We start from the raw sequence: 57,671 nt of genomic DNA on the forward strand, positions 1-57,671 counted from the left end.
CCTTTGCTATGAGCGCTTCCTTCGCTTAACGACGCTTAGCTAAATTTTACTTGGCTCTTCGTCTCTATCATTCCCCCCTCACAGTCATCTTTTAAATTATTGATTGATTCCGCTTCAATCGCATCACGTGTTCTGATTTAATGCTTTCATTGTGACTAGTTTCTTCAGTGTATCCAGACTTTAAACAGGACTTACAAGTGCCTCACGCATTGCTTCGAGGGTATAATCCTAATAGTGCGTATTTGCCAGTCGCCAGTCTTTAATCAGGAAAAAAGATTGAAAGATAGATCTTTCAACTAGGTGATTACTCGGTGTTGGTATATTCGATTTGAGTAGATATAGCTCAATTGAATTTGACCAAACCATTGAATATTTTTTCTTTTACCTAGTACTGGCAAGAAAATTAATGTTCATCGCATTCTGCCAATCTCATTCCCGTCCGACATATAAATCATGGAAGCATTTCTCGTTTCAACTCTTGCCGTTGCGGTAGGTGAGATCGGTGATAAAACTCAACTCTTGGCCTTATTGTTAGCGGCACGTTATCGCAAACCAATTCCTATCGTACTCGGAATTTTGGTAGCGACATTAGCTAATCATAGTCTCGCTGGATTGTTTGGGCAGTGGGTGGTTAGCTATTTTTCGCCGGACATTTTACGTTGGTTGTTGGGTGCATCCTTCATTGCGATCGCCATGTGGACTTTAAAGCCGGATGAAATGGATGACGCAGGCATTAAAGAAGGACAACTGGGCGTATTTTTGCTCACATGCGTTACTTTCTTTTTTGCAGAAATCGGTGATAAAACGCAACTAGCTACGGTGGCGCTTGCGGCAAAATACAGTAATCTAAGCTTGGTTATTGCTGGTACAACCTTAGGTATGTTGATTGCAGATGTGCCGGCAGTATTTTTAGGTAAAGTGGCATCTCCCAATTTTCCTTTCCATTATGTGCGTTGGTTTGCAGCCTTTGTATTTGCCGTTTTAGGCCTGCTGGTATTGCTTAACGTGGGAAGTTTTTAAGTGCTGATGTGTATTTGAAAATATTAACATTACATACTGAAAGATATCGATGACGAGTTTCATATTACCTAAGGGTAGCGTAGTAAAACTAGGGACTATCTCAACGGCGCTGTATTCGTTTTTACGAGATGGAATTCCGGCAAATTTGCCACGAGAAGGCTTGCGCCTTGCAGAGACAGAATCGGTAGCGGATCGTGGCGTTTATGTCGGTGAATTGATGGCATATTTTTCAGCGTCGGCCGCTTTTTGCCAATCTACTAGTGCTCTTTATCACCAGCATCAAGATGAGCTGACTACCTTTGTTGAACAATTGCAGTTGAATCGTGGAGTGAAACCTACAATTCACAATTTGGAGTCGATTGCAGGCCAAGCAGGTATTCCCGTCGTTCTGGAAATCGTATTGGACGAGGCTTGTGAGGTTGCAGCCGATACGCATTTTGAGGCTGCCGACAATTCTGCAAAAAGTTGGAATTTATGGCGCAGTGTTCTATTGCAGCGGGAGCAGGGTATCCCTTCATCATCGATTAAGAAGTTCTATTTTCCAAGATTGTTGGACTATCGCGACCTAGCGATTGCAAAAAATCCGCGTTTATTGGAGCAAACCATTGATAGTTCGCTGATGGTGGGCGGCATGATGCAGTCTTGGCATAAGGATACTCCGGGTGATTTACTGTTGGCGTTTAAGAAGCAATATGGCAGGACAAACTTTTCTCAGTCCATGAACTTTGACGAAGCAGCTATAGAACGCTTTTTTAATTTGAATGGGATGCTCGATGCGGCGACTCGATTATTGAATCAAATGACGATCTGGCAGGATATTAATGCGCTAGCTAAGAAACAAGGTATTCCCTTGGAATAAAGTGAATGCTAACGCTTAATCATGGCACTCATTAATTGCCCTTTTAAGGTTTTGATGAGTGCCGTTTCATCAGGTGGAACACCCTCGTCGGCCGTGCATGCTCGATCAGCGTAGAACAAGCCCAGTGCTTTACCTTCGATGACTAAAGGCAAAACGATGAAGCTGCGCGTATCCGGTAATAAGCGCTTATGCCAGTCTGGCAATAGGTTTTGAACTTTGGCATTGCTGGCATCTGAAATCATTAGGTCTACGTTATTATTCATGGCCAAATGAAATATAGAGTTATCATTGAGCACGGGAAATTGGAAAGCGCTTTGTCGTTCTGCGTACTTTTCACCTACTGCAATTCTTGCGCTAAACTTGCCTGACTTTACGTCCAGTAGACAAGCGGTCGCGAAACGAAAACCCATCGCACCGTAGAGTGTTTCTAATACTAGCAAAATGAGATCGCTTAATTTCACCTGGTTAGAAGCCAGCATTTGTGTTGCATCTTGAACTCCAGCCAACAGTAGATCACGTGCATTCATAGGTTTGCCGCTGGCGTGTCGACTACTTGCTTCTAACTGTTGAGTATCAAAACTTGTCAGCATAAATTCGTTGAAACTATCGGTTCCCTTGCATACTCCCTTGTCTATCGCCGAGGCGTTGAGGACCGGTGTCATGCTGACCTCTAGCGTGTTGGCCAGTTCGCGTGCTTCCTTGTCTACACTCTTTAAGATGACTTGCAATTGTTCGGCATCGAAGTCCAACGCTGCGCCAAAACGCTTTACTAAGCGTTGACAGCGCTCGGCAATCGGCATCTGTGCGGACACTGTGTCAGTGTTGACCAGAATAGATGCCAGACTGTCGCTAAAGCTCGCCACTTGCCTGATCCATTCAGTGCCTACGCTGGTTTTCTTTTGATCACCATGAGTGATTTGTAAAGCGTTGATAATGCTGGTTGGAATTTTCCAATCATGCAGTACGGTTTCGCCAAAGCGTTCAAAACTACAGCCTAGAAGTTGCCCACAAATCTCATGAGATTGCTCGGGATGGGCGGTACAAAGACTTTGAATCTTGTCATACAAGTGGTGATCAAATGAAGCTACTAAGACGCGGCCAATATTTTTAAATAAAGCTGCTACTGCCGCTTCTTCATGGTTGGGATGTCGGCAGCGGCGTGCAATTTCGCGGGCACAAACACTGGCGCACAAGGCTTTGACCAATTCTAAACGTACCACCTGAGCTTGTCGTACATCGTTAAAGCCTTCCACTAATAAACTTGCTAGTGCATTTGCCTTGATCGTATCAAAACCTAGCAAGAATATCGCTCGTGAAATGGTGGTAACGGTGACTCCGCCGGGCGTGCGATATGTGATAGTGTTTGATAGTCGTAATATCTTTTGAGTTAGCGCGACATCAGACAAAATGAAGTGCGCCAGATCGGCTACAGAGTCTTCACCGGAAGAGGTTATTTGCACGACTTTAGCTATCGCAATGCCTAGTGTAGGCAAGCTTTTGTCGGCCCGAATTAGCTCCAGCAATTGTTCTCGAGCTGGACTGATATTCTGCATGGCATTCATAGAAATCTAATAGATATGGCCAAAAATGGAGCTGGTATTTTCGGAGGATTGATCGACACGATTTCTATGATTTGAAAAAGTAAATTTGACGCACTAAACAAGGACGCAGACCTCGCTGAAATGCGGCATATATAACTTGTTCAAGCTTAGCTCAACTCTACCTAAGCTCTACCTGAGCTCTACCTTACGCGGACGGCATCAATCCCAAAACGTTTTTGCAGTTCTTCGTAGAGGCCACGGATCGCTTTGAGACGATTGTTCATAGGATCGAGTCGCGCCGCGGAGTCAATTAATTGTTTTGCTAATGAGCCGGTTGCAGGATCCCAGCCTAAGTTTTCTATGCATTTGAGCGCTGCCAGCGCGGCATTCAATACGACTTGTGGATTATCTGGTGATTTACGGGCTGCACTTGACATCAAATCGACCGAGCCGCGATAGTCGCCTTCCTTGGCTTTTTGTACGCCAAGCGCCACCAAATCACGGACTTCTTTTTGACTGCGTTGCGCTAATTCTTTTCCTAAATGTCCTTTGCCGGCACTTTCAAAAACACCCATGGCCTTGGTTACCATATCTTGGTTCGGCGCATTACGCATAACTTCCATAATGACTTCTGAGGCCGCCGCTTCTTGGTCGTGTTCGAGACAGCTCTTGGCTAAGCCAAGTTTCAATTCGTTAGATAGACCAATATCTTCTCGGTTCGCTTCGACCGCGGCATTAAGTTCTTGCGTGAGTCTGGCGTCACCGGTTGCCGCGTGTAGCATGGCCGCCGAGATCGCTCGGCAAGCTTCGGTTTTTTTGACACCTGCCATGCTTTTTTCTAAGTCGCGAATGACCGACTTGGCCTGCTCGTGATCGCCTTTTTTGACTAAAGCATTGACCAATTTGACGTGGTCTTCGGGGTCACGAAATTCAGAGAATTTTGCTTTGCTAACGACTTTTTTTAGAACGCTTTCGGCCGTTTCTATATCGCCAGTTTCTAGTGCTAATGAACCTAATTTTCGCAAACGCCTGACTGCATGAGGAGAAATGACGACGGCTGTGTCGAGCACTGACTTTGCTTCAGGAAGTTGGCCGATGGCTTCATGGGTTTTGGACAGCCAATCGTAGGCGTCCATGTATTTATCATTTTCTTGAACTAAGACATTCAGAATGTCTTCGGCTTCTTGGTAGCGTCCTTGCATAAATAGCGTTTTAGCGAGCCCAAGTTTCGCCCAAGCGACTGCTTTCAATTCATAGAGTGTGGCATACAATTGTTCGGCCTCATCGGCCTCGCCCAAAATAACATGGAGTTCAGCGCGCAGTCGCATAAAATCGACGGCATAGCGGGGGAAATTGGTCTCTCCTTCAATACAGGCACCAATGGCTTCCTTCAGAAAGCTTTGCTCCATAAAATTGTAGACATCAACAAAGGCTTTACGTTTTTCTATGGCCTTCAGGACGCGCTCTAATAAAGTATCTGCGGTAAATGGTTTGAGCAAGTAATCGGATGGCGCTAACTCTGCAGCACTCACTACTTTGGCGTAGGCTCGTTCTGCTGTCACCATAATGAATATAGTGGAAAGTGGAGTGAGTTTGTGATGTCGAATATCTTCCAGTAATTGTTGTCCATCCTGACCAACCCCAAGATCGTATTCGCACAAAATTAGATCAAACGCCTTATTCTGAATGGCACGCAGTGCCGTGCCCGCGCTGATGGCATGATCAATTTTTGTAATACCGCATAAATTGAGCATGTTATGCAAGCTAACCCGCATGCCAGAATGGGGTTCAACTAATAGTGCACGTATTCCTTCTAACTTGCTCATGGAATCCTTTTTGACTTGGAAATATCTGCTTTTTTTTTGCTTGGTTTTAGCGAAAGATGAGTCTCACCTGTACGTCTTCATATTGACGGTTTTTTTATGATAAAACTTTAACCGATTACTACCTACCAATGTAGCCAGACAGCAATTTATTTCAAGACTATTTATGCAACGTCGCTGGAATGCGACGGTCTATCTTAGTTTGATAATACGTTAAGTATTTACTTAAGCACTTTGGCAATTAAGAGAACGGCAAGAGATAGCAGAATGGTGGACGCGAAAGGGATGGTGAAAATTCTACCAAATAATTTAAATCGTAAATCGCCAGGCAATCTGCCCAAGCCTAATTTTTGCAGCCAAGGTAAAAGATTGGCAAACACCACCAAGACGACAAAAATAACGAGAACCCAACGTATCATGCATGATCCTTTTTTAGGTGTTTGTGTGAATGTATTAAATAAACAAATTGATCAATTGTTATAGCCGATGGCTACGATCGTGGCGTAACAGATGGTCTGGTAAATCGATGCCACAACCGAGTAGTAAGACTTTGAACAACTCCCCCATTTCTGCGGGTGAAATTAATTTTTGCAAAGCATTTGACATCGGTAAATAGCGAGCACTGTCTTCGACCGAGATCCTACTGGCAATCTCCATTAATCCAGTTTCCAGTAAAAAACCTGCTTGGCTAGTATAGGCCAGTAAATCCAAACCCGACTCCACACCTGCTCGTGCCATTGCGCTGAAATCGACGTGGGCGGTGATGTCTTGTAGACCTGGCAGATAGAAAGGATCGGGATGTGCGTGGTGACGATAATGGCACATTAAGGTTCCTTTATCACGTTGCGCCAAATAATACTCGTGAGCTGGGAAGCCATAATCAAACCAAATGCTGATGCCAGCTGCTCCGGTTTGCGCCTGACCAGCCAACAGCATCGCGGCAACGCTGCGCATAAAGCCATCGGCAACCGGATGAACTTCACTGATATAGCCGTCAGGCAGCTGTTCAGCATCCGGAATCTGCTGTACCAAATGGGCAATAGATTCGGGGCTGTCTTGTATACTAACTAAGGAAAATGAGGAAGTCGCACCTACCTGTGTATCTGTCTGTCCAGTGACACCTAAGCGACTCCACCTACCCGCCGCTTTGATTAGTAATTCGACGGGCATTGCATCTAGCACCTCATTGCCTATCACAACACCTGAAAAAGCGTCTGGCATATGGGAAAGCCAAACGACTTGGGGAAAATCTTTTAATCGTTCTTCTTGTCTAGCTCTGAGTTCGCCGGACAATTCCACGATAAAATAGCGCTTTATTGGAATATGTGACAATTGACATTCAGACAGGATGTCAAAAGCCAGTTTGCCTGAACCAGCGCCGAACTCCAAGATATCGGGTGCGGTTTGAGTGAATAAGGTTTGAGCAAGCTGGGCTAGGCTAGCACCAAATAAGGCACTCATTTCTGGTGCTGTGGTGAAATCGCCATCCGCCCCAAGTTTTGCCGAACCCCCGCTGTAATAACCTAAACGCGGTGCATACAATGCCATTTCCATGTAGCGTGAAAAAGGAATTACGCCGCCGGACTGAGATATTTCAGTGAGTATCAGTTTTTGTAGTTGTAATGAGGCTTGTCGTGCGTCGGCGGAAGGTTCCGGTAACGCGAGTTTGGGATTGGGTGTGGAATTGAGTTTCTGCATTTCAGCATTGTATTAAAAAGTAAGGCGATTCCCATCATTTAGTGAAAACATTTTCGCTCAATGCGCTATCAAATAATTTAGGAAAAACTGTTATGGTGTCTGCGCTTGCTCGTTTGGCTTACTGTGACAGATGGATTTTGACAAAGTAGGAAGACGATAAGTATGAATTCAGCTTTACCCGAGCCTTCAGCTGTGCCTGTCGCATTGGTTACTGGTGCGGCTAAACGTATTGGCCGCCAGATCGCATTAAGCCTTGCGCAACGTGGATGGGATATCGTCGTCCATTATGGAAAGTCGCTACCAGAAGCGGCGCAAGTGGTCGCTGAAATCGAACAATTAGGGCGCCGCGCAATTGCCGTGCAGGCGGATTTGGGACAGGCTGCTGAAGTCAAAAAATTAGTGCCGCAAACGATGGCGTATTTTGGACGGCTCGATTGCATTGTCAATAATGCGTCGCTATTTGAACCCGATAGTGCGGAAGATTTTTCACAACTTAGTTTGGATTTGCATATGCATGCCAACTTGATGGCACCGGTGATGTTGGCGCAGGATTTGTATGCGAATTTGCCAAATGACGCGCAGGCTGGGATGGCGGCGGTGATCAATATTCTTGACCAGAAATTATTTAACCTGAATCCCGATTATTTGTCTTACACTTTATCGAAAGCCGGCTTGCATACTGCAACAACGATGTTGGCGCAAGCTTTGGCACCCAAAGTCAGAGTAGTGGGTATCGCGCCCGGTTTGTCTATGATGTCCGGTGATCAAAGTGCGAGTGATTTTGAAACTGCGCATAAAGTGACTCCGCTGGGTCGTTCTAGTACACCGCAAGATATTGCCGAAGCAGTCTGTTATGTTGCGTCAGCGAGGGCGATTACTGGCACGACTTTATTGGTGGATGGTGGTCAGCATTTGATACCCACTCAGCGCGATGTCATGTTTTTGGCGACGGCAAAATCCTCGTCCACATTGTAGTTACATTGTTTTTATTTTTTACGTTTTTAAGCGACCATTTATGTTATCCATACTCCACCACCCGCAACTTGCCGATTGTCGACGTTTGTTTTTGCGAAATTACGAAGTCTCTATCAATATCGGCGTTCACGAATTTGAAAAAAAAGGCGAGCAGCGTGTGATGATCAACGTTGATTTGTATATTCCATTGGCCTTATCGACGCCTAAAGATGATCTGCTTGATGAAGTCGTCGATTACGATTTTATGCGCGGTACGATTGCTGCACGTGTTGCCCAAGGACACGTGCATTTACAAGAAACGCTGTGTGATGATGTCGCCAAAATCATGTTGGCGCATCCACGGGTACGTGCTGTGCGCGTTTCGACGATGAAGCCTGATGTCTATCCAGATTGCGAAGGTGTAGGCGTGGAAGTATTTCAAATTAAAACCGAAGCCTGAGTCAGAATATGCAAGTCATCTCTATGCCAACGCCAGGGAAATTGGCGCAAACTCCACCAACGCGATCGCCAGAAAAAATCGCCTACGAAAACAATAAACTACACAAACGCCTGTGCCGTTTAGTCGGTCAAGCGATTGGCGATTTCAATATGATAGAAGATGGCGATAAAGTCATGGTCTGTCTATCGGGCGGTAAAGATAGTTATGCTTTGCTTGATATCTTGATGACCTTGCGCGAACGTGCGCCAATCAATTTTGATATTGTCGCGGTCAATCTTGATCAGAAACAGCCTGGATTTCCCGAAGATATTTTGCCTGCTTATTTAGACAAACTTGGCATTCCGTATCACATTGAAAATCAGGATACCTACAGCATCGTTAAGCGTCTTGTGCCTGAGGGTAAAACGACTTGCTCATTATGCTCACGTTTGCGTCGTGGGATTTTGTATCGAGTCGCGGATGAATTAGGTGCAACCAAGATCGCACTTGGTCATCATCGTGACGATATTATGGAAACCTTTTTCCTGAATATGTTTTTTGGCGGCAAACTCAAAGGCATGCCCGCCAAATTGCAATCGGATGATGGCAAACATATAGTGATTCGTCCTTTGGCTTATGTTAAAGAGGCGGATACTGAGCGCTATGCTGAAGTGAAACAGTTCCCGATTATTCCGTGCAATTTGTGTGGTTCACAAGAGAACTTGCAACGTAAACACGTAAAGCAATTAATGCGCGACTGGGATAAGCAACATCCTGGGCGTGTCGATAATATTTTCTCGGCGTTATCGACCGTAGTCCCTTCGCATTTGATGGATAAAGACTTATTTAATTTTCGTGATTTGGCATTGACCGGTGATGCTGTACCTAACGGTGATATTGCGTTTGATGATGAGCCTTGTGCTACGCCTACTACCGGCGTGATCCAGTTGCAGCGCAATCAAGACGACTTGGACGAGTAAGAAGGAATACTTTGTAGTCGTTATAACTTAGTTAAACTAAACTAAACTAAAAAACACCTTGTCGATATTTTTCCACAGGGTGTTTTTTTTCGTGAATTCAATGTACTGCCCTCGTACTTTATCCCAGCGTTCAGGATTTCATCCTCACTTTTACGTCGTTTATCGCATGTTTTTCTAGGCTGTGGCAAAGGCATCTACAATCGTCCCATCTTGGAAATAATTTAAGTGTTCATTTCGCTGCGTAGGAAGGATGTCAGCACCAAGACTGCTAGGAAGTAATAATTCTGGCAAAACAGATGGCAAACAGTTTATGATGTTTGTCTTATTGAAATGTAACCAATGTTCTCAATTAGGACTTACATAAAATTGTCCCAACTAGGCGTGCTGACGTAGACAGTGCGTAAGCACGGCGAGGAAGTTACAACGATGTTGGGGCGACTTTGCGCAAGTCCTCTCGATTTAAAAACGAATAAAACAAAAGATCAACGAAAGGGATTCAAATGGCAACCAGTAAATTATCGACTTTATTTCAAGTATTTTATGAGCCGAAAGCAGCATTCACTGCACTGAAAGAGAAACCGGCTGCATGGCTGCCTTTGGCATTGATGATGTTGGGGAGTTTGTCCGTATTTTACTGGTATTTTTCTACCGTCGATTTCGCTTGGTTGTTGGATCATACCCTTAGCTCTCAAGCTGATCTTAAGCCTGAAGCAAGAGAAGCCATGGCCAAGTTTATGACGCGTGACACCATGATGTATTCCACCTTGGGTGGCGTTCTGATTGGAACCCCCTTGATTTTTGCCGTCTTTGCTTTGTACTACTTTATCGCATCGAAAGTTTTAGGAAGCAATTTGGGCTACGGTAAGTGGTTTCATTTTACGGTATGGATTAGTGTTCCAACCTTGTTGGGTTTGCCTTTAATGGCAGTGCAAGTGGCAACCGGTCATGGACAGATTTCTATGGAAGATTTGAACATGTTGTCGCTGAATTATTTGACGGTACATGCACCAATTGGTACACCATGGGCGAGTTTTTTAAATAATTTGAGTTTGCCGGCTTTGTGGACGATGTTTGTATCCTTTGTAGGTCTGCGAGTTTGGACAGAGCGTAGTACAAACGCTTGTGCATTTGCTGCGATTCTTCCTTACGCTTTTTTCTACGGCGGATGGGCATTAAAAATCGTTTTTTCACATTAATTGATTTGCACTTTCGACGCGGTATCAACAACATATCAACGCAATAACATACCAACTCAACAACGCATTTACAACGCATTTACAACATAACGGTAGCGACTATGAATAAACGTAAACTGGTGGGGATAGCGGCGGTGATCGCAGTGATCGCGGTACCCGTGACTATTAAATTTAGTAGCGGCAAGCCTAAATTAGAAGTCGAATTAGCGGCGGTGACTAAGAAAGAAATTCAACCTTCTATTTTGGCCTCCGGGAATTTTGTGTTCCGCCAGCAGGTACAGTTATCGAGCGAAGTGATTGGAAAAGTGTCGGAAGTGTTGGTCAAAGAAGGCGATAAGATTAGTGCGGGTCAGGTGCTTTTGCGGCTTGATCCCACACTGATTCGTGCTGAAGTGACTCAGCAGCGAGCGATTGTGCGCAGCGCAGAAGTGAATATTGAACGTGCTCAATTAAACGTAGATCGTCAAAAAATTAATTCTGACCGTAGTCAGCGTTTGGCTGAAGCTAAATTTATTGATACCAGTAAGTATGAAGATGCCTTGCATCAGTACAACGTCGCCAAAGTTGATTTGCATGCGGCACGTGAAAGCATGCAACAAGCAAATGCGGCCTTGGACCAGGCTTTGAAACGCCTGGATAAAACCGAAGTACGCGCCCCCATCAGCGGTACCGTGACCGCGGTACAAATTAAGATAGGCGAAACCGCGGTCGCTAGTGCGACGGGTATGGCGGGTTCTTCTCTGATGACGATTGCTGATGTCGGCAGCATTATGGCAGAAGTGAACGTGGACGAAGCTGACGTGGCGAAGGTGGCAGTGGGACAGAAGGTGAAAGTATTTCCAGCCGCGTTCGATGATCAACCTATTATGGGTGTTGTTGAAGAAGTCTCGATGGCTCCTAAAGCAGTTATTGCTGGCGCGTCACAGGGCAAAACCTATGTGGTGAAACTGAGTTTGTCAGAAACGCAGATGGCGATACGCACAGGAATGACTTGTCGTGTTGAGATTATCACTGGCGGAGGTAGCCCACGTCCTGTGTTGCCAATACAAGCGATTCTGACGGGTGACAGTATGAAACTCGAGAGTAAAGAAAAAGAGCTGAAAGACAGTAAGGAGCATGTCAAAGGCGCGGGTGTTGTGTTCTCCGTGCGTGATGGCGTAGCGCGTAAGAAGCAAGTGAAAGTCGGTATTGCCGATGACAATAATCAAGAGATTTTGTCCGGTATCGACGAAGGTGAAAAAATTGTCGTCGGACCCGCCCGTGTTTTGCGAGCTTTGCGTGATGGTGATCAGGTCAAGGAGCTAAAAGCTAACGACAAGGATACCAATAAGGACGCAGCTAAGGATATAAATAAGGACGCCAATAAAGACTCTAAAGCGGATGGAAAAAAACCGTGATTACACTTTCAGGTATCGAAAAAAAGTATCAGATGGGCGATCAAACCGTGCATGCCTTGCGTGGGGTTGATTTGCACATCGATAAAAATGAGTTTGTGGCCTTTATCGGCGCCTCCGGGTCTGGCAAGTCCACCATGATGAATATCGTTGGTTGTTTGGATCGTCCCAGTGCAGGTACGTATCAGCTCAATGGTCGCGATGTGGCGACCATGGATAGTGATGAATTGGCTTTGGTAAGAAATGCGGAGATTGGTTTTATTTTTCAAAGCTTCCATTTATTGCCGCGTGCAACAGCACTGGACAATGTCGCACAACCTTTAATCTATCGAGGTATTGGTCATAAAGAGCGTAACCGTCTCGCTGCTGATGCACTTGAGCATGTTGGCTTAGGCTCGCGCATGCATCATCGCCCCAATGAGTTATCGGGTGGCCAGCGCCAAAGGGTAGCGATTGCGCGCGCGTTGGTGGGTAAGCCTGCGATTTTGTTAGCCGATGAACCGACGGGTAATCTGGACTCTTCTACCAGCTTAGAAATTTTATCGCTGATTAAAGAGTTGCATCGTAATGGGCAGACTGTTGTGATGGTCACGCATGAGCCGGAAATCGCTGAACAGTGCCACCGCATCGTGCGTTTGCACGATGGACGAGTTCTTAGCGATATTCGCAATGATGTTCATATTGCGGCAGGAGAATGACATGTTCCTCTTGATTGAAAGTGTGCGCTCAGCACTGAACTCAATACGTGCTCATCGCATGCGTAGTTTTTTAACTTCGCTTGGTATCATCATAGGCGTGGCATCGGTGATCACAGTGATATCCTTGATCCAAGGCTTGTCGAAAAGTGTCACCAAACAATTCGAAGGTTTAGGCGGAAATTCCTTAACCATTACGCCGCATAACACCATGAAGGATGCGATGCGCGGTAAATTTAACGAATTGCGTTATGAGGACATTCAACAATTACGTACGCGGGTTGATGAGATTAGCGATGTCAGTCCTATCTTCTTGTTGTCCGCACCGACAGTACGTTTTGGTAGCACGGAAACCTCGGCACGCATTATGGCGACCACCCCGACTTATCAGGAAGTGCAGCAACGGTTCGCGACCATGGGGCGTTTTTTAAGCGAATCGGATGAGTCTAGTGCGAGACGGGTGGCGGTTATAGGACCTAAGTTAATTGAGTCTTTGCATTTGCCAGAAGACCCGATAGGTCAGTACATCAGTTTTAGTAATGAGTGGTTCAAAATCGTTGGTGTGATGGAAAAACGTGGCGAGTTATTTGGTATGTCGCAAGACGATTACGTAATTGTCCCATTCCGCACAGGGCGCAGTATTCTAGGAAATAATCAAAAGCTGCGTAACATGCAGTTCACGGTGTCGCTCAAAGATATTTCAAAACTAGAAGAAGTCAAACCACGTATTCGTGCGGTGATGCGAGCTTCTCATAAACTCGAAGCCGATGCTCCCGACGATTTTGATATGGAGTCGTCCGACCAACTTGCCAAAAGCTTAGATAATATTACCTCGACAGTGACTTTGGTCATGGGCGGCATTGTAGGGATCGCTTTATTAGTCGGTGGTATCGGCATTATGAACATCATGCTGGTATCGGTCACCGAGCGTACCCGTGAAATCGGGATCTGCAAAGCGATTGGGGCACGTAGTCGTGACATCATGATGCAATTTTTAATCGAAGCCGTCACCCTGTCTGTCTTAGGTGGCTTGATAGGTTTGATACTCGGCTACGGTTTGGGATTTGGAATCTCGAAAATGATTCCAGACTTTCCTGATGCGGTTGTACCGTGGTGGGCAGTAGTTCTATCCTTCGTATTCTCAGCCGGTGTTGGTATCGTGTTTGGGGTCATGCCAGCCAGTAAAGCAGCCAAGTTAGACCCGATTGAAGCCTTACGGTACGAGTAAGATCAAAAGTATAGTAAATGCCAGTTTGCAAGATGGTGTCGTAGGGAGCATTCTACGAACCCTATATTGTGCTAGTAAAGGTAGCTTAGTAAATTTAACCCGCGCGTTAGCAGTTGAATGGGCACAGTATGGCATACGAGTAAATGCAATTAGCCCCACGTTTGTAATTAATGACGATAATGAAAGTGCCCTAGAATCATCTGAGGTGATGGCTGAAATTGAGAATGGCGTGTTATTGAAGCGTGCCGCGACGGCTCTAGAAGTTGCTGGAGGAATTTGTTACTTAGTGTCACCAGTAGCCGCGATGGTAACAGGACATAATTTGATGGTTGACGGTGGTTGGACTGCGAAATGAATCTTTCTAAATTTTATTTAAAGCACGTATTAGCGATGTTTCTTATCGTAAATTTTACTTTTTTTAGTTTTGATGCTTTAAGTATCTCCAATGATGATCAACAAAATATTCCTCAAAGTGTAGAGGTCGCCAAAAAGAAAAATCCGGGAGATCTGCCGTATGCTTTTTTTTACAAAAGTCAAGGACGTCTTCTAGAATATATGCCAGTTGAGCCGCGTACAATCGACTTCTCAAATAGAATCTCATTTAACGGTTTGGGAAAACAAGAAAGGGATGATTATTTTCCCTCTAATTGGGGTGTTGCAATTGTTAGCGATAGTGTTGATGTTGTCGTTCCAATGACACGTGGAGGGTATTTTGTTTTGCCTGATTTGCCACAAGCACGTCAAGAGAATGCGAAACTCTTGTTCAATACGACTTCACAGAAAGGTTCCCTTAAAACAGCTTGGATACTCAGGTATCGTGACAATACTCTCAGTTATACAGACTTCGCCCGATCCTTCGATGAGGTTAAACAGATACAAGAAAAGATAAAATGGTATGAATTAAAATTCAAAGACGAAAAAAAATCATCTTTCGATTCATTGAAAGCCTGCTTTCTTGAAGCAGGTGGGGATATTTTGCTGGATGATGTTCCTGCAAAAACTTCAAAACTGGGCAGATGTGTGAGGCTTGAATTTGCCCCAGAACTGGTAAAGTCAAACCCTAGGCTCAAGTTTGTAGGCGCTTTGGAAATCGTGACTTTGGCTAATACCAAAGAGTAAAAATAGCGATTTAAGCGAGAGCATCACGCGGGTAATAATAAATCGGCTTTAGCGATAAGTGGTTTAGAATTATCGGTGTGATGGGAAATAATCGGCGTCTGCACAATATGCACCTTCTGAGATATTTCCAAACTCGAATAGGTGAGAGTACTTATCAAATTGCGTAATTTCTGTCCTTATAAGTTAGACCTGATTGTAGCCTTGCGATACCAGTAAAATCCGTAACTGTAGAGGACAAGTATTCCACATAATAATCAATTTAATATTGAAAACAAAAGGCTTGCAGTGATCGAAGATCCTGCAAGCCTTTTTGCGTTTACGCGAAGACTGCCTTCGAATAGCTAGGAATTCCCATTTGTCGTTTGATACTTAGTTTGTTCTCAATTCTGTATTACTATTGCCATCTTGTCTAAATTCGACGTTGCCTTAGATATCACCTTAGATATCGCCTCAGATGCTCTAATCCTCCACGTTACGCTCGCTGGAGACTGATGCAATATGTAATGTAAGCAAAGCGCAGTAGTGTGATGCAATAGAGTTACTGGGAGCCTTATTTACAGCAAGCTATGCGCATCGCGATGGAGAGTGATGCGACGTATTTGCAAGTTGAAATTTTGGATCAGCAAGCACAGCTTTTGGAAGAATTGAGGCGTGATGGCGAATTGTTGGGCGTATCGGATAGAGCTATTTTCTATGGCTCTTGAGTATAGCCTAAATGAGTTGCATGAGCCTTTGGTACGCGTTTATTTTCCCTCACTTATCTGCTGTTTCTGCAGGAAATTTTCAGGGTGCAGTTGCGCTAGGACTGCGTTAATCTTGAACTTAACCATGTCTTACCCTCAACAATGCGTGTGACTAGCATGGAAGACACTAGGTCTCCATTGGCATTGAGCAAAGTCGCAATTGGATCGACTAAAGTGCCGATCACCATGGCGACTGGTAGTGCTTGTTCCATAGGAAAACCGAAGGCAGTAATGGCGAACACCTCGCCGATGTAGCCGCCATTTGGAATGCCGCCTTCGACTATCGATACCAGGACGGTGATCCCCATAATCGCTACGATCATGCTCGGTGCTGAAAAATCTTTTTCAAACATCGCGAACAGTAAAGCGATTTTGATAATCGACGACATACTGGAGCCATCTTTATGAATAGGTGCGCCCAGCGGTATCACGATGTTACGCACGTAGTCCGGAATGTGCATTTTTTCTGCCGCTAATAAATTGGCAGGAATTGTGGCGATACTGTTGCAAGTGCCGACTGCGGTTAAGGCGGGTGTTAGATTATTTTTCCAGAAAATTTTGAGTCCTAGTTTGCCGGCGGCTAGATAGGCATACAAGCTAAAGAAAATCACAAAATAGGCAGTGCAGCTGGCGTAATACAGCGCTAATGGTTGGACATAAACGCCAAGTAACTGAGGACCAAATACGCCGACTTGATACGCAAAATAAGCGCCTAAACCCAGTGGTGCGATTTTCATGATGAGCTCTAATAGCTGTTTCATCACTTCATTTGCAGAATCTAAAAAAATCGCAAAAGACTTGCCTTTTTCTCCTGCACGTAAAGTAGCGAAGCCGACTAATAGAGAAATTAAAATTAAGGCCAGCATGTTCTTTCGTGCCATCAATTCAAAAAAATCATTGACTGTTAATACTTGCGTGATACTGGTGCCAGAACTGTGGTTATTAGTCGCTGGATTGTCGAGCAAAGCCTGCTGTGCCATCGCGCTCAGAGTCGCATCATGCGCGACGGGGAACACCAGCATCACCGACAACATGACCGCGGCAGAGATTAGTACGGTCGCTAGAAAAACGCCACTTACGATGCCAAATAGTTTGCCCAAGCTATCGGTTTTTTTCAGATTTGCGATGGAAGAGGCAATCGTAAAAAATACTAAAGGAATGATGGCAGTGAATAATAAATTGAGAAAAATATCACCGATGAACTTGATATTTTCAATTCGATTACCGTAGAAGAAACCAACTAAGCTGCCGACACCAATTCCGCCTAAGAGCAATAAAATGCTAGCGTAGTTTTTTAGCAGACTTGAGGGGCGGTCAGTGACAGTTGCGTGCATAGTCATAGTCTGCATTCATAGTTAGTGGTGGAAGATCGTGGAAGCTTATTACCTGAGATTACCTTAATTCAGTTTAGCGGGAATGACCACATCACAAATACTGAAATCGCCACCTTTTTCTCGCCGTTTTTTTGCGATCAATTGTTCTAGCGCTTTGCCGCTCATTAGCTTGGCTTGTGGTTGTTCATGGGCCGGCAGGTCGGCCGCTATCTTGACCGTTTGCATGATGTCGGGGTTGGCTGGTGGTTCGCCGTGGGTGATGTTTAACAGGACGTCCATGCCGATGACAACGCGGCCAAATACGGTGTAATCGCGATCCAAACGGCGGCTGGCATCCAGCATGAAATACAGTTCGCTATTGGCAGAATCGCGCGGCTCATTGCGCCCCATGCCAGCAACGCCAGCGCAGTGTGCGCCCCAGCTGCGTAGCATGCCATTTGATTTGCTGATCGCATCGGTAATAGGCATAGTTTGCATAGGTACACTACCTAGAAAACCAGTGGCAGTATCACTGCTTTTACTAGCAAACATATCGACAGCTTGATACGGTACTTTGAACATCATCTCGGGCGGTAGATTGGGATAAGCGGAAGCGCCACCATCTTTATTATTGGGGTTGCCAGTTTGGGCGACGAACTTAGCGATTACGCGATGAAATTGTAGGCCATCGTAAATTTTTTCACGCGCTAATAACTTGATACGTTCAACCGCTTTGGGCGCCATTTCGGGGCGCATCTCTATAATCATACGCCCCTTGCTGGAGTCGATGATCAAGGTGTTCTCTGGATCGAGTTTGCGCCAGTCATCGGCGGCGTAGCTGTGGGTAGCGAGGCAGGTGCTGAATATAGTTAAGGCGATACCGCGAGATAATTTCATGTGGGTTTCCTTGATCAAATAGGCGTGAGCTATTGTAAGGAAGCTGAGGACAGACAGCTAGTTATTTTTTTACTGATGCTAGTTTATGTCGAGGTCTATAGCGTATGAAGCAGTGGTGGTCATCATGTTGCTACGAATTGCCTAGCAAGCGGTTAGATCAGCTTCAAAAAACCTAAACACAGGTATGAAAAAGGCGAGTGTAGTTTCATTAAAAACTGAAACTACACTCGCCATTTGAATTAGCTTAATTCAATTTAAGCTGAAGTGATTTGAAGCACAGCGCTCATTAGAACTGCTGAAAAATATTTAATGCAATTGTGGCGCACGTTTAATAGTGCCATGAGCACTTACTACAGGATCGCCACGCATTTTGAACATATGCACAACTTGGGTTAGCGCGTGCGCTTGTTCTTGCATAGCGGATGCCGCTGCTGCTGCCTGTTCTACCAAGGCGGCATTTTGCTGAGTCACATCGTCCATTTCGTGGATCGCGGTGTTAACTTGGGCAATCCCTGTCGCTTGTTCATCTGATGCTTTGGTAATTTCTTCCATAATTTGAGTGACGTTTTCTACGCTTTCGACGATCTCTTTCATGGTGTTACCAGCTTGATCGACCAATTCGGTTCCCAGCTTTACGCTCTCTACCGAGTCGCCAATCAGCATTTTGATTTCTTTTGCGGCACTAGCTGAGCGTTGTGCCAAGCTACGTACTTCGGAGGCAACGACCGCAAAGCCGCGTCCTTGTTCCCCTGCACGTGCTGCTTCGACCGCCGCGTTTAAAGCCAAAATATTAGTTTGAAATGCGATGCCGTCGATGACCGAAATAATATCGACAATTTTTTGTGATGAGGCGTTGATGACGCCCATCGTGTCGATGACTTGATTGACTACCGCACCACCTTTGACCGCTACGCTGGAGGCGGAGGCTGCCATTTGATTGGCATTACGTGCGTGAGATGAATTTAATTTCACCGCATCGGTTAAGGTCAGCATAGACGCCGAAGTCTCTTCTAAGGCGCTAGCCTGACTCTCTGTGCGCGAGGATAAATCCATATTGCCACTCGCGATTTCGGTTGATGAGGTGACGATTGCTTCCGTGCCTTTACGTACCTCGCGAATGATATCGCGCAAGCTATTTCGCATAGTAAAGATGGAATACAGCAAACTGTTTTGGTTTTTGGTGTCGAGCTCGACATGTACCGTTAAGTCGCCCGCTGCAATCGCGCTTGTGATATCGACGGCATATTGAGGTTCGCAACCTAATTGCTTGGTCAAACCGCGAGAAATAATTAAACCGAAGGCAAACAATAGCAAGGACAGTACGCCAACTATAATCAGAATCTGTATCGTGCGTTGCTGCATAATGCTGTCGATCGAGTCCAGATAAACACCAGAACAAATAATCCATGACCATTGTGGATTGAGCTTAGCGTAGGCCAATTTTTCTTCAGGGACGGTGCTATTGGGTTTCGGCCACATGAATGAGACAAAGCCAGCGCCCTTGCTTCTTGCGATGTCGCGCATTTCTACATATAGAAGCTTGCCCTTGCTATCTTTTTTCTCAGACAGATCCTGTCCTTCCATCGCGGGCAAGATAGGATGCATGAGCATTTTGGGCTGTGTGTCGTTAATCCACATATATCCGTTGCTACCAAAGCGCAAAGCTTTGACCGCAGCTAATGCTGCTGCTTTGGCATCAGCTTCGCTCATCTTCGCTTCCGCCGCTTGTTTTTGGTAGTGCTCTACTAGTGAATTGGCGACTTCAACTGCATGCTGGATGTCACTTTGATTTTCTTTCAAAATCAGTGTTTTTTCTGTCACGACAAAAAAGACACTGATGGCGATAATGCCAACAAGCGCACTAAGCACAAGCGCAGCTAAACGCTTGCTAACATTGATTTGATGAATAAGGCCAAGGCCGATCATATTGCTCTCCTGATATGGGTCATTGCGAAGACCACAAAAAATACCTCAGAGGTGGCGAACCAATAAAATTGGATCGCGCTGAGGTGGTGTGCAGTCTTATGGGATTAGAACTGAGAGCTTGTTGGAGTTGTAAGTCTGTACGCGTTTAGTTCGAAGATCCTGCGGGCAAAATCCTACCATGCGCACTATGCTTTACTGCAAGCATTTCGAGATGAATCATTGTTGCATAGCAACAGTCTGCACAGAATTGTACGAAACTTGATTGAATAGCTTGGGTTTTGGTACGAAGTCTTTGAAATTCAAATAGAGTATTTCGTTATCAGCTTGGGCATCGCGACGCAAGGATTGATTCGTCGACTGTAGCAGCCTATTTTTTAACGCTTGAAAATAGGCTGGCAACTGACTGGAAACATGGCCGCGCCTCCAAGTTCGGATGCGGCCAGTACACCATATTACATCTGCGATGTCTAGATTTTCTTACGTGTGTTAGTGCCGACACCTACCGCAGTGAAAATTGCCAGCATTTGAAATAAGCCTATGCAAGCGAAAACCCAATTGGAATGATGCGCATCCATAATCGCGCCAAATAGGGCGGGTGACACCGCGAGGCCGATATCTAAACCTGAATACACTACGCCATACACACGTCCGGTTGCGTTCTTGGGCGAAGCGGCGCGGATTAACAAGTCGCGTGAAGGACCTGCAATCCCTGCACCTAGACCCACTGCGCCCATTAATACCACCGCCATTTCACCCGAGACCCAGCCTGTCGACAACAGCACGGCGATGATGGCAGAAAAAGAAAATGCCACAGTAATCGTGCGATCATGATCCTTTGTTTTGGCTGCGATAAAACCACCCCAGACCATTCCCGCCGCTGAGGTTAGCATGTAGGCGGTATAGGCCGCCGTCGCCCATGCCAGTGACATGCCATATACGTCACGTAACGCGGTTGCAGAAAAACTTTGAATCCCACCAATTCCCATAGAAATCATGAAGAAAAATAAAAAGCACATCCATACCGCAGGCAGACGCATAAAGTGAAACAAGCTATTCTCATTGTTATCGACTTTGCTATTTGGCTGTGTTGTCGATGACGGTGATGCAGCTTGTTGAGGTTTAGGATCGGTGTGAAGTAAGTGGCGATAGAAAAATAAAATCATCAATACGATCAGCGGTAAAGCTGCTGCAGCCATCAAAGCGATGCGCCAGTTGTAGAGATTGGCGAGGGTGACCAGAAAAACGGGGGCAGCCGCCCAGCCCAGATTGCCACTAATGCCATGTACCGAAAACGCATGACTTAAACGTTGGGTCGTTACGCATTTATTTAAGATGGTGTAGTCAGCGGGATGAAACACACTATTTCCCAAGCCGGCCAACATAGAGCCTAGCATTAACAGTGAGTAGTTAGGAGCGAGCGCTAATACGATGGCAGATAAAGCTAGGCAAGTAATACCAAAGAACAAAACCGCACGGGCACCAACTCTGTCAACGACAAATCCTGATAAAGCTTGACCGATACCTGAGATGACAAAAAAGGCACTCATTAATAAGCCAAGTTCTGCATATGATAAGCCAAACGCCTCTTTCAGCCATGGGAATAAAGGCGCCAAGATCATATGGAAAAAGTGCGAAATGCTATGTGCCAAGCCAACTAGGCTGATCACCATCGCATCTTGCTTAAAACTATTGGGTAATGGCATAGGGTCGTGGTTGGCGGTGATACTAGTCATAATCGGATACTTTCTATTGGTACAGATAAAAATACGGGCCGTGACGCATTAATGGCGAGTGTAAGCAAAAATTGCTCGTCTGTTTTAAGATAAACGGTCATAATTTATTTAAATTGCGCCAATTGCTTAGGTGGTATGAGTATGCGCCTTCATACCGCCAAAAAGAATTTTGTTTTGCCTAGTCCGCGGGAGTTTTTATTTACCATGTCCTACTGCCCAATTACCCATACCGGTTCTCCTCCTGCTAGTTTATCGCCAACGGTAGCGCGTCCGGTGCGGGTCGTGGCACGTGATTTAGAAGCCGATGAACTGCTCAGCGCCCATCAGCATGATTGGGGGCAGGTGACCTATGCGATTGATGGCACGGTACAAGTGAATGCGAATCATCAAACTTGGTTCGTCCCACCGCAGCGAGCGATTTGGATTCCTGCGCATGTGGTGCATGAAGTGCGTACCTTAGAGCGAGCGAAGTTAAGAGCGATACATATTGAAAGCTCGGTGGTGCCGATAGGCGGAGAAGAATGTGTGGTGCTGGAGGTATCCAACTTGATGCGGGAATTGGTGCGAGCCTTAACCCATTTAGAGCTGTCACAAGACTATTCAAATAGTGGTGCTCATCATGCGCAACGGGAAGCTCATTTGGCGGTTTGCTTATTAGATGAATTAGCCAACGCGGCGCCTTTACCTTTGAATGTGCCTATGCCACGTGATAATCGTCTGCGTAGCTTATGTGAAATTTTAATTGCCGACCCTGCATCCAATCTCAGTTTGCAAGATTTATCGAAACAAGTCGGTGCTTCTGAGCGAACTTTAGCGCGGTTGTTTCAGACCGAAATGCAAATGAGTTTTGGACTATGGCGTCAGCAAATGCGCTTGGCACGTGCCGCACCTTTGATTGCTAGTGGTAAGCCCTTGTCCGTGGTTGCGGCCGAATTAGGATATGCCAGTCAGTCGGCTTTTTCGGCGATGTTCAAAAAAACCTTTGGACAATCACCGTCGCAATTCTTTAAGACTTAGGAGCCAAGACTTAAGATTTACTTACATTAGTTATGTTCGTGGATTAATCCTTTGAGGTGTGTTCTTGCAAATAATGTGTCAGTGCATTCTTGAGCGGAAGGATCAGATCAGACATTTCGGCATATAAGCTTTCAGTATCGCTAAAGTCCTGTTGTTTTCCTTTTAGCTCCAAGGCTTTCGCCAGTGTCTCTATGGGTTTAGCATTAAAGTTGCCAACTAAACCTTTGAACGTATGTGCGCTGCGATATAGCAGCTCGGCATCTTGGCGTTCGATGGCGCTTAGAATTTCCGCTACTTGCTTATCGCAGCCTTCTAAAAACATCGGGGTGATAATTTGCAAGATATCTTCATCGCCTTCCAGTATGGCCTGACTAAAATCAAATGAGGCGCTGTCCGCGGTCAATGACGACGGATCAGATTGCTCTGCTAGCAGTGTGGTTTCTGGCAGCATGACTAGCAGCGCGTCGCTAGCTAAAACGGCTTTGGAATGCAATGTTTTGTGTCTAGAGATTTGGGTAATCAACTCTTTTAGACTCTCGCTCTTGATGGGTTTGGATAAATAATGATCCATACCTGCTTGTAGACAACGTTCGCGGTCGCCTTGCATTGCGTTGGCCGTCATAGCGATGATAGGAATATGTTGTCCCTCGTTCTCTAAGCTACGAATTATTTGGGTTGCATCAATGCCACCCATCTCAGGCATTTGCATATCCATGAGAATCAGATCGTAAGTATTTGCAACGAATTTCTCAATGGCGATTCTTCCATTTTCTGCGATGTCGGCGCTATGCCCCCATTTGTGCAATAAATTGAGTGCGAGTTTTTGATTAATCGCGTTATCCTCCGCAATCAATACGTGTAGTTTTGCTTGCGTGTTGTGAATGTCTTCGTTCACCAAATGGATATAGTGAACCGCGCCGGTCGGAATGCCTTGAAATACGGCATCAATGGCAATCTGTAATTCTTGGTGATTGATGGGTTTGCGTACATAGCCGTCAACACCGATTTCGGTGCAGCGTTGTGCGTCATCTATTGACGCCGCTGAAGAGAGCATGAGCATTTTGGGCTGCGGTGTTAAGTGCATCGCGACGATACGCTGTGCAAGCGTAAAACCATCAACTTCTGGCATACAAGCATCTAATAGTATGAGGTGAAATTGTCGTTGAGTGCGCGCATATTCCTGTAGATGAGCGAGAGCTGCATCGGCACCGTTGGCCACTTCTACTTGCATCTGCCAGTTACGCAAGGTATCTTGGATATAACGGCGATTGATCTCATTATCGTCCACTATCAACGCGTTAAGACCTTGTAGATGCATCGTTTGTAAAGGCGCTATGCTAGTTGCACTTACTCCAAAATCTGCAGAAAAATAAAAGCAACTACCTCGTCCTAGTTCACTTTGTACTTGCAACTGACCATTCATTGCCTGTACTAGACGTGAGGAAATCGATAGTCCTAATCCAGTGCCGCCATACTTACGCGTCGTTGAGGCATCGGCTTGGCTGAATGGTTGAAAAATTTGCGCTTGCTTTTCCTGTTCTATACCTATTCCTTGATCTGTTACCGAAAAATGTAGGCGCGCCATGCCATCGTGCAATTCCACCATATTGACGTCGATGATGATCGTACCTTCATGACTAAATTTGATCGCGTTGACTAAGAGATTATTTAGAATTTGTCGCAGTTTTCCTGGATCTCCAATTAAAATTTCTGGCAATTCAGGATCGATTTGATATACCAATTCTAGATTCTTTTTATCGGCACGTAAGGCTGAAGATTTCAACATCGTTGCGATCAGATCGCGAATCGGAAACTCGATCCGCTCCAGCGTCAATTTGCCGGATTCTATTTTTGAAAAATCTAGAATATCGTTGATGATACCGAGCAAAGCATCTGAAGAAACTTTGACCAATTCCAAATACTCGCGTTGTTGCATGGTCAATTCAGTGTCGAGTGTCAACTCGGTCATACCTATGATGCCGTTCATTGGCGTACGAATTTCGTGACTCATGGTGGCTAAGAAATCGCTCTTAGCTTTGCTTGCTTCTTCCGCGCCTACTTTGGCGTGTATAAGTGCGGCTTCAAATTCTTTTCTACTTGTGATGTCGCGGCATGAACCATAGATGCTGCCATCGGGCAGCAGTGCAGCGTTCATTTCTACCGGAACAGAACCGCCGTCTTTTTTTAAGAGACGAATTTCTTGGCGTATGAATTTTTCAGTTTGTAGTTTGGAAGTGAATGTTTTTTTAGATATTTCGCGGAATTCTTCTGGGAGTAGTGCGTAGATGCTGCTGCCTATGAGGTCCTCTCTGTTAAAGTGCAAGAGCTGTAGCGCCAGATCATTGACGTAGACCCAGCGTTCATTTTCATCCGCCACAAAAACTGCATCGGCAGCATTGTCCAGTATCATGCGTTGCTTGTTTTCACTGTCGCGCAACGCTTTGTCACTCGCTAAACGTGCAGTGATATCTTGGAATGCGGCGACCGACCCAACGATTTCTCCATTATCAAAAATAGGGGACGCAACAATTGAAATCGGTATGAACGCACCAGATCGGTGTTGAAAAAACTCCTGATCAGAACGAAATACTTGTCCCTTCGATACTGCATTACTAATTGGGCAGCCTGCATGAGGTGTGTGGCTGCCATTCGGCTTTTTCGCGTGTATGACATCGTGTAAATTTTTGCCCAACAAATCAGCAAGTGACCATCCTAAAATCTTTTCCGCTTCGGGGTTGATAAACTTGCAAACGCCCGAGGCATCAAGCGTGTACACACCTTCACCTAGGGTATTCATGATATTTTGCAGAAGTTGTTTACTGGCCTCGATAGCCTCTTTAAGTTGGCGCTCTTGGGTAATATCAGTTCGGATAGAAATGTATTGATAAGGTTTTTTTTCTTTATCGAGAAACGGTACGATAGTGGCACTAGTCCAGTAGAAACTACCATCTTTGGCACGATTGCGGATGTCACCATGCCATACTTTGCCTTGAGAGATAGTGCCCCACATAGCAGCAAAAAAGTCTCGTGGATGCAACTTGGAATTGACGATACGATGATTGTTACCGAGTAGTTCTTCGCGCGAGTACTGACTTATCTGACAAAACTTATCGTTGGCATAAATTAAATTGCCAGCGGCGTCAGTAATACTAACGATGGCATGTTGATCAAGGGCGAATTGTTGATTTTCAATTGCATCCAAGGCCGATTGCAATTCAACTCGGGTTTTTAATACCTCACTTACCACCCCTGCTAATAGGCTGCTAAGTTTTTCTAGGCTATCTTCGTCAGCTAGTCGTTTTCCGAGTTGAGCAAGTACTTCATTGGTGGTACGACGCAAACTTTGCAAGACTTGTTGGCGTAATTCGGCTTCATGGCGTAAGGTCTGATTGGCCGCCATTAGTTCATCCGAACTGAGTTCCAGACTGCGTTTTCCTAACGCTAAATCTCGGTCTGCTTGTTGGTACGCTTCGTCTGCTTGCGCAAAGAAATGGCGTAAGCCTTTTAAGGCTGTTCTGGCGGCGTCGCTTAGACCACTTTCTGCCGTAACATTATCGAATTCCGTTAATACATCAGATAGCTGCTCTTCACTGTGTATGCCGAGTAAGCGTTTATACTGCCTGAGCGAAAGTTTGTGTGGCATAGCTTTATTGTGACTGTGTTAGTGCGCAACGGGTTATAGATAGATTCAATACTGTATTGCTCAAAGTGACATTAAGCTTGTTCCGCTAAATAAGTTATGGTCATGGTCTGATTATGCAAACTACAGGTTTTGAGATGATAACCAGGGCAGATCTCTCCATTGGAGTAAAAGCCACACATCACAGTGTGCTCACCCAAGATGTCTTGCACCGCTTCGACTTCTTCATCGACCCTACCACCCATGACTAATTTTCGCCCCACGCAACTTACTAATAATCCCAGCGCTTGACTATCCTTGTTGCCCATTGTTTCTATGGTTGCATTCGCCGCAGTTTCTGCGCCATCGACCAAGTCATTGGTATGCGCATGCATGAGACGCAAATAACCGTCGGGATTGATCACGCCAGCTAATATCAGGCTGCCAGCCGCTTCGTCGACGCCTAGGATGGTACGAATCTGTCCTAGTGATTCACGTGCGTCGCTGAGCATTTCGAACGGAAATAGAAGACCTGAACCTGGTAAGTCTTTTGCATAATCACCGAGATAGCGCTTATATACCGCCAATGCCGGTTCGCCATCCAATTCATACAAAATATTATCAACACAATGTGTCACTTTGCGAGTTGGACCAAAAGGTTTCCAGCCTCCGAAACTCCCGTGCGAAAAAATCAATTTGTCGCCTGAAAAACCGATTCCGACGATGTTAGAAGTGGATACCCCAGCGTTCGATAAAGTATAGGTCTTGCTGAATGCACCATCATCTCCAGCTAAACCACCGGTGATGGCGACAGTCTCGCCCAAACAGCTGACCATGCCTTCTATCATCGCACTGCCATTAATATCAACGCCTTGGCCTAATACAATGACCGCTTGAGGATGGCTGGCTTCTAATTGTTTGGCAAGTGACAGACCTGCTTCAAATGAACTGCTCATACCATTAATGGCGGCGGTCGCAACTTTAAATTGGGTGGCGTTAAAACGAATGGCGCTGACTACGGTGCTATGATTGAGCACTCCGCTGTTGGCAATCTCGCCTGCGGTACTGCATCCCACTCGTTGCGCGTCGGGGAAATGTTTCTCTAAAGCGGATGCTAAGAGCGGATTGGCGAAATGCTCGGTATAGCCAAAAACGAGAACTAACTGCGGCTTAAAGCTGCTTAATTCCGATAACTTATCGAGATCGGTGTTTAGATTGGTAAGTACCAGTTGAGCGATTTCCATTTTCATCCTTCCAGTTAAGCTAGCTTATATATTGACACGTCTTTTCCTGCCGCAACCTGCGAACCTAATGAATAGAAGTAAGTAGTAACGAGTACTCGTGAGTAATTTTGAGAAGTAATGAGCGGTGATGTAGTCATCTCTGCGCACAATTAGAATGCGCCGAATGATTTAGGGTCCTCTGGATTCTCTCGGTATCGTTCTCTAATCTCCATTACCTTGGAAAAATCACTTAGGAAAGCGCGTACGCACTGGGGGTCAAAATGTTGACCACTTCCTTCTTCAAGTAAGGCAACCGCGCGATCAATTTCCCAGGCTGGTTTGTATGGCCGCTCTGAAGTAAGCGCGTCAAACACGTCGGCCACCGCGACGATACGTGCCACTATAGGGATCGCATCGCCGGATAAACCTTGCGGATAGCCGCTGCCATCAAATTTTTCATGATGGGAGAGGGCAATCTGTGCACCCATTTGCAGGGTCTCGGATGTACTACCTGCTAGGATTTGATAACCTAAACTGGCGTGGGTTTTCATGATCGCAAATTCATCAATGCTGAGTTTGCCGGGTTTGAGTAATATGTGATCAGGAATACCCACTTTGCCAATATCATGCATAGGCGCGGCTTCTAAAATCATTTGCTGTAGGGAATAGGGTAGGCCAAGATTCTCTGCTATCAGTCGAGAGTAATTAGCCATCCTGACGATGTGCGCGCCAGTTTCTGGGTCTCGAGAATCGGCCGCTTTGCACAAACGAAGGATAGTTTCTTGTTCACGAGCTCTAATTTCTAAGGTCGCTTTTTGCACTTCTGCATCCAACCAACTGGCGCGATTCTCCAGAAAGCGTTGATTGCGGCGTAGCGCTAGCATATTTTTGGTGCGCGCTAAGAACTCAATCTTATCGACTGGTTTGATTAAGAAATCATTGGCTCCCGCTTCCAAGGCTTCATAGCGCAAAGCAACTTCGTCATTGGCCGTGATCATGAGGGCAGGGATGTCGCGGCAATGCTGATATCGGCGAAATCCTTGAATAAACTGTATACCGTTCATGGTAGGCATCATGTAATCGACTAGCACCAAATCAGGAACGTGATCACGGCACCATTCAAGCGCAACTTCCGGTTCTAGAAAACTGACGGAAGAACAGGATTCAATTTTTTCCAGCAGGCGACAAAGCAGCGTCACATTAATCTGTGAATCATCAATGACCAAGACTTTCATTTCCATCGCACTGCTCCATTCGCATGGTTACATGGTAAAACAGCATCAGAAAAACAGTATTAGTAAAGTAGCGTGTTAAGGCTTATCGGTTTTTTTATGGCACTACCGTTCTGGAAAAATAATAGCCTAATTAGTTCAATTTGAGATGCTACGCCTCAATGGTGAGAGAAAAATTTAACAATGTTGAATAAATTGTGTCTTTTTCAGATTGACATAAAAATCACATTTCAAAATGCGCCGCATTTATCGGAATTAGCGCGTGTAAATCAATGGGATTAGTTAGTTGCAAACTATTTTGAATTGAGCATTCTTTTTTTGTCTTTATTGTGCGCATGCAGACTGATAATTCCGCACACTACACCTAGCATTATGATAGTGCTGTGAGAGTCGGTATAGACTTTGACTAAGATCAAATTGATGATTCCTAAGCTCATAAGAACAAGCGCCCAGCTAATAAAGCAATTACGGCGCAATGTATAGATAGATGCAGATTTGGCGGACCAGAGTAGGCCAAGACTGATGATGGGCAAAATAAGCAAGGTACTGGTGCCGAGTTGATTGGCCTTGGCAACATCTCCTGTGAGTAGCACGAACAAGGGTAGGCACGCTAATCCTCCCAACATCGACAAGATTAAGAAAACGATACTCAAGAATAATTTTTCGCGCAGCATAGTGATGAAGTTAGAAGATTAAACCCAAAAACGGGAGAAGCGCAGCATCGTAACAAAAAAATGTGTGGGATGATATGGGAACTTGTCAGGCTAGTGTTTGTCACATAGGACACAAAATATAGTAGTAAGAATGTATGCGCGTATGATTTTTAGCAATTTGAAAGTTTCGATAGACTATCCCAATTTATGAAAAAGACAGAGAGTGAAAAATCGCCTGAGTCACCATCTGTTGCTCCGTTGCCGGTCAAGGACACAGGTCGAGTGGAGAATGGTGGCGCTCAGAACGAGTCACAGGAAACCAATCCCACACCTCAATTTATTTCGATCTCGACCAGACTTCCACGTGTCAACAATCGTAGTCACAAACGTTACCTAGTGAAGTGGCGGATTGCGATAGTGTATGAAGGTGGTACTGGTAAGAAAACCTTTCATGGTCGGGTCAATGAAATCTCTATGGGCGGCCTGAGCATACATTGTGATCACAATGTTTTTCACGAGGGTAAAGTCATTTTATTGCTAGCTTTACCGCCTCTGAATGCCGGTGGCCGTGAAAAAATTCTAGAGATTACTTGCCGCATGAACTACACCATTTTATCTAAACAACTGTTTCGTATAGGCTTAGAGTTTGTCCAGTTCCGTGAAGGTGAAAAACGATTACTGGAAGAGCGTTTAGAGATCAGTAATGCGGGCGGCATCTCCTACATGGATGCCTAATCCGAGGTGTGCGAATTTTTGATGAAGAACGGATGACCTGAAATTTGCGTCATCCGTGCTAAAAAATATTATTCAGTTTCGTGTGATGAATCCTTTGCTGCATTTTTCTCACGTTGACGTTTGCGGCGTTTTGAACGCAGTAATGCCGCAGTTCCTGCTCGGTAGGGATCGACATGAAACGGGAAATGTTGTTGCGCCATAAAGCCCTCAGGCATGTAATCGCCAAATACACCATAACGCTCAGGAAAACCTTTTTGCCCCTTGATCGCCGTCCCAAACAGATGATCAAGGAAAGAAAAATGAGCAGAATAATTTTTATCGATCGCGATATCGTCAGACGAATGATGCCAGTGATGAAAATCCGGTGTCACGATTAAATACTTCAACGGCCCCCAATTGATATGTACGTTCGCATGGTTAAAGACGGCTTGAAATCCCACCACGATAATGTAAATATCCATCACCGATTTTTCAAATCCCAATACATACAAGCTACCTAATACCAGAACGCGGGTCGCGATCAATTCCAACATATGCATGCGCGAGCCAGCTAGCCAATCCATGGTTTTGGTACTGTGATGCACAGCATGGAAACGCCATAAAAATGGTACTTCGTGATAAGCACGATGCGTCCAGTATTGCGCCAGATCGGCGACTAAGATACACAGTAATAGTTGCGGCAAAAAGGGAATCGCTTGCACCAACTCTTGCGCAGCAGGGATTGCGATCCAGCCAAAAATTTTGTGAATTAGAAAGTTGACGGTCAATAAGGCTAAACCGATGATGAAATGATTGACCGCAAAATGTACCAGATCAGTTTGCCATTCTTTTCTAAAAATCGGTTGTCCTCGATAGAGCGGCAATAATTTTTCTAGTCCAACAAAAATTAAAGTCGAACCTAGCAAATCTAGAATAAACCAGTCCAGACCGATGTAAGGTGTGTGATCAGGAAAATCCGCGACCGGTACGTGTGAGCCGCCGAGCGCCAGACAAGCCAACACTAAGATTCCCGCTACACCGTTGATACTACGCGCTCGTTTGAGAATTAGGTTGACCAGACTAATTGAACCAGACAGCACGAGTGCGGCGAACATTAAATGGCGGATTAAATCAGGCGAATATTTTTGGCGTAATTCTGGGGTTGTTAAATACTGTGGGAAATGAAAAGCCAATACACCCAAGAAACATAAAATTGCAAGACCTAAGGCCCACACACCGCTGACGATGCCATAACCTTTAACCAGCTCGCCATCCGCGGCGATAAGCTTAGCCGTGTCTTTGGCAGCACTGGTAATGACTTTGACGGGGCTGACTGTTTTCTCTGTAGGGTGTTTTTTCTGCATAGGTCTCTCGCTATCGGTTTTTCAGTTTATTCCTGATTTTCGCTGCACAGTATAAGGGCGTAGAACAAAACTTCAAAATTAAAATGCAAAGTCAATTTTGCAATCTTAAAATGAGTATTCAAGCATTCAGTCCCAGACAACGCCATCTGGCAATCGCCAGTTACTAAATTCAAAATGCAAAACACGTCGATTGCCAGGGACAGTGCTTTTACTTGAAGCATGCAGTAAATGCGGGCGCATGATGAGTGCTGCAGCTTTATTCGCTTCACAGTAATGCGCTTCGTTTTCCGCCACGATCTTACTGATTTGTTCGGACGATAATAAACCCAACTTGTGACTATCTGGGATCACTTTGAGACATGCATTTTCTTTCGGTGTCGCATCCAGATGCACGCGTATTGTTACCATCTGTTCTAAAACGTCTAACGGTGGTTGCACGTGCAGGCTACCTTCCTTGACACTCCAAGTACGCCAACCTGCGGCATTAAATTGTTTAGACACTGAAACGGTTTTGTCCTGATGCCAAGTTACGTACCAATTGGATTCGGGCGATTTATTAAATAGGATGGCTCGAACCAGTGAGGCACCGACTGGCAAAAATGCCCGGGATTTTTCTTGAAATTCGGCACTATTAAGGTAATCCGCAATGATCGGCAATTTTTTATTGATATGCCGGACGCCGCTGTTGATGTTTAAATTGTCGGATTGTTCGATTTCACTCACGATCCTTGTTAGCCAATGCTGAGAAATAAAATCGTCGACAATTTCAAATCCTTTATCGAGAAAATGCATGATAGTTTGTTCTGTATTGATGGGTGTAAATGGTGTGAGCGTTTGTATCAGCCAAGATCGACTTAATCATGTTTGTTGTATCGCATTAGATGTGATTTTATCTGCGCTAATTGTTGTCGAGTAAGTGCTTCGTCGTAGTGAGGTGAGTGGGGATTCATGAATCCATGGCGAGTGTTTTTAATGATGGTACAGGCAACAGGCGTGTTCATCATCTTGGCCGCTACTGATTCCGGTTGGAAGGACGACTCATGTTCCGCAAAGATAAGCGAAGTTTTGCAACGTGGGACAATCGATAAATAATCTCTGATGCGTGAACCATAAATCAATTGAGCACGGCTATCAGGATGACAATTTTCGCTAGCAGCATACAGCCACATGCTAGTTGCACCAACGCTGAATCCTATTAAAAAACTAGGTTTGCTTCCGGCAGCTTCTGCGATTTTTTGTTGGTAAGTTACAAGCCCATTTTGCCTATGAAAAGCGGCGACCGCCTCTGATTCTGTTTCGTAGCGACATTCATCCCTTGTTCACGGCGATAGAAATCGGATTGTTTGGTCAAATTCTTGAAACAAAGCTTTGAGCTGGTCGTTGATGCCGTGTATGTCGGTAGCGACTAGAATTTGCATAGATGTTTGTATTGAAATTGCGTTGAAATAGGTTGGTGGTTTTTTGAATGGCGATTCGCATGGTAAGCCTGATGGTCTGGGATACTGTGCAGCCTTTATCACTAGCTTAAGCGGATGGCGTAGTTGTCATTGCTCGTTATATTTCTTCAAAATTTTAAGAAAACTTTTATCCTTCTTCATCTCGTCTAAAGTGTTATTCCATTGTTTAACGATAGCAGCATCGGTGTTTTTTGAAACCGCAATATACAAAGGATTCTTAAACAAATCGTAGGCAAGTTTGACGTCTTTTTCTTGGTAGCCGGCTAAATTGGCTGTGATGGCGACGCCTTTTTTAGCATCGGCGTAGGCAGCGATGCGGCCTATCATTAATTTTTTAAAACTGGAAGCAACCGAGCTGGCGCGATCGAGGTTGGTGAAGCCTAATTTGCTGAGCGTTTGATCGCGGATATCATCGCGATAGACGCCAATCAAGCCAATTTTTTTTGCATCGTCGAGGCTTTTAATTTGGATCTTGGAATCCGCCTTTACGTAGAGACCATATTCGATGAATAGAATGGGACCTATCCATTGATACAGATGTTCTCGGTCGGCAGTGCGCGCCATGGTAAATAAAAAACTGTTCGGCTCTTTGTTGAGTTTGTCCATGCCGCGCGACCAAGGCACGACTTGGATGCGATCTTTATTGCCGATGCGCCTTTGGATTTCTTGTACGACTTCGACCGTTAATCCTGTCAGTTCTTTGTTTTCGTCAAAATATTGCAGTGGTTTATCGTCCTCGCAATACAGGGATAATGTCGGGGTGGTCGGGCTTTGTGCAAGTGCTGGCGCGTTCAGATAAAGTAAGCTGGCCGTTATCAGGAAATTTTTTAGTAAGGCCATCATTTAGCTATGCCCTGATTTTCGATCGCTATGAGGAATGCTCTACAAATTCTCTTTTTGACGCATATAGAGCTGGACTATAGCTAAATTTATTCTGACAAGCAAACTTTATACACTCAATACACATCCCGTCGATACAGTCCTTCCTCGCGCATACGTTTTAACGTTACATCGCCCACAATGTCACGTAATGCGCTATCGACGCCAGCAGCCATGCCTTCTAAACTACCGCAGACATAGATCGCTGCGCCTTGCGCCACCCATGCGTTCAGCTCAGTGGTTTGTTCGCGCAGTTTGTCTTGTACATAGACGCGTTGTGTTTGATCACGGGAGAACGCAAGGTCAAGTTGGCTTAAGGTGCCATCGGCTTGCCATTGTTCGATTTCGGCTTGACAGAAAAAGTCATAGGCACGATTGCGTTCACCGAAGAATAACCAGTTTTGAGTGTGTCCTTTTTGGATTCGATGTTTTAGGTGAGCGCGCAGACCTGCGATGCCAGTACCGTTGCCAATCAAAATGAGTGGGCAGGCGTTGACCGGAGGATGAAAGCTGCGGTTACTGCGTAGACGTAAAGCTATGGTGCTACCGATATCGGCATAGTGTGTGAGCCAGCCTGAGCCCAGTCCTAAGCTGCCGTCCGCTTGGTGCATCTGGCGTACGATGAGCTCTACCGCGCCGTCTTGCGGGATGGAAGCGATTGAGTATTCACGGTGCGGTAAGGGCTGATCACTGCTTGGTCGTTGTGGCAGGATTTCAGCGATGTCGCCTGCTTGCCAACTGCTATCGCGATTACTGGTGTTTGGTATTAAGCGCAATTGATAAACGGGATTGCCTTGGCTGTTTGGATTGAGTAGCTGGCGTTCGCTTAATGTCCAATTTTCATACTCGGCTTGATGCCAATCGGCGAGATCGGTGCGACCACTGAGTACACCCAAATGGTGTTGCCAGTGGCGTAACGCGCCGTCGTCGCCATTATCAACTTCTACGGTATCGAATAGAGTTTGTGCGCCTTGCTGATGCAGCCAGTGATCGAGTTGATGTCCGAAGGCGCAATAGGCTTGGTAATTGCGGTCACCGAGAGCCAGCACGGCGTAATGTAGTTGGGTGAGTTGGATCGTTTGCCCCATCACTGTGCGGGTAAATTTGGCGGCACTGTCGGGTGCATCGCCTTCACCCGTGGTGCTGACCAAGAACAAAATCTTATGTGCCTGCTGCAATGCTTCGGCGGTGAGTTGACTGATGTTGCAAAGCTGGGTTTGCATGCCGCCTTGTTGCAGGCTGGTTTGGGTTTGCGTAGCGAGTTGTTCTGCGTAGCCAGTTTGGCTGGCATAGACGATGAGAATTTGTTCTTGGCTGATGTTAGCAAAATCTAGCTTGGGTTGATGACTGGATTGATGGGCGTGTTGATGTCTGACTTGTATCCAGTAATAGAAGAGGGCGTAGCTGATGAGTATGCTGGTTACGGTGCTTAGACGTGTGGTGCTAATACTTAAGAATTGATGTAGTGGCGCGAATAGGAATAATGTGCTGATGCTTAGGGCTATCAGTAGTAGGGCGTTTAGTCTTAGTTGCATTTTTCTTGACTGCATTTTTTGGGAATTTCTAAGTAATTTTTTTAGCTTAATGATAGTGGCGCTGGTCGGGGGTGGCCCGACAGCCACTCACTTTTCTTGCTTCGCCAAGAAAAGTAAGCAAAAGAAGGCGACGCAGGTATCGCTGCACTTCGTGTGCCCAATTGTGCATAACAAAAAATGGGAACGCCTTGAAACTCGCTACGCTCAAACACAAGGCTTTCCTTTTCCATTTTCTGTTACGCACAATTGGCAGCGCTACATGCGATAAAACCGACGACTCGAAGGCTGGTGGGAAACTATTCTCTTGTTTCATTATTTTTTATTCATCCATCATCGCCAAAAATGCGGGGCTGATGTGTTGGCTGTAGCTATTTTCTTCTTGTTCGTCACGTACAATAAAACGCGCTGCTACGTGTAGTTGTTTGGCGTATTGCATGCCTGCTTCTAATCCTAGGACGGTCATGGCGGTGGCTAGGGCGTCGGCGATCATGCATTCTGGGTGTAACACGGTGACGGATGCTACGCCGTGTTGGACTGGATAGCCTGTGCGTGGGTCTATGCTGTGTGAATAGCGTCGACCTGCTACTTCGAAATATTGTCGGTAGTCGCCGGAGGCGGCGATGGCGATGTCGTGTAGTGCTGCTACGCAGGCTGGACTGCTAGATTCTGGTAGATCTTCTAATTCGACCCACCACGGTTGTCCATCAGCTTTGCAGCCTAAGCCACGTAGTTCTCCGCCGACTTCGACCAAGTAACTGTGTATCCCTGATTCTTGTAAATAGCGCGCTACCTGATCTACCCCAAAGCCTTTGGCGGTTGAGCATAAATCGAGCTGAATATTGCCGGGTTGTAGGACGCTACGATGGTCGATGTCGAGTTTAAGTTGTTGCCATTGGGTGGCTTGTAAGGCTAGTTGTATGCTAGTTGCATCGGGTGTTGTTGATACTTTGCCTTGCGGGCCGAAACCCCATAAGTTGGCGAGATGTCCTATACAGGGATCGTAGGCGCCTTGGGTTTGTTCGGCGACGAAAACGCTATGTTGCAATACTTTGAAAAAATTGTCTGGTAGCACATGCCAGGTATTTGGCGATGCACGATTGAACTTGCTAATGTCGGAATCCGATTCCCAAGGACTCATTTGTGCAACGACCTGATCTAACTGTGCTTGTATTCCCGTTCGTAAATCTTCTTCGCTACGTGTTGTCACGGCATAGCACTGCACTTGCCAATACGTTCCCATGGTAAAGCCGCGCAGGTCAAGATATCGCATGTTCGCATTCGGCCTGCTTGGTTGACTCATATTGAGTGGTATGAGCACCTGCCGTTGATCTGGAGTAGAGGAAGTAAGGGTAGGCACGGAGTGAATAAACGATATTAAGGGTGAGGAATGGAGAGGAAGATCGCGAGCAAATGTGCAAAAGAATCCTGCGCGCCGGTAAAAAAAAGGGCTGGCGCGCAGAAGTTCAGTGAAAATTATTGTGGCATAACTTCTAAAGTAGCCACGTAGCTGGCGCGGCGATCTTTGATGCCAGGTACTGTTGATTTGTTGTCGTTCAGACTCGCTTGTAGCCAGTACAAACCTGCACCTTGCCAATTGATGCTGACTTTACCTTCGCTGTCGGTGGTGAGAATTTGTTCATCCAATTTTTGGCGATAACGTATGCCGCCAGCGATGACGGTGACTTTAGCGCCGACTGCTGGTTTGCCATCAATTAGGAATTTAAATTGTGCCGCTTCACCCACGACCAAATCATTGGGATGCGTGATCGGGCTTAATTCCAAGCCTTTGCCAGTGGCAGCTATTGTGCTTGGTTTGCCGTTAGTCACAAAAGTTTCAACACGGCCTTGATTATGGCTGACTTGTAATTCTTCGGCATTCGCTGGTACTTCTTTGGCAAAGGCTTCTACCGTACCGCGCCAACGCTTGGTTGCACCGTTTTCTTTGTAGCTAGCGTTGACTCCATCATTAACTACAGCGACACGGTAAGTGCCCGTCATCTCAGCGCGAAAATCGAAACTACTGCGCAGTTTGCCAGTGCTTTGATTTTCTACTTTGATGATAGAACCATCTGCCGCAGTGACCACTAAGTTCGTTAAGTTCATCGCGACGTGATCGAAGAAAAATACGTCTGTGGCAGCGGCGGCATCAAAGCTAACCCATGGCGCTTTACCATTAACGACGGTGGATGTCGGCACGATGAATTGACGATGCGCAAGTGCATCTAGTGGTGCTAGTAAAGGCATGCAAGCGGCGAGGGCGAGGCAAATACGTTTGCTGGTTTTTGTCGAGAAGAAGTTCATCTTGATATCCTCAAGTAATAGTACGTTGAATAGAGAAGGTCGATATATTCGGCTAACTGTGTTGTGAAAAATTAAGGCTTCACTTGCACAGAAATCGCACCCAATTCATGGCTGCCTTGCACTACCTGCGCTTTGCCATCTTTGCTGCCCCACACGAATGGCACTTTGACCACTTCGCGACCGCCGCCTTCACGCGCCGCTTCAACTAATAAATTGTACTCACCAGCTGGTAATTTACCGAGCGCCGTTTTGTCGCTGGCAAAACTTAAGGTGTGTTCGCCAACAATGCGCGTCGCCGCGCTCACGCCGTCTACTGGCATAGCAACTTCGCGACCAATACGACGCCACCATTGACGCATATCCTTCAGCCATTTTGAACCTTCGTTGTCGCGTTTTTTAAGGTCATACCAAACCGATAAATTGGCGGCAAAACTTTGATCTGGGCGCTCTACCCAAATCGCGACATAAGGGCGATGATATTCAGCGACATTCAGTTTTGGTACTTCTACTTTGACCACCAGTTCCGCAGCCATCGCGGATGTGCCTAATAAACTGGTAATGGCGAAAGGCAGTATTTTTTGCATATTTTGCATAGTTGGCTCGATAAATATTTTGTTAGTAAAGTAATGCGATTGACGACTTTGCTGGCTTGACTGGTTTGATTCAACTAAATTCAACTAAATCCAACTTAACTGAATTTAAAACTGTCTGCTGGCTGATATAAATTAGGTGTAACGCTTGCGCAAGATGATGCTCGATGCGCAGCTTTTTCTAATGAATAAACATAATACTGAGCACCAGAGGGATCACCAAACCTGCTGCCACCAAGGGCCAAGTCAGGCGGCGATTCGTCGCGTGCATCTTCAATAAAAATAAACCCGTAATACAAAAAATTAAGCAGGCCAAAGCAAAAATGTCGAGGAACCAAGACCAAGCCTTGCCCGTGTTTCGACCTTTATGTAGATCGTTTAAATAAGCGATCACACCACGTTCGGTTTTTTCATATTCCATTGCGCCATCGCCCAGATTGACGCGCAACCAAGCGTCGCCGCCGGGGCGAGGTAAGGGTAGATAAATTTCTTCAGGCGTCCATTCTGCAGGTTTGCCCGCTGCGTCGATGTGGTGTTGATTGGCAAGCCATTGTACGAACTCTTCGGGCAATTGAGTATCTGCACCTTTTTGGCTACGCTGAGTGACTTCCTTGCTTAATTGTTGGCGTAAATGATCGGGAATTTGTCCCGTCTTTTGGCTGGTTTTTGGGTGTGCTTCGATATCGCCGGCGTGGTTAAGCGTAAATCCTGTCACGGCGAATAGCATCATCGCGATCAGGCAAATTGCTGAGCTAATCCAATGCCAGTTATGCAGATGACGTAACCAGAAAGCGCGTTGTTGTTGAGGTGTAGACACGTTATTTAAAAAGGTAAAAAAACAAAAAGTAAAATCGTAAAAAGCGCTTTATAAAATCATCTTGCCAAGCGATATTTTAATTGAGAACAATTCTTACTTTTAACACTGTGCTCAAATGTTTTGTATCGCTTTGTTGCCAACTCTCACTGGAGACGGAAGTAAATGATGTTGCAGATGGCTTTGCAGGTGGTAATTAAGTTTCAGCCCACATCCTCACCAGATTATGATACTGCGCCGTCAAGCTAAGGACTTCGGCACTATCACCTAATTGGCTGCGCAATGTTTGTATGTTTTGATCCATATCAAACAACATGCTGCGTCGAGCATCGTCACGGATCATGCTTTGCGTCCAAAAAAAGGAGCAGACACGAATCCCTCGCGTCACTGGGCGCACTTGGTGCAGGCTGGTGGAGGGATAAACAATCAAATCGCCCGCTGGTAGTTTGACCTCATGCGTGCCATAGGTGTCTATCACTTCTAATTCTCCACCATCGTATTCATCCGGGTCACATAAAAACAAAGTAGAGGACACGTCAGTGCGCAAACTAAGGCTAGTGCTGTAGTCCATATTGGGCACTTGACGGATTGCGCTGTCTACATGGTAACCATAATGCTCGCCACCCGCATATGCATTAAACAAGGGGGGAACGATACGTAAAGGCAGGGCGGCGGAATAAAACAAGGGATGTTTTTTGACTGCCGACAAAATGATATTGCCAAGCTCAATACTGACTTCGGAGTGGTCGGGAAGTTGGCGGTTTTGTTTAACCTGCGCACCTTGTGGCCCCACGGTCTCTTTGCCATCAACCCAATTGGTATTTTCTAAACGACTGCGTAGATAGTTGACTTCGTCAAGGCTGAGTACAGAGGGAATGTGCAACATCATGATGGTTAAAAGTGAAAGTAAAAATAATAGAAAAGGTAGGAGGATCTGGCGTAATGAGTGCCATTCTAATCAATGCTAACTTAAAAGTAAATAAGAATCGTTCTCATTTAAAACTTGCAAATCTAAATGAGAATGGTTATTATTCGCATAAATAAGGTTTTGCCAGCCAATAATGCGATCGCCTCCAAGTCGTTTTCTAGCCAGCCCATTTCTCTTTATTTCCTCTCTCTTTTTTTACTTCTTATCTTTTTTCGGAGAAATTCTGTGGCATATATTCGTAGTCGACAACATCAAAAAAAACCTGTGCAATTGAGTCATACCTTGATCGCTATTGCGGCTTTGGCTGCGCCTTTGTCCGCACAAGCGCAGCAAAATACTTCTGTGGAAACGCAAAAAAGCGCACAAGAAAAATCAAAGAAAGAATCTGCTTTGCCAGAAATTAAAGTGCAGGGTTCGCAAGACGTTCCCTTTAAAGCGGATGTTTCTAGCTCGAGTAAATTAGTGAAGCCCCTATTAGAAACGCCGCAAATGGTGTCGGTCATCAAGAAAGAATTGCTGCAAGAGCAAGGTGCTTTCAACATGATGGATGCGCTGCGTAATACGCCAGGTATTACGATGCAGTTGGGTGAAAATGGTAATACCAGCGCTGGTGATACCTTCCAGATGCGCGGTTTTGCAACGCAGTCTTCGGTGTTTGTGGATGGCGTGCGCGACCTTGGTGCGGTGACACGAGATACTTTTAATGTGGAACAAGTGGAAGTCGTTAAAGGACCAGCTGGCGCAGATGTCGGTCGTGGCGCGGCCTCCGGCTATATTAATTTGGCGTCAAAAGTACCAACTTTAGAAAATGCCATCAGCGGTGCGGGAAGTATTAACAATGGCGACAATAAGCGTGTTTCAGCCGATATTAATCAAAAAGTAGGTGAAACCACGGCGGTTCGTCTCAATGTCTTCAAACAAGCCGGTGGCGTCGCCGGTCGCGATCAACTAGAAAATAATGGCTACGGCGTTGCACCGTCCATCGCCGTTGGCTTGGGCACTAAGACACGCGCTTACTTTTATACTCAACATATCCGTCAAGATAATGTGCCAGATGGTGGTATCCCGACTGTCGGTTTAGCTGGTTTTTACAACGCCAACGCGGCTTTATTAGCGGCGCCAAAAGTACGGTCTAAAAACTACTACGGCAGTGTCAACGACTATGAAAAAGTCGAAGCCGACATGGCGACTGCGAAGTTTGAATTTGACCTGAGTCCTGATACGGTACTGCGCAACGTGACGCGTTATGGCCAGTCATCTATGAAGCGCGTGTTGACCGGGATTAATGGATTAACCGCAACAGGTGCACAAAATACGTGGACAGTAGCGCGTTCCCGCCAGGGGCTCGACCAAAGTAATGACATCTTTGCGAACCAAACTAGTATCAATAGCAGCTTCGATACAGCAGGTGTAAAACATACGATGTCGGCAGGTGTGGAGTTGTTGCTAGAGCGTCAAACCACTAATACCTTAGCAGTGCCAACCGGTACGGTAATTCCAGCTGCGAATCTGTACCAACCTGACCCGAATACCGCCTTGCCTATGCCAGTAAAAAATGGTGCCAGCAGCGACGGTCAAACTAAGACCGCCGCCTTGTATGTATTTGACGCGATTGATTTGAATGACGATTGGCAATTGAATACAGGTTTGCGTTATGAGCGTTATAGCACCGAGTCGAAATCAGTTAGCCTGTCAACCGCCACCGCGAATCCGACTTTGCCCGTGGGAACTTTGATTCCAGCAAAAGTGAATAAGCATGATGACCTGTTCAGTTGGAAACTGGGTACGGTTTACAAAGTCGCAAAAAATGGTCGTTTGTATGGTGTCTACGCGACTTCATTGACGCCACCGGGCAGTGCGAATTTTTCTCTCAGCAGCGCGGCTAATAACGTGAATGGTCCACTCGCCGATCCACAAAAGACCACCAATTTTGAGTTGGGTACTAAGTGGGATTTGTTGGACAAATCCTTGGCATTTACTGCTGCCTTCTATCGTACCGATAACGCCAACGAAATCGTACAAGTCGATGCGGTTACTAATGTGTTTTCACAATTCGGTAAGCGCCGGGTCGAGGGCGTAGAGCTGGGCTTGGTGGGGCAAGTCAATCCAGATTGGCAAATCACGGCGGGTGTGGCGACGATGAAAACCAAAGTCTTGCAAGGCTCCACTGGCAATAACTCGGCAGGCGCTGCGGCTCGTTGGTCCCCTGATTTGACGGCAACTTTATGGAGTAGTTATAAAGTCGCGCCAAGTTGGACGGTGGGCGGCGGTGTTCGTTATACCTCGGAGCAAAAGCGTATCGTTGATCCTAGCGTGAATGCTGCGCTACAAAATTTGCCCGCAATTGCATCTAGTTGGGTTGCTAATGCGGTAGTGGCATATCAGGCAACGCCGAATCTCGCATTGCAATTGAATGTGAACAATTTGACGGATAAAGAATATGTCAGCACTTTGAATAATAGTGGCGCTCGTTACACGGTCGGAAGTCCGCGCACGATTTCTTTGAGTGCGAATATATTGTTCTAATCCAGACTTCAAATGGATGATTCGCTGGTAATTCTTAATAGAACTTCAGCAAAAAAGTAATAAAGCAGTATTGAAATAGCGAAATGGCATCTGCGAGAGTGGATGCCATTTTTTTTTTGCGTTTACTTATTTGTTAATTGTCTACAACTGCTCTGGCACTGCTCGGTTTACTGTTTCATGAACCGAGATTTGATACCCGTAAACTGGCTACAACTCGATAAATGAATGTAAATGATATTGATTCGCATTAGTGATTGAGGTAGTATTCGCCCCAATTCGAGCTTTGTTGATGGAAATATGAATGCTGATGGGTGGTATTTGTTTTGTACGAATCCTTGTCAGCACCTCCATTTCTCATGCTCACACACCATATTTTGATAGATCATTCAGGGAAATAAATGAAACATTCATCAGTACAAAAACCAAAAAGCCTGCGTCAGACAGAGGATTTGGCCTTCGCTTCTATGAAAAAAACCAGCTTAGCACTCGGTATCTCAGGGGCGATCTTGTTGCCTTTGCTGCCTACGATGGCCGTCGCTCAGGAAGTTTCTGCGCTGCAAAAAGATAAGCAGAAATTACAGGAAGTGGAAGTGCTGGGTAAACGTGCTGAATCTAATCCCAACGTAGAAGTCGGTGCGCCGTATAAAGCCAAATCTTCTGCTGATTCTCGTCACACTCGCCCTTTGGCAGAGACGCCACAGACTATCGCCGTGTTAACTCGCTCTGCGTTGGATGACTCCGGTTTGACCGATCTGAAACAAGTTCTGGGTGCTCAGCCAGGTATTACTTTAGGTACGGGTGAGAACGGCAATGCTTTTGGCGATCGCTACATTATCCGTGGCCAAGAAGCACGTAGTGACGTGTTCGTCGATGGTCTGCGCGATCCGGGTATGTCTACTCGCGAAAGTTTTGCGATCGAACAATTGGAAATTTCCAAAGGCCCGAATTCTAGTTTTGCAGGACGCGGCACAGCGGGCGGTGCGATTAATGCGATCACCAAACAAGCGACACTCGATCATGATTTCGAACGTGTTTCGGTCGGTGTAGGGAGCGACTCACAGCGCCGTGTGACAGCCGATATCAATAAAGGCTTTGGTGAAAATTTTGCTCTGCGCGGTAATATTTTGTACGGCAAAGAAGATGTACCTGATCGTTCGCCATCCAGTCGTTCACGCCAAGGTGTGGCGCTGTCTGGCTTGTACGAAGCGAGCAAAGATTTGTCTGTCACCTTGGATTACTACGGTTTAAGAACTAAAGATAAAGCGCCGGATTTGGGTTATTACTTAGTTGGTACCGTACCGGATCGAGTTCCTGCTAAAAATGTGCCTGTGTACGGCCAAGCGAATGATTTTCTAAAATCTGAATTAGATACCGTCACCGCACGGGTGAATTGGACGCTAGCACCCGAAGTCAAACTCACTAGTTTGACGCGCTACGGTAAATCAAATAATAGCTATGTGACGACCGGCGCTTCTAGCGCGACACGTTACGATGGTGCGACAGGAACTGCTTACACCACAGGCGTACTCGATGGTGGTCACACAGGTTGGCAAGATATCGATTATTTTGCTCACCAAAGCAATTTGCGCATGGATACCATGTTAGCGGGCGTTAAGCATGAATTTATTTTCGGTGCGGAATACGCCGATCATAAAGTGGTATCAGGTAATTTCTCGGTAACGAATACGGGCACTTTCAATTGCAAAACAACCGCAGGTAAGGGTGCGAATAACGGCTACTGTTTCACCGACAGCTCAGGTGTCGCGGTGAGCAATTTGACCAATTTAGCAGGTCGTAACGCTACTCGTCTGGGGTGGAATCAAGATTGGCACATCAAGGCATTAGCGCTCACCGCGATGGATACCGTTGATCTGACCGATAAATTTACCGCTTTTGGTGGTGTGCGCGCTGACCGTTTTGATTTGAATTTAATTCGCCGTAATAACACGACCAATGTTGTAACAGGTAGCTATGCTTACCAAGACACTTTGTTCAATGGCCATCTGGGTTTGAGCTATAAGATCACACCTAAATTCATCGTGTATGGTTCGGCTGCTAGTGCGCAAGATATTAATGGTGGCGAGGCGGATTCTGGTACCAGCAGCGGTTACGGCGGTGCGGTTCTGTATCAAAATAAAATTGCAGGTGCCAAGCCAGAGACTTCGATTAACTATGAACTTGGCGCCAAGTGGAATCTGCTCGACGACAAATTATTAGCTACCGCAGCACTGTTCCAAACCCAAAAATCAGATGTGATGGAAGGTGCGAACTACGACACCGTTGGTACTTTCAATACGGGTAAAAATCGTGTGCAAGGTCTTGAGTTCGGTCTCAGCGGTAATGTGACAGAAGACTTGTCGGTACAAATGGGCGCCGCTTTCCTCGATTCGAAAGTGCTGGCCTCTGCGACAGCTGCGAACGTGGGTAAACCATTGAGTAATTTTGCCAAGAAGAGTTTTTCTTTGCAGGCTAAATATCAATTGACTGATGCTTTCTCATTCGGCACGTCGGGACGTCATGAGAGTGATCGTTGTGGTGGTCAACCTGATACGGCCGCAGGTTTCTCTGCGACTGGCTATTGCTCACAGCCAGTGCCAGCCTTTACTGTCTTTGATGCCTTCGCAGCCTATCGTTTTTCACGTCGTTTTGATGTTCGCGTGAATGTCTTGAATGTCGCGAACAAAGACTATTTCACAGCGGTCTATCGTTCTGGGTCGTTCTTGTATAAAGGCGATGCACGCGCGGTACGCTTTACTTTGAATTATGAGATGTAGGATGGATTATTTGTTGTAGTATTTAGCCGGATGGTGAATCCGGCTAACATAGGGCTCTTCTTTGTTGTTGATTAAGGAAGAGTCCTATAATCGCTGGTGCCAGTATTTTTTTGCGGTCTGCTATTGTAGTATTTCTCTTCCTGTATCTTTTACTTCATCTCTGTCTCTATGCCCTCCAATTCGTCTGAGTTTGCCCAGCGTATTCCCGCCGATATTCGTTGCGCCCAGGATTATGAAATTGCTGCACAAGGGACGATGTCTGAAGCGAGCTACGCTTATGTGGCCGGCGGTACCGGTCAAGATCTAAGTGTCGCAGCGAATCTCGCGGCTTTTGCAAAATGGTCGGTCTATCCACGAGTTTTGCGTGATGTCAAAGAAGGACATACTCGGGTTCAACTAGGTGCTCAGACTTTGGCGCATCCCATTTTATTAGCGCCAGTGGCATTTCAAAAATTGGCGCATCCTTTGGCAGAAATTGCTACTGCTCATGCTGCGCAAGCGATGGAAAGCTGTATCGTATGCAGCACCTTGGCGACTTCGCCACTAGAAGAGGTCGCCGCCGCGGCTGGATCAGAAAAATGGTTCCAGCTGTATTTTCAAACCAAACGTGAAGATACTTTGCAATTGTTGAGACGGGCAGAGGCGGCAGGTTTTCGCGCCATTGTGGTGACTTTAGATGCCTCAATCCAAGTTGCAAGTATGCGTGCCTTAAAAGCAGGTTTTCGCATGCCTGAGGATTGCCTCGCGGTGAATTTGCCGCAGCTGGAACAACAAAAAGTTGAATTATCTGCTGGTGCCAGTCGCATTTTTCAAGGCATGATGTTAGCAGCGCCCACGTGGTCAGATCTAACGTGGCTGATGAGTCAGACCAGTTTGCCGGTGTGGGTCAAAGGTGTTATGCATCCTGAAGATGCTCGTGCTTTACAAGCGGCTGGTGTCGCCGGAATCGTTGTGTCTAATCATGGCGGTCGTAGCCTTGACGGCGCCCCTGCGAGCTTGAGCGTATTGCCTGCGATACGCGCGCTGGTGGGGCAAGATTTTCCTTTATTATTGGATGGTGGAATCCGCTCAGGAACGGATGTCTTCAAAGCCATCGCCTTGGGCGCAAATGCTGTCTTGATCGGTCGTTTGCAGATGTATGCGCTTAGTGTAGCGGGTGCTTTGGGTGTGGCGCATATGATCAAGTTATTATGTGAAGAACTAGAAATTTGCATGGCATTAGCAGGATGCGCTACGCTGGCGGATATCGATGCGAATGCTTTGCTCCCTCATCTATAAAGTTATGACTTACGCAAAACCGTCCCAGCGTCGTTGTTGCCGTCTCGCCGTGCAATTTCACTGTCTTCGTCGGCACGCCTAGCTGGAACGATTTTGCGTAAGTCCTAAAAGTAAACGCCATAGAAGTAAAAGTCGCAAACACTAGTGCACAAAATCGTACAACACATCATGCAAAAAATAAGGACGGGCCAGTGACATGTTAATCGTTATCGATGCAGTCTTAAGTAAAGAGGAAGTTGCGCAATGTCGCTCGCATCTGGATAGCGCTGAATGGCAAGATGGTGCGAAGACTGCAGGAAGTCTGGCGCAACAGGTGAAGCGTAATTTACAGCTAGATGATCAGGCTGAAGTCGCTATTAGTTTGGGAAATCATATTCTGCGTAAATTGGGTGCGCATCCCTTATTTATTTCGGCTGCCTTGCCACAAAAAATCTATCCGCCCAAATTCAATTGTTATCAAGACGGCGGTGGTTATGGCTTGCACGTTGATAGCGCGGTGATGACTATGCCGTCGACTAATCGAAACGCTGTTAATCACAATTTGCGTAGTGATTTGGCGGCCACTTTATTCTTGTGCGAGCCTGAAGAATATGAAGGTGGTGAGCTGGAAATAGAAACCGATTTTGGTGTGCAAACCGTTAAATTAGGGGCGGGCGATATGGTGCTCTATCCTGCGTCTAGTTTGCACCGTGTCACCCCCGTCACGTCGGGCGCGCGCATTGCTTCATTTTTTTGGATAGAGAGTATGGTCAGTGATGATTCAGAGCGCGCTATTCTATTCGATCTGGATCAGACGATACAGCAATTAACAAGCCGCGTCGGTGAGCATAGTGCTGAGTTACTCAGACTCACACGGGTTTATCATAATTTGTTGCGACGTTGGGCTATCACTGTTTGAGTCGAACTGAGACAAATTGAGTCAAACTGAGGCAGTATAATTTTTAGGTATCAATCTTCAAGGAACTAATATGAAATCAATTATCGTAAAACTGGTGGCGCTCGCCACACTGATGTTGGCCAGTAGTGTGTGGGCGCATGGTGATGTGAAATGCACCAAGCTCCCCAAATCACAGTGGAAACCTCATACTGAATTGCAAGAAAAATTGACCAAAGAAGGTTGGCAAATTCGCCGCATGGAGCAAACCACGACCTGTTATGAGGTCTATGCGAAAGACCCCAAAGGAAAGCGAGTAGAAGCCTTTTTTAATCCTGTGACTTTCGAACGTGTGGAAGAATAAGGTGGCGCAAGAAAATCTAGCGGTTTGGGATTGGCAAGTACGTCTGATGCACTGGACGTTAGTATCCTGCATGAGCGCGGCTTGGATCACCAGTGATATGCCTGGCGCGGCTCATGAATGGCTAGGTTATGCTACGGGTACTTTGGTTTTACTCAGGTTGCTGTGGGGGTATGTCGGAAATTCTTACGCCCGCTTTGGCCAATTTTTAAAACCTTGGGCGACCACGCGTCATTATTTTTCTCAAGTCTTGAACGCGAGCGCACCGCGTTATCTAGGCCATAATCCTTTGGGTGGCTGGATGGTGGTAGCGTTGTTGTCGTGTGTCGGTTTGTTGTCCATCACGGGTTGGGCGATGAATACCGATTTGCTCTGGGGTTATGCTTGGCCGGTACGGATACATGTTGCGATTGCTTGGCTAACTTGTGGTCTGGTTGTGCTGCATGTTTTGGGTGTCTTGTTCACCAGCTGGCAACATAAAGAGAATTTGGTAAAGGCCATGTTCACAGGGAATAAGCCTAAACCAGGGGCGCAGGATGTAAGTTAAGTCCGGTCACCGCATTTCTAGAATTTTCATTTGCGCCAAGGTAAATTTAGTCTCACAATAGTGACGTTTCAATAGATGGTTGAACATCGACAGTGACGAGAGCCTCGTCGAGTAAACAAGGAGAAATAGCATGGATGATATTAAAAAGCAGCAAGCGATTGACGCCCTCAATCACATCATGGAATTAGAACTCGCCGGTGTGGTTCGATACACGCATTACTCGCTGATGGTGTATGGCTACAACCGTATTCCTATCGTCTCATGGTTGAAGGGCAATGCAGATGAAAGCTTGGCGCACGCCCATAAAGCTGGCGAATTAGTGACCTTATTAGGTGGTCATCCATCTTTGAAAATTGGCGCGTTATTAGAAACCGAACAGCACGATATTGGCGACATTTTGCGTGAAAGTCTGGATCTCGAAACTACCGCTTTATCCGCCTACTACGCCTTACTCAAAGTGGTCGAAGGCAGCTCGGTCTTATTAGAAGAATACGCCCGAGAAATGATCGTCGCGGAAGAATTGCATTTGGATGAAGTCAACAAAATGTTGCGTCGCCCAGGGGCGATTGAAGTGTTCGCCGCGTCGTAAATGCGGGATCGTTAATTAACTAGAAGCAGATTTCGCTCGTTGTGCTTAATCTGCTTCTGGTTCAAAGATCGTTCAAATCGCATCATCATTCGATTAATTAACGATGATGAGATTTGATTTGTGCTCTGATGTCCTCACCATGGTAAGCACCTTCTTATCAAGCCTCAACCACCAGTTGGTTTTCAGATTGTCTATTTTAAACTAATGAAAGTTAGTTCAAACTCCCTAGTTATCCTCGTGCCCATACACTATCTTTCGTGCCATGCTGAACCCGTTTAGCGGTTTTGAATGCTGCATACGCAAAGAGTAAAGATGCGGCGAAAGCCACCAGATCGATAATGAGATTCATACTCTTTCCCTGCAATACTGAACTTAGTGGAATAGCAAAACAGAGTATGCTATTCAACCAGAGTAAATGCACAGAGGCAGAGGCGGCACCGCGCCAGAATGACCAAGCCAAGGCGATTAAAAATACACTGTAATAACTCGATATAAACAGTGAGTTGATGTTGCTTTGTGTCTGATAAAACCATTGCCCAGCTAACAGGCAACTCATGACAGCGGCAATACTGCCGAGGCAAATTCCAACCGTTGCTGCTGCCATCCATCGGTTTGAACGGGTTTGCTGACCTTGGGTTTTGCGGCGTTTTTCCAGCCACAGTAAATTACCTGAATAGAATAAAAAGGCACCGCTCAGGCCGAAGAAAAAATAAACCCAGCGCATAAAGTCGCCGCCAAAACTACCAAAGTGTAATGAGAAGAAAGGGACGATGATCGCCATCCATGTGCTTTCCTTGCCCGGTACCATGCTGGTGCTGGTGGTTTTTCCGTTAAAAGGATTGAGAATCAGATAGCCTGTTTCTGCCCCGCGTACTAGGTAGCGGGGATTATTCAAGCCGACACGTAACATGGGGCGTCCGCCATCCAGACCCATAAATTCCAGTTCGTGAATGGCCGCGTTATTGGCTTCTCGACGTATGTTAGCCAATAAGATGCTGGGCGCCAGCGGTTCAAGTTTTTGTGGCGAGGCTTTTTTGGTTTTTACTATTTTATCCGACGGATAAATGAAATTATTTAGCGCATCATAGTATTGGTCATGAAAGGCGAAAACGATTGCCGTCAGACAAATGACTAGATGAAAGGGCAGGCTGGTAATGCCAACGATATTGTGCGCATCGAGCCAGAAGCGTTTACGGTTTTTGCCGGATCTTAAGGCAAAAAAATCTTTCACTAATGTTGGCAATAGCAGGATTACACCAGATACCAATGCCAGGAAATATAAAACACTGGCGATACCCATAAAATAAACGCCCAGATGTTCATCGTCGAGCATGCCAGGAACACCGGCAGTGCGATGGAGCATGTCAATCAGCTCTGCCAGTTTTGAGGGCGTTTCTTGGCGACTGATTAATTGTCCTTGGGCATCCAGCGTTGCGCCCCAGCGTTTTTCATTCAGATCCAGTTCGCGTCCTGATTTTCCTTCAATCCAAGTGACTGTGGCATGGTGTTCGTCATCCAGGTGAATCTGGAAATTATTTTTGGCCTTAGGATGCTGTTGCAATACCTGCGACACCAGTTGATCGAGCTGCGTTTCAGGCACGCCTTTGAGTTCCTGTACCGGCGTTTGCATCCATGCATCAATCGGCTGCTTGAACATAGTAAGTGCGCCAGCAAAAAAAGCGATGAATAGGAATACGCCTGCGGTAATGCCGACCCAGGTATGCAAGGATTGGTAGACGCGGAGAATGTCGCTGCGGATTTTCATGGAAGCTAGGGAGATGGTGAAATCTGAGAAGTAAAAAGTGTGTTTTAGTGAGCTTTAAGTGCGCTTTAAGTGCACACAATAAAAAATACGGTATAGGCAAGAGCATTGGCAATCAATAGATAACTGATGGCTCGTAAACCGCTACGGCAGAGATAAATAAAGCTAAGTATCAGCATCCAGAGCGGTGTGATCATCCACATGACAAACTGGTTTTTTTCCGGTGCATTAATACCGCCGGGACCAATCCAGGCAAAGATCCCTACCAGCGCGAGAGAGAGCAAAAAACCGAGAACAAGGCCGGCAAATGTTTTACTCCACCAATCGCGTGCGATAACAACGCGTCGCGCGGCTGGTGCCGGATCTAATGAGTCTAATGAACTTAGTAGGTCTAATTTAGCGGTGTCTTGTGTCATGAGATTTTTTCCCGACAAGTAAGGAAACAAAGGGAATCAGGCCTAGACTAAGCATGGTCGTGATCAAATGCGCGAAGCTTGCTGCCAGCGGATTTAAGTAGGAGTATGCGATAAAAAATGCATGCAGGTGAATTACGCATCCACAGTAAAACCAAGGCGTGAAAGCCAAGGGCTGGGACAGACAAGCCTGATGTCGGTTGCTTAGATACAGCAGGGCATTGGCGGTGATGACACTGAATACGAAAATGATGGCCGATAGTGTTGTCATGATTTCTCCTGTGTTTTTTTGTGCTTATTCTGATCCGGTGGTGGTAAAACTTGAATATGGATGTTGGGCTGTTCAGCCCAACCTACGTGACTAAAAAATTGACAGTAGGTTGGTGCTGAACAGTGTGAAGCCCAACGCTTCAATACTTCAATAATCAAAGACTTAATCAAAAACTATACGAGCCACTGACGTAGTAATTGCGTCCTAGTTCATAGAACTCAAAGTTTTTGTTCTTCTTTTCCAGATCTACATTGCCCAAATTTTTCACACCAAAACGTGCTGTCAGATTTTTTTGCACCTGTACCGAGAAATTCAGGTCAAGGCGTGTGTAGGCTGGCAAAGTCGTACCTTCGTAGCTTTGTTCACCGGTATAGTTCGCCGATAATGAGGTGCTGAAGTTTTGTACAGGTTTCCATTGCATGCCAAGATGGGCGACATTATTAGGTCGGTTGTCGAGTAAGGTTTCAACGCCGTTTTCATTGGTGTATTTTGCGTTGAGGTGCGTGAAGTTACCGTTGATTGAGAAATTTGGTGCAACTCGTACATCGGCCTGTAATTCAATGCCATTGGTTTTTGCTTTTGCCACATTGACCCAGCGGCGTGTTGCCAGTTTCGAGTCATAGATGGCGACGATCATACTGTCTACGTCGTTCTTGAAACCGACCAGGCTGAAGTTCCAGGATTTTTCATGTACTTCAAAACCGAGTTCAAAGTTGGTGCTTTTTTCTGGTGTTAAATCGGGATTGCCTGTCAATGTGCAGCGACCGCCGCAACTGATTACGCTATATTCGTTGCTGACCTGGTAGGCGTCTGGTGCCTTGAATGCTTTATTCACGCCACCCTTGAACGTAAGCGTTGAAGTCGGTTGATAGCTGAGGTAAGTTTTTGGTGTGAAGTGATTGCCAAAGAAATTGTTGTGATCCAGACGTCCAGCTAAAGTCAGGTGTAAATTTTGAGCGAGTGCAATTTCATCTTCTGCAAAGGCCGCAGCGCTTCGTGTCGTGACTTTTCCTGTTTTTAAATAGGTGGATTTATCGTCAATGACTTGATTACGCAAATCGATACCAACAGTTAATGCATTGGCTGTGAATTCAGTATTGGCATACAGTTTTGCGTAAGTATTGTGTTCTTTAGGTTGTCTTTGTAAAGGCGCTTTATATCGCGAGTTGAAATCATCGATGGTGGTATCTTCGCGTGAAATAAAAGCGGTGGTGCTACCCCAATCCCATTGGGTTCGATGATTTACTCCGTAGGTAAAACGTTCTATCGCTTGTTCGCGAATATCTTTGGTTTCTAACTTGGTCTGAGGATTATAGTCATAGTAATAAACTGCCTTGGGGCGTTTGTCATCGTTGTAGGCAAAGTCAACATCGAGGGTTTGGAATTCTGACAGTTTGAGCGTGGCTGTACTGGTGAAGTTTTTGGACTTCTTTTCTTCTAGACGAGCGGGGCGCGATACATCGGATTCTTTAGTGCTGTACCAAGGCTCGCGCTGGTAAATTTCACCAGCCAGCGATAGACTTAATTGATCTGTTATGGCTCCCGAAGTGGATACGCCAAAGCGATTTTGTTGCCCTTTATCACCGGTAGCAATGACGCGATATTCGCCATTGACCGTCGTTTTCCATTTTTGAGTGGGTTGTTTGGTAATAATGTTGACGACACCACCAATGGCATCTGATCCATATAAAGCGGCCATAGGACCGCGCACGATTTCGATTCTTTGAATACTATTGAGAGGCACGGAGCTAAAATCAAAATCACTACCGCGCCATAATGCGCCGCCAGAAGATACACGTTTTCCGTTGATTAGCATTAGGGTATATTTTCCAGCCAGCCCGCGAATTTGGATTTCATCCCGACCAGACGATTCGATAGCGTTATTAACCCCCACTGTTTCACGTAATAAATCCGCGATACCATTGACAGGTGATTTGGCAATATCTTCGGCGGTGATTACCGTTGTAAAGGCAGGTGCTGCCGCGATCGTTTGGTTGCGCAATGCGGCTGTTATGACAACCAATTGAGCACGGTTTGTTTCTTGGTTAACCGTATTATTATCTTGTGAGAACGCAACTGGTGATATTAAACCGCAAGTTGCGATGGTAGTTGTGATAGCCTTTTTCTTGAATGACATGTGAATCCCTCTAGGTAAATTAGTTAATTATTTTTAGTAATAATAATCGTTCTCATTTGCATTTGCAATTGAGTGATATCAAGAAACTTGTTATAACTAATCTTTTTTTGGGGATGGGTCTTGAGAATATATTTCTAAATATTTGATTTTAAATAGAATTTTTTTATTTACTATGAGTGTGTGGCGCTCATAATCAAGCACAAGTATCTGTAGGTAATCGTAGTTCATTCCCCTGTAAGCCTTCACAAGCTATTTTCACTCGGCCTGTAAGCTTTGCAGGTTTTCAAATTTAAACTTGCAAATAGTAATGATTCTCATTACTATTTGTGTGCCGGTAATTATTTTCAATTGTTTCTTGTTGAAAAAAAGAGGCGCAGCTTGTTTGATACAGTGCTCGCCTTTTATTTTCTTTGTTCTATTTGCTATGTACGGTATTAATCCGCCCTCACCTTGATGGATAAAGCCGAGTTTGCTCGGTGTTCATTCTCAATGACGCAATAAATTTATTTTTGAGCTTTCTTAATTTACGCTTTCTTAAATAATGCTTAATTGAGTTGAGTGGCTCAATAAGTGTGAATCGGGTTGATTCACTTGTTAAGTTAGTTTTCTTTTGTCTTTGTAATCTGCCAGCTATTCGCACTATTCGCATTTGCGTCGCCAGCCCATTCTTTTTTTGGCGCCTTATGCATACTCTATCTTATTTACCATGTCGGTTTAAGCTCATTTCTTTTGCCGTAAAAGTATTGTGTTCTAGTTCTTTTATTTTCTCTGTAAGTGTGATTCATGCATCACCAGTTGAGCCGAAGACGCAGTCAGCTGCCACGACGCCTTCTGTCACAACACCTTCTTTCGCGATCAGTAGTGGTCAACTGCAACAAGCTATACGTGCTTTGGCACAACAAGCTAAAGTGAATATTCGTCTGGATGAAGGGATTAATCCCGCGCTGATCACGCCAGCAGTACAAAACGCCCGTTCTGTCGAACAAGCGCTACAGACTTTGGTTGCTAGCTTAGGCTTGCACGTGACAGGCAGCGTTGAAACTGGCTATGTGATTGGCATTAGTAATTTGCCGACCATGAATGTTTTGGCAGCCAGAGAAATGAAGGATAAGACTTTGAGCGCAGAGCAATTCTCTGCCTCATCTAGTCTCGCGAACATTGTGCGTTATCAGCCTTTGGTCAGCGCACCTGCAACCGCGTCAGGCTCAGGTAATGTTTGGGATAGCAACGGCAATGCGGGTTACAACATTCGCGGTATCGAAGGTAATCGTATTGGTTTGGAAATTGACGGTATTGCTTTGCCTGATGCCGCACCCAAGCCAGACTCCACTTCCATGAATGCCTTTGCGGTAGGGCGTGAGTATTTTGACCCAGAAATGATGCAAGAGGTGACAATCGCAACCGGTGCGCAAACCGCAGGAAATGGTGCATCGGGTTTGGGTGGTAAAGTGCGCTTTCGTAGTAAAGCACCACAAGATTTTGTAAGTCCCAAAGATCCCGTTTATGTTGCCTATAAATTCGCACATGATTCAGGCAATGCCAGTCGCCTGCATAGCTTAACTGGCGCTTGGGGTTCGCAAGATGTTCAGGCGATGCTGGTCGTGGCAAAACGCGATGGTGAACAAACCAAGACTTTGGGTAAAGTTGCACCGAATCCCGACGATTGGAATAGCCAAGCCGTCTTGGCGAAGTTGAACTGGAATATTCAATCCAATCAACGCCTGGCGTTCACTATTGATACCTTTAAACACGACAGTCAGCGCGTATTTAGCAGCCGCATCAATCCGACGTATCCGCAGGGCGTGAAGCAGTTCGCTAATACGGATAGAACGCGTTTTAGCGTGGATTATGACCATACGTTGTCAACAGACTGGATCGATCATCTGAGCGTGCGTGCCTATACCCAAGATGCTAAGCAAAAAGATCTGAGCCTGGCGAACTATGTCTTGAGTGGTAAAGTCAATTACCGCACGATAGAAACTTCTTATCTGAATAAATTGAATGGCCTCAGTATCGACGCTGAGAAAAAATTGAATGCGCATGCGATTAACTATGGTTTCAAATTAGAAACCAGCAACAGTCAACGCCCATGGAGAGAAGATCGCTTGGTGATCGCTACTGGCGAACATCAGATCACCAACAAAAATCGTATGGCTGATATGGACGGACAAACTATCGAGGCGTATGTGAATGACAGAATAGGTTTTGATCTGCTTGGACAAAGTTCGACATTGACGCCAGGTGTACGTTTTGAGCAGCGTAAGCTCACTCCCGAAAATCTGAAGACTTACATCATTGGTGTGCCAGTTGCAGCGAAAGAGATTCAGGAAGAAACCAGCCGTTTTGTGACACCGAGTTTGCGACTTGATATTCAGCATACCTCAAACTTGTCTAGTTTCGCCGCATTTTCGCGCAATACCAGACCTGTCAGTGCTGCTGAAAAAACAGGCACCTATGACTCTTTTAGTTATACCGGTACAGGACAAGCCTACGCCATCTTGGGTAATCCAAAATTGAAAAATGAAACGAGTGATGCGTTTGAGTTGGGCTTGAATGCGAAACCGCATCCGGGTGTTGAATTGCAGGTCTCTGGTTTCTATAACCGCTACCAAAACTTTATTGATTATGTGATTCAGCCAGCTGATTTAGTCAATTACCCGACGATTACGTTTGGTCTCTACCGTCCAGAAAATATCGGCAAGGCTGCGACTTGGGGCGGTGAAGTGTCAGCACAATTCCGTTTAGAAGAATGGTCGCCAGCGTTGCGTGGTACTAGCGCGCATTTTGCCTTAGGCGCGGCGAATGGTACGGCAGAAAATAGTAAAACAGGTCAACGTGATTTCTTACCAAGCGTCGCACCGATGAAAGCCAGCTATGGTTTGCGTTATGACGATCCATCCAAATTATTCGGTGCCGCTTTGAATGGTGTTTATGTTGACGCGAAGCAGCCTGCTATTGATGTTGTGTCGGGTGGCGGTGTGACAGCACCACGCTTTGCTATGCCTTCTTATAGCTTGTTTGATGTGAATGCTTACTGGAATATTCAAACGAATCTTAAGCTTAATTTAGCCGTCTATAACTTGAGCAATCAAAAGTATTGGGACTACGCCAATAGTCGCAAACTTGCTGCTAAGAAGGATGCTAATGACACCGCCGCCGCGCTAGAGATAGAGCGTCAGGTGATGCCTGGGCGTAGTGTGGTTTTGAGTGTGCAATTGAGTTATTGATGTCGTTGTATGCGTCGTCAATTTTTACCCATCTCAATAACACATTTTACTTCGGCGTATCAGATTAAGGTGTTTAACTTTTACGCATGAAGTGATCACTAGCTACTTCTATTTTTAAATTTATTCATTCATTTATTTAGTCGATAGGAAAAAATCGTGATTCGTAAACAAATTTTTGTTCTCATGTTGTCTAGCATGGCGGTCTGTTCTAGCTTTGCAGCCGATACCTTAAGCGCACGTTGGGATAAGCTCCGTCAAGAACAGCCAAAAATCCAAATACGTGATGCTGCAAAAAATTTAGGTGTGTCAGAAGCAGAGCTCTTAGCGACTCAGGCGTATGCTGTGCGTTTGCAATCTGGTGCAGATGCCGCCAGAAAAATTATGCGTCGGGCTTTAGATTTAGGTGAAGTCATGGCATTAAGTCGTAATGAAAACGGCGTTATCGAAGTTACAGGTGTTGCCACTCGTTACACGCCGAAACCACAGACTGAGCCGATCAGCGATGAGGAAAAGCAGCGTCAACAAAATGCCATCGGTGGTTACATTGGTGGACCTATTGATTTACGTTTTCATTTTGCGCAATGGGAGCACGCTTTTGCGGTAACTCAAACCAAAGGTGGCAAGACCACACGCAGTCTGCAATTCTTTGATACCAGCGGTGATGCCATCCATAAAATTTATGTGAAAAGTGATGCGGGTAATGCCCTATTTGATCAATTGGTTGAAGAAAATCGTCAAGCCAAACAAGATGTCCCATTGAAAGTTCAAGTCAAAGCAGGTAAAAAACCTGAGCTGGCTGACACAGCGATAGATCAAAAAGAATTTCAATTAGCTTGGAAAGAAATGACCGATGTGCACCAATTTTCGCGCTTGGTGACAGAATTTAAATTGAGCCGTGAGCAAGCCTTACGCCTAGCACCGACTGGCCTCGCGCAAGCAATAAGTGCAGCGGGTGTACGAAATTTCTTAGATGGCGCTGCTAAAGAAAAAGTTGCGATTATGGCCTTCTTAGGTAATGTCGGCATCAC

At 45.7% G+C, this 57,671-nt stretch carries 48 protein-coding genes (1 of these 48 running past the window's edge); 24 read left to right on the top strand and 24 right to left on the bottom strand.

The window, feature by feature from the left end; genetic code table 11:
- The first annotated feature begins 453 nt into the window (after positions 1-453).
- Together ACFFJH_RS10825 and ACFFJH_RS10830 are read left to right on the top strand one after the other, a co-directional pair.
- Positions 454-1,020, top strand: a complete 567-nt coding sequence (locus ACFFJH_RS10825; protein WP_390212458.1) for a TMEM165/GDT1 family protein — start codon at positions 454-456, stop codon at positions 1,018-1,020.
- 49 nt (positions 1,021-1,069) lie between these two features.
- Positions 1,070-1,879, top strand: a complete 810-nt coding sequence (locus ACFFJH_RS10830) for a hypothetical protein (protein WP_390212460.1) — start codon at positions 1,070-1,072, stop codon at positions 1,877-1,879.
- Between the two features lie 8 nt (positions 1,880-1,887).
- Here ACFFJH_RS10830 and ACFFJH_RS10835 read toward each other — a convergent pair whose 3' ends face one another.
- The 4 genes from ACFFJH_RS10835 to ACFFJH_RS10850 all read right to left on the bottom strand — a co-directional run bounded on the left by ACFFJH_RS10835 (position 1,888) and on the right by ACFFJH_RS10850 (position 6,941).
- Entirely contained in the window at positions 1,888-3,432 is a 1,545-nt protein-coding gene (locus ACFFJH_RS10835) for an HDOD domain-containing protein (protein WP_390212462.1), read from the bottom strand.
- Between the two features lie 188 nt (positions 3,433-3,620).
- Complete coding sequence (locus ACFFJH_RS10840) at positions 3,621-5,246, bottom strand: tetratricopeptide repeat protein (protein ID WP_390212464.1); 1,626 nt, start codon at positions 5,244-5,246, stop codon at positions 3,621-3,623.
- Between the two features lie 218 nt (positions 5,247-5,464).
- A complete protein-coding gene (locus ACFFJH_RS10845) occupies positions 5,465-5,662 on the bottom strand; it encodes a DUF2905 domain-containing protein (RefSeq protein ID WP_390212466.1) in 198 nt (65 codons plus the stop codon).
- Between the two features lie 58 nt (positions 5,663-5,720).
- Positions 5,721-6,941, bottom strand: coding sequence for a class I SAM-dependent methyltransferase (locus tag ACFFJH_RS10850; RefSeq protein WP_390212468.1), 1,221 nt, complete (start codon positions 6,939-6,941; stop codon positions 5,721-5,723).
- Positions 6,942-7,103: 162 nt separating this feature from the next.
- Here ACFFJH_RS10850 and ACFFJH_RS10855 point away from each other — a divergent pair, with 162 nt between their 5' ends.
- From ACFFJH_RS10855 to ACFFJH_RS10900, 10 genes are all read left to right on the top strand, one after another.
- A complete protein-coding gene (locus ACFFJH_RS10855) occupies positions 7,104-7,916 on the top strand; it encodes an SDR family oxidoreductase (protein ID WP_390212470.1) in 813 nt (270 codons plus the stop codon).
- Between the two features lie 40 nt (positions 7,917-7,956).
- Positions 7,957-8,355 (top strand): dihydroneopterin aldolase, encoded by a 399-nt coding sequence (locus tag ACFFJH_RS10860; RefSeq protein WP_390212472.1) that lies wholly within the window; start codon positions 7,957-7,959, stop codon positions 8,353-8,355.
- Positions 8,356-8,363: 8 nt separating this feature from the next.
- Positions 8,364-9,314 carry a tRNA 2-thiocytidine(32) synthetase TtcA gene (ttcA, locus tag ACFFJH_RS10865; protein ID WP_390212473.1) on the top strand — a complete coding sequence of 317 codons (951 nt, stop codon included), beginning with the start codon at positions 8,364-8,366 and terminating at the stop codon, positions 9,312-9,314.
- A gap of 500 nt (positions 9,315-9,814) precedes the next feature.
- On the top strand, positions 9,815-10,510 hold the full coding sequence (locus tag ACFFJH_RS10870) for a YIP1 family protein (RefSeq protein ID WP_390212475.1): 696 nt from the start codon (positions 9,815-9,817) through the stop codon (positions 10,508-10,510).
- A 101-nt stretch (positions 10,511-10,611) separates the two neighbouring features.
- Positions 10,612-11,907 (top strand): efflux RND transporter periplasmic adaptor subunit, encoded by a 1,296-nt coding sequence (locus tag ACFFJH_RS10875; RefSeq protein ID WP_390212477.1) that lies wholly within the window; start codon positions 10,612-10,614, stop codon positions 11,905-11,907.
- Positions 11,904-12,602 (top strand): ABC transporter ATP-binding protein, encoded by a 699-nt coding sequence (locus tag ACFFJH_RS10880; protein WP_390212479.1) that lies wholly within the window; start codon positions 11,904-11,906, stop codon positions 12,600-12,602. The genes ACFFJH_RS10875 and ACFFJH_RS10880 overlap by 4 nt, the downstream gene beginning before the upstream one ends.
- A gap of 1 nt (position 12,603) precedes the next feature.
- Positions 12,604-13,827: an ABC transporter permease gene (locus ACFFJH_RS10885; RefSeq protein ID WP_390212481.1), complete on the top strand. Its 1,224-nt coding sequence runs from the start codon at positions 12,604-12,606 to the stop codon at positions 13,825-13,827.
- The gene (locus ACFFJH_RS10890; protein ID WP_390212482.1) at positions 13,805-14,182 is read left to right on the top strand and encodes an SDR family NAD(P)-dependent oxidoreductase; all 378 of its coding nucleotides are present in this window, start codon (positions 13,805-13,807) and stop codon (positions 14,180-14,182) included. Before ACFFJH_RS10885 ends, ACFFJH_RS10890 begins: the two co-directional genes overlap by 23 nt.
- Positions 14,179-14,946, top strand: a complete 768-nt coding sequence (locus ACFFJH_RS10895; protein ID WP_390212483.1) for a hypothetical protein — start codon at positions 14,179-14,181, stop codon at positions 14,944-14,946. The genes ACFFJH_RS10890 and ACFFJH_RS10895 overlap by 4 nt, the downstream gene beginning before the upstream one ends.
- Before the next feature lie 566 nt (positions 14,947-15,512).
- On the top strand, positions 15,513-15,650 hold the full coding sequence (locus ACFFJH_RS10900) for a hypothetical protein (protein WP_390212484.1): 138 nt from the start codon (positions 15,513-15,515) through the stop codon (positions 15,648-15,650).
- A gap of 95 nt (positions 15,651-15,745) precedes the next feature.
- Here the strand turns inward: ACFFJH_RS10900 and ACFFJH_RS10905 are convergent, their stop codons facing one another.
- From ACFFJH_RS10905 to ACFFJH_RS10920, 4 genes are all read right to left on the bottom strand, one after another.
- On the bottom strand, positions 15,746-17,029 hold the full coding sequence (locus ACFFJH_RS10905) for a dicarboxylate/amino acid:cation symporter (protein ID WP_390212485.1): 1,284 nt from the start codon (positions 17,027-17,029) through the stop codon (positions 15,746-15,748).
- Positions 17,030-17,086: 57 nt separating this feature from the next.
- Complete coding sequence (locus tag ACFFJH_RS10910; protein WP_390212486.1) at positions 17,087-17,899, bottom strand: peptidylprolyl isomerase; 813 nt, start codon at positions 17,897-17,899, stop codon at positions 17,087-17,089.
- Positions 17,900-18,205: 306 nt separating this feature from the next.
- A complete protein-coding gene (locus ACFFJH_RS10915; RefSeq protein WP_390212488.1) occupies positions 18,206-19,825 on the bottom strand; it encodes a methyl-accepting chemotaxis protein in 1,620 nt (539 codons plus the stop codon).
- Positions 19,826-20,292: 467 nt separating this feature from the next.
- Positions 20,293-21,558, bottom strand: a complete 1,266-nt coding sequence (locus ACFFJH_RS10920) for an MFS transporter (protein WP_390212490.1) — start codon at positions 21,556-21,558, stop codon at positions 20,293-20,295.
- 141 nt (positions 21,559-21,699) lie between these two features.
- Between ACFFJH_RS10920 and ACFFJH_RS10925 the strand changes: the two genes are divergently transcribed.
- Positions 21,700-22,575 (top strand): AraC family transcriptional regulator, encoded by an 876-nt coding sequence (locus ACFFJH_RS10925; RefSeq protein ID WP_390212492.1) that lies wholly within the window; start codon positions 21,700-21,702, stop codon positions 22,573-22,575.
- Between the two features lie 43 nt (positions 22,576-22,618).
- Here ACFFJH_RS10925 and ACFFJH_RS10930 read toward each other — a convergent pair whose 3' ends face one another.
- The 3 genes from ACFFJH_RS10930 to ACFFJH_RS10940 form a co-directional block, all read right to left on the bottom strand.
- The gene (locus ACFFJH_RS10930) at positions 22,619-26,218 is read right to left on the bottom strand and encodes a PAS domain S-box protein (protein ID WP_390212494.1); all 3,600 of its coding nucleotides are present in this window, start codon (positions 26,216-26,218) and stop codon (positions 22,619-22,621) included.
- A gap of 71 nt (positions 26,219-26,289) precedes the next feature.
- Positions 26,290-27,438 (bottom strand): FIST signal transduction protein, encoded by a 1,149-nt coding sequence (locus ACFFJH_RS10935; protein ID WP_390212496.1) that lies wholly within the window; start codon positions 27,436-27,438, stop codon positions 26,290-26,292.
- A gap of 149 nt (positions 27,439-27,587) precedes the next feature.
- Entirely contained in the window at positions 27,588-28,658 is a 1,071-nt protein-coding gene (locus ACFFJH_RS10940; RefSeq protein ID WP_390212498.1) for an HD domain-containing phosphohydrolase, read from the bottom strand.
- An 851-nt stretch (positions 28,659-29,509) separates the two neighbouring features.
- Between ACFFJH_RS10940 and ACFFJH_RS10945 the strand changes: the two genes are divergently transcribed.
- Positions 29,510-30,037 carry a PilZ domain-containing protein gene (locus ACFFJH_RS10945; RefSeq protein ID WP_390212500.1) on the top strand — a complete coding sequence of 176 codons (528 nt, stop codon included), beginning with the start codon at positions 29,510-29,512 and terminating at the stop codon, positions 30,035-30,037.
- A gap of 68 nt (positions 30,038-30,105) precedes the next feature.
- On the opposite strand, the gene ACFFJH_RS10950 is transcribed toward ACFFJH_RS10945, so the two are convergent.
- The gene (locus tag ACFFJH_RS10950; protein WP_390212502.1) at positions 30,106-31,380 is read right to left on the bottom strand and encodes a sterol desaturase family protein; all 1,275 of its coding nucleotides are present in this window, start codon (positions 31,378-31,380) and stop codon (positions 30,106-30,108) included.
- 126 nt (positions 31,381-31,506) lie between these two features.
- The gene (locus ACFFJH_RS10955; RefSeq protein ID WP_390212503.1) at positions 31,507-32,172 is read right to left on the bottom strand and encodes a phytanoyl-CoA dioxygenase family protein; all 666 of its coding nucleotides are present in this window, start codon (positions 32,170-32,172) and stop codon (positions 31,507-31,509) included.
- A 156-nt stretch (positions 32,173-32,328) separates the two neighbouring features.
- Between ACFFJH_RS10955 and ACFFJH_RS10960 the strand changes: the two genes are divergently transcribed.
- A complete protein-coding gene (locus ACFFJH_RS10960; protein WP_390212505.1) occupies positions 32,329-32,472 on the top strand; it encodes a hypothetical protein in 144 nt (47 codons plus the stop codon).
- A 452-nt stretch (positions 32,473-32,924) separates the two neighbouring features.
- On the opposite strand, the gene ACFFJH_RS10965 is transcribed toward ACFFJH_RS10960, so the two are convergent.
- The 7 genes from ACFFJH_RS10965 to ACFFJH_RS10995 all read right to left on the bottom strand — a co-directional run bounded on the left by ACFFJH_RS10965 (position 32,925) and on the right by ACFFJH_RS10995 (position 39,845).
- The gene (locus ACFFJH_RS10965) at positions 32,925-33,680 is read right to left on the bottom strand and encodes a substrate-binding periplasmic protein (RefSeq protein WP_390212507.1); all 756 of its coding nucleotides are present in this window, start codon (positions 33,678-33,680) and stop codon (positions 32,925-32,927) included.
- A gap of 113 nt (positions 33,681-33,793) precedes the next feature.
- The gene (locus tag ACFFJH_RS10970) at positions 33,794-35,251 is read right to left on the bottom strand and encodes a sulfite reductase subunit alpha (protein WP_390212510.1); all 1,458 of its coding nucleotides are present in this window, start codon (positions 35,249-35,251) and stop codon (positions 33,794-33,796) included.
- A 319-nt stretch (positions 35,252-35,570) separates the two neighbouring features.
- Positions 35,571-36,521 (bottom strand): FAD:protein FMN transferase, encoded by a 951-nt coding sequence (locus ACFFJH_RS10975; protein WP_390212513.1) that lies wholly within the window; start codon positions 36,519-36,521, stop codon positions 35,571-35,573.
- A 203-nt stretch (positions 36,522-36,724) separates the two neighbouring features.
- Positions 36,725-37,552: a DUF4198 domain-containing protein gene (locus ACFFJH_RS10980; RefSeq protein WP_390212515.1), complete on the bottom strand. Its 828-nt coding sequence runs from the start codon at positions 37,550-37,552 to the stop codon at positions 36,725-36,727.
- A 71-nt stretch (positions 37,553-37,623) separates the two neighbouring features.
- Entirely contained in the window at positions 37,624-38,136 is a 513-nt protein-coding gene (locus tag ACFFJH_RS10985) for a DUF2271 domain-containing protein (RefSeq protein WP_390212619.1), read from the bottom strand.
- A gap of 187 nt (positions 38,137-38,323) precedes the next feature.
- On the bottom strand, positions 38,324-38,959 hold the full coding sequence (locus ACFFJH_RS10990; RefSeq protein WP_390212517.1) for a PepSY-associated TM helix domain-containing protein: 636 nt from the start codon (positions 38,957-38,959) through the stop codon (positions 38,324-38,326).
- Between the two features lie 193 nt (positions 38,960-39,152).
- Positions 39,153-39,845: a Fe2+-dependent dioxygenase gene (locus ACFFJH_RS10995; protein ID WP_390212519.1), complete on the bottom strand. Its 693-nt coding sequence runs from the start codon at positions 39,843-39,845 to the stop codon at positions 39,153-39,155.
- Between the two features lie 264 nt (positions 39,846-40,109).
- Here ACFFJH_RS10995 and ACFFJH_RS11000 point away from each other — a divergent pair, with 264 nt between their 5' ends.
- The 7 genes from ACFFJH_RS11000 (at position 40,110) to ACFFJH_RS11030 (ending at position 48,833) form a co-directional block, all read left to right on the top strand.
- Positions 40,110-42,410: a catecholate siderophore receptor Fiu gene (locus ACFFJH_RS11000; RefSeq protein ID WP_390212521.1), complete on the top strand. Its 2,301-nt coding sequence runs from the start codon at positions 40,110-40,112 to the stop codon at positions 42,408-42,410.
- A gap of 398 nt (positions 42,411-42,808) precedes the next feature.
- Positions 42,809-45,184, top strand: a complete 2,376-nt coding sequence (locus ACFFJH_RS11005) for a TonB-dependent receptor (RefSeq protein ID WP_390212523.1) — start codon at positions 42,809-42,811, stop codon at positions 45,182-45,184.
- Between the two features lie 168 nt (positions 45,185-45,352).
- Positions 45,353-46,462: an alpha-hydroxy acid oxidase gene (locus ACFFJH_RS11010; RefSeq protein WP_390212524.1), complete on the top strand. Its 1,110-nt coding sequence runs from the start codon at positions 45,353-45,355 to the stop codon at positions 46,460-46,462.
- Between the two features lie 196 nt (positions 46,463-46,658).
- A complete protein-coding gene (locus ACFFJH_RS11015) occupies positions 46,659-47,360 on the top strand; it encodes a Fe2+-dependent dioxygenase (RefSeq protein WP_390212526.1) in 702 nt (233 codons plus the stop codon).
- A gap of 70 nt (positions 47,361-47,430) precedes the next feature.
- Positions 47,431-47,700, top strand: a complete 270-nt coding sequence (locus tag ACFFJH_RS11020; RefSeq protein ID WP_390212528.1) for a PepSY domain-containing protein — start codon at positions 47,431-47,433, stop codon at positions 47,698-47,700.
- Position 47,701: 1 nt separating this feature from the next.
- Complete coding sequence (locus tag ACFFJH_RS11025; RefSeq protein ID WP_390212530.1) at positions 47,702-48,244, top strand: cytochrome b/b6 domain-containing protein; 543 nt, start codon at positions 47,702-47,704, stop codon at positions 48,242-48,244.
- A 130-nt stretch (positions 48,245-48,374) separates the two neighbouring features.
- A complete protein-coding gene (locus tag ACFFJH_RS11030; RefSeq protein ID WP_390212532.1) occupies positions 48,375-48,833 on the top strand; it encodes a ferritin-like domain-containing protein in 459 nt (152 codons plus the stop codon).
- Positions 48,834-49,062: 229 nt separating this feature from the next.
- Here ACFFJH_RS11030 and ACFFJH_RS11035 read toward each other — a convergent pair whose 3' ends face one another.
- The 4 genes from ACFFJH_RS11035 to ACFFJH_RS11050 all read right to left on the bottom strand — a co-directional run bounded on the left by ACFFJH_RS11035 (position 49,063) and on the right by ACFFJH_RS11050 (position 53,416).
- Positions 49,063-50,598, bottom strand: a complete 1,536-nt coding sequence (locus ACFFJH_RS11035) for a PepSY-associated TM helix domain-containing protein (RefSeq protein ID WP_390212534.1) — start codon at positions 50,596-50,598, stop codon at positions 49,063-49,065.
- Positions 50,599-50,663: 65 nt separating this feature from the next.
- Positions 50,664-51,011, bottom strand: coding sequence for a hypothetical protein (locus ACFFJH_RS11040; RefSeq protein ID WP_390212536.1), 348 nt, complete (start codon positions 51,009-51,011; stop codon positions 50,664-50,666).
- The gene (locus tag ACFFJH_RS11045; protein ID WP_390212538.1) at positions 50,992-51,279 is read right to left on the bottom strand and encodes a hypothetical protein; all 288 of its coding nucleotides are present in this window, start codon (positions 51,277-51,279) and stop codon (positions 50,992-50,994) included. The genes ACFFJH_RS11040 and ACFFJH_RS11045 overlap by 20 nt, the downstream gene beginning before the upstream one ends.
- Before the next feature lie 166 nt (positions 51,280-51,445).
- Positions 51,446-53,416 carry a TonB-dependent receptor plug domain-containing protein gene (locus tag ACFFJH_RS11050; RefSeq protein ID WP_390212540.1) on the bottom strand — a complete coding sequence of 657 codons (1,971 nt, stop codon included), beginning with the start codon at positions 53,414-53,416 and terminating at the stop codon, positions 51,446-51,448.
- Positions 53,417-54,099: 683 nt separating this feature from the next.
- On the opposite strand from ACFFJH_RS11050, the gene ACFFJH_RS11055 reads away from it, so the two are divergent.
- Both ACFFJH_RS11055 and ACFFJH_RS11060 read left to right on the top strand, forming a co-directional pair.
- Positions 54,100-56,643, top strand: a complete 2,544-nt coding sequence (locus ACFFJH_RS11055) for a TonB-dependent receptor domain-containing protein (RefSeq protein WP_390212542.1) — start codon at positions 54,100-54,102, stop codon at positions 56,641-56,643.
- Between the two features lie 156 nt (positions 56,644-56,799).
- Positions 56,800-57,671: the 5' portion of a hemin-degrading factor gene (locus tag ACFFJH_RS11060; RefSeq protein WP_390212543.1), read on the top strand. Its footprint extends 259 nt past the window's final position; 872 of the gene's 1,131 nt are visible here — the first part of the coding sequence; it begins with the start codon at positions 56,800-56,802; the stop codon falls past the right edge of the window.

The organism is Affinundibacterium danionis, assembly GCF_042432465.1.
In the GTDB taxonomy this organism is placed as follows: Bacteria; Pseudomonadota; Gammaproteobacteria; order Burkholderiales; family Burkholderiaceae_D; genus Undibacterium; species Undibacterium danionis.

Coding starts and splice junctions, on each gene's coding strand:
- ACFFJH_RS10825 (WP_390212458.1), top strand. CDS start 454: ATGGAAGCATTTCTCGTTTCAACTCTTGCCGTTGCGGTAGGTGAGATC.
- ACFFJH_RS10830 (WP_390212460.1), top strand. CDS start 1,070: ATGACGAGTTTCATATTACCTAAGGGTAGCGTAGTAAAACTAGGGACT.
- ACFFJH_RS10835 (WP_390212462.1), bottom strand. CDS start 3,432: ATGCAGAATATCAGTCCAGCTCGAGAACAATTGCTGGAGCTAATTCGG.
- ACFFJH_RS10840 (WP_390212464.1), bottom strand. CDS start 5,246: ATGAGCAAGTTAGAAGGAATACGTGCACTATTAGTTGAACCCCATTCT.
- ACFFJH_RS10845 (WP_390212466.1), bottom strand. CDS start 5,662: ATGATACGTTGGGTTCTCGTTATTTTTGTCGTCTTGGTGGTGTTTGCC.
- ACFFJH_RS10850 (WP_390212468.1), bottom strand. CDS start 6,941: ATGCAGAAACTCAATTCCACACCCAATCCCAAACTCGCGTTACCGGAA.
- ACFFJH_RS10855 (WP_390212470.1), top strand. CDS start 7,104: ATGAATTCAGCTTTACCCGAGCCTTCAGCTGTGCCTGTCGCATTGGTT.
- ACFFJH_RS10860 (WP_390212472.1), top strand. CDS start 7,957: ATGTTATCCATACTCCACCACCCGCAACTTGCCGATTGTCGACGTTTG.
- ttcA (WP_390212473.1), top strand. CDS start 8,364: ATGCAAGTCATCTCTATGCCAACGCCAGGGAAATTGGCGCAAACTCCA.
- ACFFJH_RS10870 (WP_390212475.1), top strand. CDS start 9,815: ATGGCAACCAGTAAATTATCGACTTTATTTCAAGTATTTTATGAGCCG.
- ACFFJH_RS10875 (WP_390212477.1), top strand. CDS start 10,612: ATGAATAAACGTAAACTGGTGGGGATAGCGGCGGTGATCGCAGTGATC.
- ACFFJH_RS10885 (WP_390212481.1), top strand. CDS start 12,604: ATGTTCCTCTTGATTGAAAGTGTGCGCTCAGCACTGAACTCAATACGT.
- ACFFJH_RS10895 (WP_390212483.1), top strand. CDS start 14,179: ATGAATCTTTCTAAATTTTATTTAAAGCACGTATTAGCGATGTTTCTT.
- ACFFJH_RS10900 (WP_390212484.1), top strand. CDS start 15,513: ATGCGCATCGCGATGGAGAGTGATGCGACGTATTTGCAAGTTGAAATT.
- ACFFJH_RS10905 (WP_390212485.1), bottom strand. CDS start 17,029: ATGACTATGCACGCAACTGTCACTGACCGCCCCTCAAGTCTGCTAAAA.
- ACFFJH_RS10910 (WP_390212486.1), bottom strand. CDS start 17,899: ATGAAATTATCTCGCGGTATCGCCTTAACTATATTCAGCACCTGCCTC.
- ACFFJH_RS10915 (WP_390212488.1), bottom strand. CDS start 19,825: ATGATCGGCCTTGGCCTTATTCATCAAATCAATGTTAGCAAGCGTTTA.
- ACFFJH_RS10920 (WP_390212490.1), bottom strand. CDS start 21,558: ATGACTAGTATCACCGCCAACCACGACCCTATGCCATTACCCAATAGT.
- ACFFJH_RS10925 (WP_390212492.1), top strand. CDS start 21,700: ATGCGCCTTCATACCGCCAAAAAGAATTTTGTTTTGCCTAGTCCGCGG.
- ACFFJH_RS10930 (WP_390212494.1), bottom strand. CDS start 26,218: ATGCCACACAAACTTTCGCTCAGGCAGTATAAACGCTTACTCGGCATA.
- ACFFJH_RS10935 (WP_390212496.1), bottom strand. CDS start 27,438: ATGGAAATCGCTCAACTGGTACTTACCAATCTAAACACCGATCTCGAT.
- ACFFJH_RS10940 (WP_390212498.1), bottom strand. CDS start 28,658: ATGGAAATGAAAGTCTTGGTCATTGATGATTCACAGATTAATGTGACG.
- ACFFJH_RS10945 (WP_390212500.1), top strand. CDS start 29,510: ATGAAAAAGACAGAGAGTGAAAAATCGCCTGAGTCACCATCTGTTGCT.
- ACFFJH_RS10950 (WP_390212502.1), bottom strand. CDS start 31,380: ATGCAGAAAAAACACCCTACAGAGAAAACAGTCAGCCCCGTCAAAGTC.
- ACFFJH_RS10955 (WP_390212503.1), bottom strand. CDS start 32,172: ATGCATTTTCTCGATAAAGGATTTGAAATTGTCGACGATTTTATTTCT.
- ACFFJH_RS10960 (WP_390212505.1), top strand. CDS start 32,329: ATGAATCCATGGCGAGTGTTTTTAATGATGGTACAGGCAACAGGCGTG.
- ACFFJH_RS10965 (WP_390212507.1), bottom strand. CDS start 33,680: ATGATGGCCTTACTAAAAAATTTCCTGATAACGGCCAGCTTACTTTAT.
- ACFFJH_RS10970 (WP_390212510.1), bottom strand. CDS start 35,251: ATGCAACTAAGACTAAACGCCCTACTACTGATAGCCCTAAGCATCAGC.
- ACFFJH_RS10975 (WP_390212513.1), bottom strand. CDS start 36,521: ATGCGATATCTTGACCTGCGCGGCTTTACCATGGGAACGTATTGGCAA.
- ACFFJH_RS10980 (WP_390212515.1), bottom strand. CDS start 37,552: ATGAACTTCTTCTCGACAAAAACCAGCAAACGTATTTGCCTCGCCCTC.
- ACFFJH_RS10985 (WP_390212619.1), bottom strand. CDS start 38,136: ATGCAAAAAATACTGCCTTTCGCCATTACCAGTTTATTAGGCACATCC.
- ACFFJH_RS10995 (WP_390212519.1), bottom strand. CDS start 39,845: ATGATGTTGCACATTCCCTCTGTACTCAGCCTTGACGAAGTCAACTAT.
- ACFFJH_RS11005 (WP_390212523.1), top strand. CDS start 42,809: ATGAAACATTCATCAGTACAAAAACCAAAAAGCCTGCGTCAGACAGAG.
- ACFFJH_RS11010 (WP_390212524.1), top strand. CDS start 45,353: ATGCCCTCCAATTCGTCTGAGTTTGCCCAGCGTATTCCCGCCGATATT.
- ACFFJH_RS11015 (WP_390212526.1), top strand. CDS start 46,659: ATGTTAATCGTTATCGATGCAGTCTTAAGTAAAGAGGAAGTTGCGCAA.
- ACFFJH_RS11020 (WP_390212528.1), top strand. CDS start 47,431: ATGAAATCAATTATCGTAAAACTGGTGGCGCTCGCCACACTGATGTTG.
- ACFFJH_RS11030 (WP_390212532.1), top strand. CDS start 48,375: ATGGATGATATTAAAAAGCAGCAAGCGATTGACGCCCTCAATCACATC.
- ACFFJH_RS11035 (WP_390212534.1), bottom strand. CDS start 50,598: ATGAAAATCCGCAGCGACATTCTCCGCGTCTACCAATCCTTGCATACC.
- ACFFJH_RS11040 (WP_390212536.1), bottom strand. CDS start 51,011: ATGACACAAGACACCGCTAAATTAGACCTACTAAGTTCATTAGACTCA.
- ACFFJH_RS11045 (WP_390212538.1), bottom strand. CDS start 51,279: ATGACAACACTATCGGCCATCATTTTCGTATTCAGTGTCATCACCGCC.
- ACFFJH_RS11050 (WP_390212540.1), bottom strand. CDS start 53,416: ATGTCATTCAAGAAAAAGGCTATCACAACTACCATCGCAACTTGCGGT.
- ACFFJH_RS11055 (WP_390212542.1), top strand. CDS start 54,100: ATGCATACTCTATCTTATTTACCATGTCGGTTTAAGCTCATTTCTTTT.